Annotated in this window: 53 protein-coding genes (2 of these 53 running past the window's edge); 26 read left to right on the top strand and 27 right to left on the bottom strand. The window is 72.7% G+C overall.

Features of this window, described 5'->3' with window-relative positions:
- A protein-coding gene (locus ACH4NX_RS01400) for a helix-turn-helix domain-containing protein (RefSeq protein ID WP_351394901.1) crosses the window boundary here: on the top strand, nucleotides 1–151 show its end. Its footprint begins 458 nt before the window's first position; only the last 151 of its 609 coding nucleotides appear in the window; its start codon lies beyond the left edge, outside the window; the stop codon is at nucleotides 149–151.
- A gap of 181 nt (nucleotides 152–332) precedes the next feature.
- Nucleotides 333–1,058 carry a DUF2470 domain-containing protein gene (locus ACH4NX_RS01405; protein ID WP_398127307.1) on the top strand — a complete coding sequence of 242 codons (726 nt, stop codon included), beginning with the start codon at nucleotides 333–335 and terminating at the stop codon, nucleotides 1,056–1,058.
- 49 nt (nucleotides 1,059–1,107) lie between these two features.
- Here the strand turns inward: ACH4NX_RS01405 and ACH4NX_RS01410 are convergent, their stop codons facing one another.
- The gene (locus ACH4NX_RS01410) at nucleotides 1,108–2,364 is read right to left on the bottom strand and encodes an aromatic acid exporter family protein (protein ID WP_398127308.1); all 1,257 of its coding nucleotides are present in this window, start codon (nucleotides 2,362–2,364) and stop codon (nucleotides 1,108–1,110) included.
- Between the two features lie 234 nt (nucleotides 2,365–2,598).
- On the opposite strand from ACH4NX_RS01410, the gene ACH4NX_RS01415 reads away from it, so the two are divergent.
- The gene (locus ACH4NX_RS01415) at nucleotides 2,599–3,888 is read left to right on the top strand and encodes an ROK family protein (RefSeq protein ID WP_351394910.1); all 1,290 of its coding nucleotides are present in this window, start codon (nucleotides 2,599–2,601) and stop codon (nucleotides 3,886–3,888) included.
- A gap of 72 nt (nucleotides 3,889–3,960) precedes the next feature.
- Nucleotides 3,961–4,290, top strand: coding sequence for a hypothetical protein (locus ACH4NX_RS01420; RefSeq protein ID WP_351394913.1), 330 nt, complete (start codon nucleotides 3,961–3,963; stop codon nucleotides 4,288–4,290).
- Nucleotides 4,291–4,417: 127 nt separating this feature from the next.
- On the opposite strand, the gene ACH4NX_RS01425 is transcribed toward ACH4NX_RS01420, so the two are convergent.
- The 4 genes from ACH4NX_RS01425 to ACH4NX_RS01440 form a co-directional block, all read right to left on the bottom strand.
- Nucleotides 4,418–5,449 carry an SDR family oxidoreductase gene (locus tag ACH4NX_RS01425; RefSeq protein ID WP_351394916.1) on the bottom strand — a complete coding sequence of 344 codons (1,032 nt, stop codon included), beginning with the start codon at nucleotides 5,447–5,449 and terminating at the stop codon, nucleotides 4,418–4,420.
- Between the two features lie 296 nt (nucleotides 5,450–5,745).
- Nucleotides 5,746–6,942, bottom strand: coding sequence for an FUSC family protein (locus ACH4NX_RS01430; protein WP_351394919.1), 1,197 nt, complete (start codon nucleotides 6,940–6,942; stop codon nucleotides 5,746–5,748).
- A 61-nt stretch (nucleotides 6,943–7,003) separates the two neighbouring features.
- Nucleotides 7,004–7,660 carry an HAD family hydrolase gene (locus ACH4NX_RS01435; RefSeq protein WP_398127309.1) on the bottom strand — a complete coding sequence of 219 codons (657 nt, stop codon included), beginning with the start codon at nucleotides 7,658–7,660 and terminating at the stop codon, nucleotides 7,004–7,006.
- Between the two features lie 66 nt (nucleotides 7,661–7,726).
- Nucleotides 7,727–8,758, bottom strand: a complete 1,032-nt coding sequence (locus ACH4NX_RS01440; RefSeq protein ID WP_351394925.1) for a PHP domain-containing protein — start codon at nucleotides 8,756–8,758, stop codon at nucleotides 7,727–7,729.
- A gap of 240 nt (nucleotides 8,759–8,998) precedes the next feature.
- Here ACH4NX_RS01440 and ACH4NX_RS01445 point away from each other — a divergent pair, with 240 nt between their 5' ends.
- Together ACH4NX_RS01445 and ACH4NX_RS01450 are read left to right on the top strand one after the other, a co-directional pair.
- The gene (locus ACH4NX_RS01445) at nucleotides 8,999–9,808 is read left to right on the top strand and encodes an SDR family oxidoreductase (protein WP_351394928.1); all 810 of its coding nucleotides are present in this window, start codon (nucleotides 8,999–9,001) and stop codon (nucleotides 9,806–9,808) included.
- Between the two features lie 77 nt (nucleotides 9,809–9,885).
- Nucleotides 9,886–10,122 (top strand): hypothetical protein, encoded by a 237-nt coding sequence (locus ACH4NX_RS01450; protein WP_351394931.1) that lies wholly within the window; start codon nucleotides 9,886–9,888, stop codon nucleotides 10,120–10,122.
- A 15-nt stretch (nucleotides 10,123–10,137) separates the two neighbouring features.
- On the opposite strand, the gene ACH4NX_RS01455 is transcribed toward ACH4NX_RS01450, so the two are convergent.
- From ACH4NX_RS01455 to otr(A), 4 genes are all read right to left on the bottom strand, one after another.
- Nucleotides 10,138–11,379: a ricin-type beta-trefoil lectin domain protein gene (locus tag ACH4NX_RS01455; protein WP_398127310.1), complete on the bottom strand. Its 1,242-nt coding sequence runs from the start codon at nucleotides 11,377–11,379 to the stop codon at nucleotides 10,138–10,140.
- A 130-nt stretch (nucleotides 11,380–11,509) separates the two neighbouring features.
- A complete protein-coding gene (locus ACH4NX_RS01460) occupies nucleotides 11,510–12,049 on the bottom strand; it encodes a VanZ family protein (RefSeq protein WP_351394936.1) in 540 nt (179 codons plus the stop codon).
- Between the two features lie 215 nt (nucleotides 12,050–12,264).
- Entirely contained in the window at nucleotides 12,265–12,927 is a 663-nt protein-coding gene (locus ACH4NX_RS01465; RefSeq protein ID WP_351394939.1) for a DUF4230 domain-containing protein, read from the bottom strand.
- Between the two features lie 121 nt (nucleotides 12,928–13,048).
- Entirely contained in the window at nucleotides 13,049–14,944 is a 1,896-nt protein-coding gene (gene otr(A) / locus ACH4NX_RS01470) for a tetracycline resistance ribosomal protection protein Otr(A) (protein ID WP_398127311.1), read from the bottom strand.
- Nucleotides 14,945–15,142: 198 nt separating this feature from the next.
- Here otr(A) and ACH4NX_RS01475 point away from each other — a divergent pair, with 198 nt between their 5' ends.
- Nucleotides 15,143–16,096 carry a ribose-phosphate diphosphokinase gene (locus ACH4NX_RS01475; protein ID WP_398127312.1) on the top strand — a complete coding sequence of 318 codons (954 nt, stop codon included), beginning with the start codon at nucleotides 15,143–15,145 and terminating at the stop codon, nucleotides 16,094–16,096.
- Between the two features lie 212 nt (nucleotides 16,097–16,308).
- Here ACH4NX_RS01475 and ACH4NX_RS01480 read toward each other — a convergent pair whose 3' ends face one another.
- The gene (locus ACH4NX_RS01480) at nucleotides 16,309–17,250 is read right to left on the bottom strand and encodes an NADP-dependent oxidoreductase (RefSeq protein ID WP_398127313.1); all 942 of its coding nucleotides are present in this window, start codon (nucleotides 17,248–17,250) and stop codon (nucleotides 16,309–16,311) included.
- 497 nt (nucleotides 17,251–17,747) lie between these two features.
- Between ACH4NX_RS01480 and ACH4NX_RS01485 the strand changes: the two genes are divergently transcribed.
- The 5 genes from ACH4NX_RS01485 to ACH4NX_RS01505 are packed head-to-tail and all read left to right on the top strand — an operon-like array spanning nucleotide 17,748 to nucleotide 22,140.
- Nucleotides 17,748–19,526: an ATP-binding protein gene (locus tag ACH4NX_RS01485; RefSeq protein WP_398127314.1), complete on the top strand. Its 1,779-nt coding sequence runs from the start codon at nucleotides 17,748–17,750 to the stop codon at nucleotides 19,524–19,526.
- Between the two features lie 5 nt (nucleotides 19,527–19,531).
- Nucleotides 19,532–19,942: a roadblock/LC7 domain-containing protein gene (locus ACH4NX_RS01490; protein WP_019327713.1), complete on the top strand. Its 411-nt coding sequence runs from the start codon at nucleotides 19,532–19,534 to the stop codon at nucleotides 19,940–19,942.
- On the top strand, nucleotides 19,939–20,310 hold the full coding sequence (locus ACH4NX_RS01495) for a DUF742 domain-containing protein (RefSeq protein WP_053140784.1): 372 nt from the start codon (nucleotides 19,939–19,941) through the stop codon (nucleotides 20,308–20,310). The genes ACH4NX_RS01490 and ACH4NX_RS01495 overlap by 4 nt, the downstream gene beginning before the upstream one ends.
- Complete coding sequence (locus ACH4NX_RS01500; RefSeq protein ID WP_351400248.1) at nucleotides 20,291–20,896, top strand: ATP/GTP-binding protein; 606 nt, start codon at nucleotides 20,291–20,293, stop codon at nucleotides 20,894–20,896. Before ACH4NX_RS01495 ends, ACH4NX_RS01500 begins: the two co-directional genes overlap by 20 nt.
- Entirely contained in the window at nucleotides 20,893–22,140 is a 1,248-nt protein-coding gene (locus ACH4NX_RS01505) for a cytochrome P450 (RefSeq protein ID WP_351400249.1), read from the top strand. Before ACH4NX_RS01500 ends, ACH4NX_RS01505 begins: the two co-directional genes overlap by 4 nt.
- A 270-nt stretch (nucleotides 22,141–22,410) precedes the next feature.
- On the opposite strand, the gene ACH4NX_RS01510 is transcribed toward ACH4NX_RS01505, so the two are convergent.
- Complete coding sequence (locus tag ACH4NX_RS01510; RefSeq protein WP_398127315.1) at nucleotides 22,411–23,442, bottom strand: 7-epi-alpha-eudesmol synthase; 1,032 nt, start codon at nucleotides 23,440–23,442, stop codon at nucleotides 22,411–22,413.
- Between the two features lie 250 nt (nucleotides 23,443–23,692).
- Between ACH4NX_RS01510 and ACH4NX_RS01515 the strand changes: the two genes are divergently transcribed.
- Entirely contained in the window at nucleotides 23,693–24,157 is a 465-nt protein-coding gene (locus ACH4NX_RS01515) for a pyridoxamine 5'-phosphate oxidase family protein (RefSeq protein WP_351400251.1), read from the top strand.
- A 78-nt stretch (nucleotides 24,158–24,235) separates the two neighbouring features.
- Nucleotides 24,236–24,631, top strand: a complete 396-nt coding sequence (locus ACH4NX_RS01520; protein ID WP_351400252.1) for a VOC family protein — start codon at nucleotides 24,236–24,238, stop codon at nucleotides 24,629–24,631.
- A 148-nt stretch (nucleotides 24,632–24,779) separates the two neighbouring features.
- Here ACH4NX_RS01520 and ACH4NX_RS01525 read toward each other — a convergent pair whose 3' ends face one another.
- Both ACH4NX_RS01525 and ACH4NX_RS01530 read right to left on the bottom strand, forming a co-directional pair.
- The gene (locus tag ACH4NX_RS01525) at nucleotides 24,780–25,082 is read right to left on the bottom strand and encodes a DUF4235 domain-containing protein (protein WP_351400253.1); all 303 of its coding nucleotides are present in this window, start codon (nucleotides 25,080–25,082) and stop codon (nucleotides 24,780–24,782) included.
- Nucleotides 25,083–25,132: 50 nt separating this feature from the next.
- Entirely contained in the window at nucleotides 25,133–26,158 is a 1,026-nt protein-coding gene (locus ACH4NX_RS01530) for a glutathione S-transferase family protein (protein WP_398127316.1), read from the bottom strand.
- A 220-nt stretch (nucleotides 26,159–26,378) separates the two neighbouring features.
- Here ACH4NX_RS01530 and ACH4NX_RS01535 point away from each other — a divergent pair, with 220 nt between their 5' ends.
- Nucleotides 26,379–27,299, top strand: a complete 921-nt coding sequence (locus ACH4NX_RS01535) for a cation diffusion facilitator family transporter (RefSeq protein ID WP_351400305.1) — start codon at nucleotides 26,379–26,381, stop codon at nucleotides 27,297–27,299.
- A 63-nt stretch (nucleotides 27,300–27,362) separates the two neighbouring features.
- On the opposite strand, the gene ACH4NX_RS01540 is transcribed toward ACH4NX_RS01535, so the two are convergent.
- Both ACH4NX_RS01540 and ACH4NX_RS01545 read right to left on the bottom strand, forming a co-directional pair.
- Nucleotides 27,363–27,812: a nitroreductase family deazaflavin-dependent oxidoreductase gene (locus tag ACH4NX_RS01540; RefSeq protein WP_351400256.1), complete on the bottom strand. Its 450-nt coding sequence runs from the start codon at nucleotides 27,810–27,812 to the stop codon at nucleotides 27,363–27,365.
- Between the two features lie 291 nt (nucleotides 27,813–28,103).
- On the bottom strand, nucleotides 28,104–28,274 hold the full coding sequence (locus ACH4NX_RS01545; RefSeq protein WP_351400257.1) for a hypothetical protein: 171 nt from the start codon (nucleotides 28,272–28,274) through the stop codon (nucleotides 28,104–28,106).
- On the opposite strand from ACH4NX_RS01545, the gene ACH4NX_RS01550 reads away from it, so the two are divergent.
- Both ACH4NX_RS01550 and ACH4NX_RS01555 read left to right on the top strand, forming a co-directional pair.
- Entirely contained in the window at nucleotides 28,273–29,493 is a 1,221-nt protein-coding gene (locus ACH4NX_RS01550) for a cytochrome P450 (protein WP_351400258.1), read from the top strand. The genes ACH4NX_RS01545 and ACH4NX_RS01550 overlap by 2 nt on opposite strands.
- 12 nt (nucleotides 29,494–29,505) lie before the next feature.
- Nucleotides 29,506–29,706, top strand: a complete 201-nt coding sequence (locus ACH4NX_RS01555; protein ID WP_351400259.1) for a ferredoxin — start codon at nucleotides 29,506–29,508, stop codon at nucleotides 29,704–29,706.
- Here the strand turns inward: ACH4NX_RS01555 and ACH4NX_RS01560 are convergent.
- Nucleotides 29,681–30,289 carry a TetR/AcrR family transcriptional regulator gene (locus tag ACH4NX_RS01560; RefSeq protein ID WP_398127317.1) on the bottom strand — a complete coding sequence of 203 codons (609 nt, stop codon included), beginning with the start codon at nucleotides 30,287–30,289 and terminating at the stop codon, nucleotides 29,681–29,683. The two genes, ACH4NX_RS01555 and ACH4NX_RS01560, sit on opposite strands and share 26 nt — an antisense overlap.
- A 177-nt stretch (nucleotides 30,290–30,466) precedes the next feature.
- Between ACH4NX_RS01560 and ACH4NX_RS01565 the strand changes: the two genes are divergently transcribed.
- Together ACH4NX_RS01565 and ACH4NX_RS01570 are read left to right on the top strand one after the other, a co-directional pair.
- Nucleotides 30,467–30,901: a nuclear transport factor 2 family protein gene (locus ACH4NX_RS01565; RefSeq protein WP_351400261.1), complete on the top strand. Its 435-nt coding sequence runs from the start codon at nucleotides 30,467–30,469 to the stop codon at nucleotides 30,899–30,901.
- Between the two features lie 85 nt (nucleotides 30,902–30,986).
- Nucleotides 30,987–31,955 (top strand): aldo/keto reductase, encoded by a 969-nt coding sequence (locus ACH4NX_RS01570; RefSeq protein WP_398127318.1) that lies wholly within the window; start codon nucleotides 30,987–30,989, stop codon nucleotides 31,953–31,955.
- Between the two features lie 49 nt (nucleotides 31,956–32,004).
- Here ACH4NX_RS01570 and ACH4NX_RS01575 read toward each other — a convergent pair whose 3' ends face one another.
- Nucleotides 32,005–32,631: a DUF4232 domain-containing protein gene (locus ACH4NX_RS01575; protein WP_398127319.1), complete on the bottom strand. Its 627-nt coding sequence runs from the start codon at nucleotides 32,629–32,631 to the stop codon at nucleotides 32,005–32,007.
- A gap of 148 nt (nucleotides 32,632–32,779) precedes the next feature.
- Complete coding sequence (locus ACH4NX_RS01580; RefSeq protein ID WP_398127320.1) at nucleotides 32,780–35,161, bottom strand: SpoIIE family protein phosphatase; 2,382 nt, start codon at nucleotides 35,159–35,161, stop codon at nucleotides 32,780–32,782.
- 264 nt (nucleotides 35,162–35,425) lie between these two features.
- On the opposite strand from ACH4NX_RS01580, the gene ACH4NX_RS01585 reads away from it, so the two are divergent.
- The gene (locus tag ACH4NX_RS01585; RefSeq protein ID WP_398127321.1) at nucleotides 35,426–38,527 is read left to right on the top strand and encodes a glycoside hydrolase family 2 TIM barrel-domain containing protein; all 3,102 of its coding nucleotides are present in this window, start codon (nucleotides 35,426–35,428) and stop codon (nucleotides 38,525–38,527) included.
- Nucleotides 38,528–38,737: 210 nt separating this feature from the next.
- Here ACH4NX_RS01585 and ACH4NX_RS01590 read toward each other — a convergent pair whose 3' ends face one another.
- Nucleotides 38,738–39,073, bottom strand: a complete 336-nt coding sequence (locus ACH4NX_RS01590; RefSeq protein ID WP_351400268.1) for an EthD domain-containing protein — start codon at nucleotides 39,071–39,073, stop codon at nucleotides 38,738–38,740.
- A gap of 68 nt (nucleotides 39,074–39,141) precedes the next feature.
- Between ACH4NX_RS01590 and ACH4NX_RS01595 the strand changes: the two genes are divergently transcribed.
- From ACH4NX_RS01595 to ACH4NX_RS01615, 5 genes are all read left to right on the top strand, one after another.
- Nucleotides 39,142–39,516, top strand: a complete 375-nt coding sequence (locus ACH4NX_RS01595; RefSeq protein ID WP_351400269.1) for a MerR family transcriptional regulator — start codon at nucleotides 39,142–39,144, stop codon at nucleotides 39,514–39,516.
- Between the two features lie 370 nt (nucleotides 39,517–39,886).
- Nucleotides 39,887–42,130, top strand: coding sequence for a glycoside hydrolase family 9 protein (locus ACH4NX_RS01600; RefSeq protein WP_398127499.1), 2,244 nt, complete (start codon nucleotides 39,887–39,889; stop codon nucleotides 42,128–42,130).
- A 99-nt stretch (nucleotides 42,131–42,229) separates the two neighbouring features.
- On the top strand, nucleotides 42,230–42,478 hold the full coding sequence (locus ACH4NX_RS01605) for a hypothetical protein (protein WP_351400270.1): 249 nt from the start codon (nucleotides 42,230–42,232) through the stop codon (nucleotides 42,476–42,478).
- Nucleotides 42,479–42,481: 3 nt separating this feature from the next.
- Nucleotides 42,482–42,859: a toxin Doc gene (locus tag ACH4NX_RS01610; RefSeq protein ID WP_279565345.1), complete on the top strand. Its 378-nt coding sequence runs from the start codon at nucleotides 42,482–42,484 to the stop codon at nucleotides 42,857–42,859.
- Nucleotides 42,860–43,251: 392 nt separating this feature from the next.
- Nucleotides 43,252–44,856, top strand: coding sequence for an RICIN domain-containing protein (locus tag ACH4NX_RS01615; protein WP_398127322.1), 1,605 nt, complete (start codon nucleotides 43,252–43,254; stop codon nucleotides 44,854–44,856).
- Between the two features lie 41 nt (nucleotides 44,857–44,897).
- Here the strand turns inward: ACH4NX_RS01615 and ACH4NX_RS01620 are convergent, their stop codons facing one another.
- Entirely contained in the window at nucleotides 44,898–46,067 is a 1,170-nt protein-coding gene (locus ACH4NX_RS01620) for a lactate 2-monooxygenase (RefSeq protein WP_398127323.1), read from the bottom strand.
- 390 nt (nucleotides 46,068–46,457) lie between these two features.
- Between ACH4NX_RS01620 and ACH4NX_RS01625 the strand changes: the two genes are divergently transcribed.
- A complete protein-coding gene (locus ACH4NX_RS01625; protein WP_398127324.1) occupies nucleotides 46,458–46,892 on the top strand; it encodes a protease inhibitor in 435 nt (144 codons plus the stop codon).
- 177 nt (nucleotides 46,893–47,069) lie between these two features.
- On the opposite strand, the gene ACH4NX_RS01630 is transcribed toward ACH4NX_RS01625, so the two are convergent.
- The 7 genes from ACH4NX_RS01630 to ACH4NX_RS01660 form a co-directional block, all read right to left on the bottom strand.
- Nucleotides 47,070–47,330: a CDGSH iron-sulfur domain-containing protein gene (locus ACH4NX_RS01630; protein ID WP_351400274.1), complete on the bottom strand. Its 261-nt coding sequence runs from the start codon at nucleotides 47,328–47,330 to the stop codon at nucleotides 47,070–47,072.
- Nucleotides 47,311–47,955, bottom strand: coding sequence for a HemK2/MTQ2 family protein methyltransferase (locus tag ACH4NX_RS01635; protein ID WP_351400307.1), 645 nt, complete (start codon nucleotides 47,953–47,955; stop codon nucleotides 47,311–47,313). Before ACH4NX_RS01635 ends, ACH4NX_RS01630 begins: the two co-directional genes overlap by 20 nt.
- A 30-nt stretch (nucleotides 47,956–47,985) precedes the next feature.
- Entirely contained in the window at nucleotides 47,986–49,017 is a 1,032-nt protein-coding gene (locus tag ACH4NX_RS01640; RefSeq protein WP_398127325.1) for an iron-containing redox enzyme family protein, read from the bottom strand.
- Nucleotides 49,018–49,077: 60 nt separating this feature from the next.
- Nucleotides 49,078–49,257, bottom strand: a complete 180-nt coding sequence (locus ACH4NX_RS01645) for a hypothetical protein (protein ID WP_351400277.1) — start codon at nucleotides 49,255–49,257, stop codon at nucleotides 49,078–49,080.
- Nucleotides 49,258–49,329: 72 nt separating this feature from the next.
- Nucleotides 49,330–50,340, bottom strand: coding sequence for a Ppx/GppA family phosphatase (locus tag ACH4NX_RS01650; protein WP_351400278.1), 1,011 nt, complete (start codon nucleotides 50,338–50,340; stop codon nucleotides 49,330–49,332).
- An 86-nt stretch (nucleotides 50,341–50,426) separates the two neighbouring features.
- Nucleotides 50,427–53,249 (bottom strand): NHLP bacteriocin export ABC transporter permease/ATPase subunit, encoded by a 2,823-nt coding sequence (locus tag ACH4NX_RS01655; RefSeq protein WP_398127326.1) that lies wholly within the window; start codon nucleotides 53,247–53,249, stop codon nucleotides 50,427–50,429.
- 1 nt (nucleotide 53,250) lies between these two features.
- Nucleotides 53,251–55,188, bottom strand: partial view of an NHLP family bacteriocin export ABC transporter peptidase/permease/ATPase subunit gene (locus tag ACH4NX_RS01660; protein ID WP_398127327.1) — the 3' portion only. It continues 285 nt past the right edge of the window; 1,938 of the gene's 2,223 nt are visible here — the last part of the coding sequence; the start codon falls outside the window, past its right edge; the stop codon is at nucleotides 53,251–53,253.

The following is a 55,188-nucleotide window of genomic DNA, read 5'->3' on the forward strand; positions in this document are numbered from 1 at the left end:
CGGGGCGCGGACCGACGTACGGCTGGCGGTGCGCGGCTGGCTGGCGTTCACCACCGCGGTCTGCCTGGAGTGGCTGCGGGACCCGGAGCCGGACCGAAGGCAGGTGCGCGACCTGTGCGCCCGGGCCCTGCTGGGCGCCATCGCGCCGTGAGCGCCCCCGTTGCACTTCGTAACGCGCCCTCAGGCCGCTGAAGTGCGCCCTCCGGTGGGCTGAAAAAGTCCCGCGAAGATCACGCCATCTGGTTGGCGCCCACCCTGATGTCCGATAGGTTAGGTGAGCCTTACCTAATGAGTAGCCGAATCGACCGGTTAATTGACGACGGAGGTTGGGGATGGGTGACAGCCACACCTGGGCGGCCGCGCCTGCGGCGGCGGAGCAGGCCCGCTCCGTACTCGCCGCCGCGTGGTCCTGCGCGGTGACCGCGGAGGGCGGCCGTGAGGAGTTCGTCGGCGCGCACACCGTGGCCGACGACGGCCGCGTGCTCCTGCGCGTGCCCGAGGACAGCACCCTGCTCGCGGCGGCGATCTGCGCGCCACGCGGGGAGCCGTCCGCCGTGCTGGAGTTCGCCGACGTGGCACCCGTCCCGGTCCGGGGCCGGATCAGGGCCCGGCTCTGGCTCGCGGGCCGGCTCGCCGTGGAGGACGACCACTTGGCGTTCACGCCCACACGGGTGGTGCTGCGGCAGCCGTCCGGTGCCGTGGTGGTCGACCTGGACGAGTTCGCCGCCGCGGGGCCCGACCCGCTGGCCCTGGCCGAGGCCCGGCTGCTGACCCATCTCGCCGACTGCCACGGCGACGCGGTGGAGCGGCTGACCCGGCTCGTGGACGCCGACAGCCTGCACGGCGCGGTCCGGGTGCGGCCGCTCGCGGTCGACCGGCACGGACTGACGCTGCGCGTCGAGCGCGTCCGCGCCCACGGCGACGTACGACTGCCCTTCCACGCGCCCGCCGACGACCTCGCGCAGCTCACCGAGCGGATGCACGTGCTGCTGACGCAGGCGAGCGCCGCCTCCTGCCCCCGGGCCCTGCAGTGGCAGCGCACCGACGGCGACGGGTGAGGCGGACGCCCCTGCCGGCGGCGGCCGGTCCAGGCCGCTTCGTCAGGGGTCAGGAAGAACGACGCGCGGCGCCGCCGCGGTTCCGCTTCCGGAGCAGGGCCCGCAGCCCGTCGCGCAGACGGGTCAGCCGCGGCATGCGTTCGCGCAGCTCGCGCGTGTGGTGGTCCAGTTCCTCCAGGAGCCGGCGAGAGCGGTGTTCGGTGTCCATCTCGTCGATGACGCGGTTGACCTCGGTCAGTACCGCGCCGTGCAACTGCCAGTGCAGGGGGCTGCGCTGGACCTCCGCCAGGAGCAGCTGGGCCAGTCTGTCCCGGGTGACCGCGGCCTGCCGCAGCTCGGTGGAGAGGCGCTCCTCGGCGGACTCGGCGTCCTCGCTGGCGCTGGTGGTGACCAGTACCGCGAAGCTGACCACGGCGTCGGCGATCTCGGAGAGCAACTGCTGGATGGTGGCGCCCGTCTCGGGCCCGAACAGCGGCTCCGGCTCCCGTTCCTTCGCGAGGTCGGTGAAGGTGCGGGCGAGGACCCGCATCACCACCGTGCAGATCTCCAGGGTGTCCAGGCCGGTGCGCAGGACCACCCGGTGGAGCAGCCCCTCGCGTACCCGGGGATTGAGGCGGAGACTGTCCTCGGCCTGCCGCAGGTCCTCGTCCACCTCGCCGATGTCGTGGTCGAGCCGGCGGGCCTCGTGCAGCCGGGCCGCCGCCTCGTGGAACGGTGTGCTGTCGGCGGCCTCCTCACCCATGCGCAGCATCAGCTGCCGCACCCGCCGGGCCAGCCCTTCGATGGACTCGCCGGCCTGCTCCACCCACACCGGAGGGGCGAGGATCAGGTTGAAGGCCAGTCCGACGGTGGCTCCGATGAGCGTCTCCACCACCCGGGCCCACGCCAGGCTCCCGTGCGAGGTCACACCGAGCACCAGCATCGCGCTGATCGCCACCTCGGCCACGAACTCGTGCGCCCGCACCAGATGTCCGACGCCCAGCGCCGCCACGATCACCAGGCCCAGACTCCACCAGCTCAGACCGACCAGCTGGCTGAATCCGATGGCCACCAGGACGCCGGCCACCACGGCGTTCACCCGGCGGAAGCTCATCTTGAGCGTGGCGTACAGGGTGACCTGGACGACCAGCAGCGCGGTCAGGGGCGCGGTGAGCGGCGCCGCCGACTTGTCGGGGGTCAGCCGCACCGCGATGACATAGGCGATCGAGGCCGCCGTCGCCGAGCGCAGCGCCTGCACGACCATGGGGTCCCTGAGCCACTTCACCCGCCGCAGAGCCGCGGCCGCACTCTTACGCACATCCCGCATCCTCGGGCTGTTCCCTTCCCCGGGCGCCTCGAACGTATCCGGACAGGACGGTAGCCGGACAAAGGGGGCGGAAGTGGTTCTCACGCGCCGTACACCGGCGGTAGCCGTGGAGCGGTGATGTCGGCGCATTTCGGAGAGTGTGCGTTCATCACGTGAATTAAGAAGAGAAGGAAGTCGCGGGCCGGGACCCGGCAGAGGTATGTTGCAGACCGGGCAAGGCACGGGAGGAGCCACATGGCGGGGCAGAACGGGCGCACGGTGCGCGACCTGAGAAGGGCCAACCGTACGGCCGTGCTCCAGCGGCTCTACTTCGACGGACCGCTCAGCCGTTTCGAGCTGGGCCCGGCGACCGGACTGAGTTCCGGCTCCGTCAGCAACGTCGTCGCCGACCTGGTCGCCGACGGCCTGGTGGAGGAGGCCGGCAGCGTCGACTCCGACGGCGGCAGGCCCCGTACCCTGCTGCGCGTGGCGCCCGGCAGTGGCCACATGATCGGTGTGGACGTCGGCGAGACCCGGGTGCGCGTCGAGCTGTTCGACCTGACGCTCACCGAGCTCGCCCGCGCCGAACGCCCGCTGGCCCAGCAGCGGTACGACGTAGAGATGATTGTCGGTCACATCCGGGACGGCATCGCCGAGGTGCTGGCCTCGGCCGGCCTCGCACCCGAACGGCTGCTCGGCGCCGGAATCGGCGTCCCCGGCATCGTCGAGCACACCCCGGACCGCGGAGCCGTCGTGCACGGCCAGACCATCGGCTGGGACGCGGTCCCGCTGGAGTCCCTGCTCCGCGCCGGTTCCCCGCTGCCCGAATCCGTCCCCTACCTCATCGACAACGGCGCCAGGACCCTCGGGCAGGCCGAGATGTGGTTCGGCGCCGGACGCGGTGCCCGCAACGCGGTCGTGGTCCTCTTCGGCTCCGGCGTCGGCGCCAGTCTGGTCACCCCCGACGTCGAGCACGGCCGGGCGGTCGAATGGGGGCACTTGACGGTCCGGGTCAGGGGCCGCCGCTGCCGTTGCGGCGCGCTCGGCTGCCTGGAGGCGTACGCGGGCGCCGAGTCGCTGCTGGCCCGCTGGCGGGAGGAGGGCGGCCGGGTGCCGGAGGACACCGACGAGGAGACCGCCCTGACCGCGATGCTCGCCGCCGCCTACCCGGCCGACACCAGGGCGGCCGACCCGGTCGCGCTCGCCGTCCTGGAGGAGACCGCCGAGTACCTGGGCGCCGGGCTGTCCGACCTGATCAACCTCTTCCAGCCCGAGCGCATCCTCATCGGCGGCTGGGCCGGCCTCCAGCTCGGCACCCGCTTCCTGCCCGCGGTACGCCGGCACGCGGTGTCGTACGCGCTGCGCCATCCCGCCGGGAAGGTGACCGTCGACCTGGGGCGCCTCGGCCCCGACGCCGTCACCGTCGGTGCCGCCATCCTGCCACTGGCCGACTTCTTCGCGCGCGGCGGCCGGCGCCCCGAGCCGGCACCCGAGCACCCGGCTCCCGCGTGGCGCACGGCGCTCGAGGAGCGGGCTTCGTACTGAGGTTTCGCCGGTCAACGCGGAGGTACCCGATGTCGTTCGAACGACCAGGAGGACCGCGAAAGGGAGTGTGCCGTGACCGACCACCGCCTCGAAGGACCGGGTGAGAACGGTGCCGCCCCCGTGCCGCGGGACATGCCCGACCAGCAGGCAGGCACCGGCGACGACCCGTGGGAGGCCGCCGCGCCCACGCGCGAACAACGCGAGCAGGGCCAGCGCCCCGAGGGTGACGAGGGTGACGAGGACGCCGAGACGGACGACACCGCGGGCGACGGAACCGGACCGGAAGCCGGGCCCGCCACCGACGTTCCCGACACGGACGAGGCGGGAACGGGCCGCCAGGGGGCACCGCACTCGGGCGCCGTACACCCCGAGCACCCGGTGCCCGACGAGCCGTCCGGCTGAACGGCCGGCGGTGCGACAGGCCTCACCGGTGCGACAGGCCTCAGCGTCCGGCTGAACGGCCGACGACGCGGCGGGACCGACGGCACGCGGGGCGGAGCCGGGGGACCGGCTCCGCCCGCGCTCTCGCTCAGCCGACCTTGCGCCCCCGCAGAGGCTCCGTAGCCGCTCCCGCGCCTTCCCGGAAGCCCCGCAGGAACTCCTCCAGCACCTCCGTGGACGTGTGCTCGGGGCGCCAGCCCAGCTCCGCCCGCACCCGCGTGCAGTCCATGAGCGGCAGCCGCAGCACCGCGTCGAACAGGTGCGGGGAGGCGGGCAGCAGATGCAGCCCCCACGCGGCGGCGATCGCCGAGCGGGCCGCGGCGCGGGGCACCCGCACCGTTCGTCCACCGGTCATCCGGCCCAGCAGCTCGGCGTCGACCGGCGGATCGGCCGCGAGGTTGAAGGGTCCCCGGGCGTCCTCGGAGCGCACCGCCAGACGGTAGGCGTTGGCCGCGTCGTCGGTGTGCAGTGCCTGCATCCGCAGACCGGGGATGTCCGGCAGGAAGGGGAGGAGCTCCGGACGCGCCAGCGGGCCCGGCAGGAACCTGCCGCCGAAGATCCGGCGCTGCTCGCTGGCCGACTCCCGCTTGAAGAGGAAGGCCGGGCGCATCCGTACCACCCGGACCCCTGGGTGGTCGCGCTCGAAGGTGTCCAGGGCGCGTTCCAGATAGGCCTTCTCCCGGCAGTACGCGGCGTCCGGCCAGCCGTGTGTCGGCCAGGACTCGTCCACCGCGTGGTCCTTCGGCCCCGGCGAGTACGCGCCGACCGACGAGGCGTGCACCAGCGCCGGCACCCCTGCCGCGGCCACCGCCTCGAAGACCCGGATGGAGCCGAGAACGTTCGTACGCCAGGTCGTCGCCGGATCGTGCGTCGGCTGGAACGCCCAGGCCAGGTGCACCACGGCGTCCGCGCCGGCGAAGTGGCCGGTCAGGTCCGCCCGCTCTGACGACAGGTCGACCGCGGCCCACTCCGTCTTCGGGGGCGACCACTCGGGAATCCGCCGGGCCAGCCCCAGCACGGAGGCGACCTCCGGATCCTCCGACAGCAGCCGCACCACGCTGGTGCCCACGTTGCCGGTGGCACCCGTGACCACGACCCTGCTGCCCGTTGTGCTGCTCACCTTGCGCTCCTCTCGGCCACCTGCCCGTACGGAGGTCACCGGGTACCCGCCACGCCGCGAAGGCACGCAAGGAGAAGCCCCGACCGCGACGGGGGAATCACGATCGGGGCGGTACGAGGTGGATACGGACGGCGGTCGCCTCTCGGCGAAAGGCTCCACAGGGCTTCAGCCGAACGATCGTCCCTGTGGGCGATAGGTGAGGCCCGGGGACACTGTCCCGTCCGTACCCACGCCTTCTTCAACGGGGGAGGGGCTGCCGGTGTTCCGCCGTCTGTCGCGTTTTGGGGTGATGTGTGTCACTGCTCCCGCGCCTGTGGTTCGGGGACGATCTCGGACCACAGGTTCTCGGCCTGCAGCAGCAGGGTGCCGAGGACCGCCGTCCGCGCGGCCCCGTGCCCGGCCTGTTCCCGCAGTCCGTCCTGCAACCGCCGGTGCAGTTCCTCCATGGTCGCCTCCGTCTCCTCCTCCGGACGGGCCTCGGCGGCCTCGCCCAGCAGTCGGCCGGCCTCCCCGCGGCAGGCGTCCCCGATCAGCTTCAGCAGACGCGCGTACAGGTCCAGTACCGGGCCCTCGGGCAGGGCGGGAGTCCGGTGTTCGTCGGCGGCCACCGCCAGCGTCCGGGTCAGCGCCGTGATGTTCCCGGTGACCCGGCTCCACCGCTGGTCCTCGTCCTCGGGTGGGACGGCGGTGGGCGCGCGACGCAGCGCGCGCAGCGGGCCGTAGGTCAGGCGCAGGCTCTCCTGGCTCCACGACCGGGCCGACTCCAGCGCCTCCAGCCGCCGCTGGAGGCGCGCGGAGTCGCTGGACCAGCCGGCCGCGGTCTGCGCGTCCCACTCGTTCTCCCGCAGATCGGCGGCGACGGAGTGCAGGACGTCGCCCGCCTCCCGGGCCAGCGCCGCGAGGTTCTCGCGCACGTCCCGCAGATGGATCGGCGGCAGCACGAAGGCGTTGACCGCGACACCGATGACCGCGCCGAGGGCGGCCTGTCCCACCCGGTGCCCCACCGCGGAGGCCGACACCGGCGTACCGGAGGCCAGCACGAACACCGCGGTGGTGGCCGTGTAGATGCCCTGCCCGCCGAAACGGGACCAGTTCGCGATCAGCATCAGTACCGGCAGGGAGAGCACCAGCGCCCCCGTGTTGTCGTCCGTGAGGGCCTGCGCCGCGGACGCCACCAGGGTTCCCACGCAGATCGCCCCGAACTGCTGCCCGGCCTGCCGGACCGAGCTGTAGACGGTGGCCTGTACGAGGACGAGCGCGACCCAGGGAGCCATCAACGCCATCGGATCGCCCAGCCAGACGCCCGCCACGGTCCAGGCGATCAGCGCCGCGCCCGCCGCCTTCAGCGACTGCACGACCAGGTCGCGTTCCCGTCCGGGCCCTTGCCAGGCGGCCCGGACGGACCGTCCGACGGCACACGTCCCCCGCCACACCGCGGCCACGGGCCGCCGTCCCCGGAACACCTCCCGGGCGGTACGTGTCACAGCGGTCATACGGCGCCGGGTACCCGCGCGACCGGCCGGCGCGCCCCGAAGTGAGGTACGGCACGGTGGTTCATGCGAACGGGCTCTCCTTCAGCGAGGCCAGCAGGTCGGCCGGGTCGGCGTAGACCGCGTCCGCGCCCGCCTCCTCCAGATCGGCGCGGGGCAGCCCGCCGCAGAGCACCGCCACGCAGCGCACCCCGGCCCGGCTGCCCGCGCGCATGTCCCAGACGGTGTCGCCGACGAAGACCGCCCGTTCGGCCGGCACCCCGGCGAGTTCCAGGGCGTGCTCCACCGGCTCGGGCGACGGCTTGCCCGCGTCGACGTCGTCGGCGCTCGCCGTGGCGGAGATCGCGTCGTCCGCGTCGATCGCCCGCCGCAGCGCGCTCAGCTCCGGGCCGCCCGCCGAGGTGGCGAGGACGACCTTCCAGCCGTCCCCGGCCAGGCGGCGGAGCAGCTCCCCCGCGTCCGGCAGTGCCGGCAGACGGTCGTAGTACTGCCCGTACAGCGCCTTGTGCGCGGCGCTCAGCCGCGCGTCCTGGTCCGTGTCCCGGTCCTCGCCCAGCAGATGCCCGATGAGGTCGGTGGAGGCGAGGCCCACCGCGCGGTGGATGGCGTGCATCGGCACCCGGTGCCCCGCCTGCCGGAACGCCTCCCACCACGTCGCCACGTGCAGGTGATTGGTGTCGGCGAGGGTTCCGTCGACGTCGAACACGGCCGCCCGTTCCATGCACTGTTCCTTTCCTGGCCCGTTCCTGGCCCGTCCTGGTCGGTGGATCGCCCGGCGGGTACCACGTCAGCGGTCCGCCACTCCGGCGGGTGTACGGCCCTGGCGGGTCCAGCCCAGCAGCTCCTCCAGGGACCAGGTGGTGACCACGCGCTCCGCGGGCACCCCGCACTCCTCGGCCCGCGCGCACCCGTGGATCTGCCAGTCCAGCTGGCCGGGCGCGTGGGCGTCGGTGTCGACGGAGAACAGCACACCCGCCTCCACCGCCCGGCGCAGCAGCCGGCGCGGCGGATCCAGCCGCTCCGGCCGGCTGTTGATCTCCACGGCCGTGCCCGACTCCGCGCAGGCGGCGAACACCTCGTCCGCGTCGAACTGCGACTCCGGCCGCCCCCGCCCGGTCAGCAGCCGCCCGGTGCAGTGCCCGAGGACGTCCGTGTGCGGATCCCGTACGGCGGCCACCATCCGGCGGGTCATCGCGCGGGCGTCCATCCGCAGCTTGGAGTGCACGGACGCAACCACGACGTCGAGCCGCCCCAGCAGCTCCGGTTCCTGGTCCAGCGAACCGTCGTCGAGGATGTCGCACTCGATGCCGGTCAGCAGCCGGAACGGCGCCCAGGTCTCGTTGAGGCCGGCCACCACGTCCAGCTGCTCGCGCAGCCGCTCGGGGGACAGGCCGCGCGCGACCGTCAGCCGCGGCGAGTGGTCGGTCAGGGCGGCCCACTGGTGCCCGAGCGCCGCCGCGGCCCGTCCCATCTCCTCGATCGGGCTGCCGCCGTCGGACCAGTCGGAGTGCAGATGGCAGTCGCCGCGCAGCCGTTCCCGCAGCCGTTCACCACCCCGGGCGAGCGGGGCTTCGGCCTCGCCCTCCAGCTTCTCCAGGTAGCCGGGCACCCGCCCGGCCAGCGCCTCACGCGCCACCTGCGCCGTCTTCGGCCCGACGCCCTTCAGGGACTCCAGCGACCCGGCCCGCTCGCGCAGCTCGGCCGCGGACAGCTCACCGAGCACCCGGGCCGCGGTACGGAAGGCGCGGACGCGGTACGTCGGCTCCTGGGAGCGCTCCAGAAGGAACGCGATCCGCTCCAGTGCCTCGACGGGCTCCATCGCCATCTCCTTCCCGGGCCTGCGCGTGCCTCTTCAAGGCCCGCTCCGGTCTTCGTCGGCACGTCCAGGGTTCCCCAGCGCCCCGGAACCCGCACCACGGACCGAACGGTTTGTGCGTACGGGGCACGGGTACTGCGATGCCCCGCGCACCGCTCCGTGGCGCGGGCCGGGGAGCCTCCGTACCGGGGAGCTTCCGTACCGGGATCCGAGGAGCCGAGCGACGCCGAAGAGGAGGCCGTCATGCCCAGCCCCAGCCCGTCCGACGTCAGGGTGGCCGTCGTCACCGGCTCCGACTCCGGCATCGGCCGCGCCACCGCCGTACGCCTGGCCGAGGCGGGAATGGACGTCGGCATCACCTGGCACACCGACGAGACGGGCGCCGAGCGGACCGCCGAGGAGGTCCGTGCCCTGGGACGGCGTGCCGAGACCGCGCGGGTGGACCTGACCCGGCTGCCCGGGGCCGCGGAGACGGTCGACGAGCTGTGCGAGCGGCTCGGCCGCGTCGACGTCCTGGTCAACAACGCCGGCACCGGCACCGCCACGCCCTTCCTCGACCTGGGCCTGGACGACCTGCGGCACGTCCTGGACGTCGACCTGGCCGGCCCCTTCCTGTGCGGGCAGAAGGCGGCCCGGCGCATGATCCGGCAGGGGGAGGGCGGCCGGATCGTCAACGTGACCTCCGTCCACGAACACCAGCCGCGGGTGGGCGCCGCCCCGTACTGCGCGGCCAAGGGCGGGCTCGGCCTGCTCACCCAGGTCATGGCGATCGAGCTCGCCGAGCACGGCATCACCGTCAACGCCGTGGCACCCGGCGAGATCGCCACGCCCATGACCGGGCAGGAGGACACCGACCCGCACACCGAGCGCCGCCCCGGCGTGCCTCTCGGCCGGCCCGGCGACGCCCGCGAGGTCGCCGCCGTGATCGCCTTCCTCGCCGGGCCGGACGCCTCGTACGTCACCGGTGCGTCCTGGAGCGTCGACGGCGGCATGCTCCGGATGGGTCCGATGGCCGGGTCCCATCTGACGGGCGACGACTGGCGGCGGCCCTGAGGAACCGCGCCGAGCCGCGGCCGCGCCCCCGCTTCCCCGACCGGCGGCCACCGCGGCTTGCGGCCTACCCTCGAGGCATGACCGAAATCGGGAGCCCGCACATCGGCAGTCCGCGGATCCTCGTGCTCCAGGTGCAGCCGGGCACGCCGCCGTTCCGGATCGTGGAGATCGACGGCCAGGTGGTCGGTGAGGCCAAGGCCGTCACCGATGTGCTGATGGCGGCCGCGGCCTTCGGTATCACGGTCCACGACCTGGACGACCCGGACGTGGTCCGCTGGGTGGGCGGGGACAAGTTCACCTGGACGGTGCGCTGACCCCGGGCCGGGGCCTCAGCCGACCGTCCACTTCTGGTTGGCGCCGCCCGTGCAGGTCCAGATCTGGAGCCGGGTGCCGTTGGCCGAGCTGTTGCCGGTGGCGTCGAGGCACTTGTCGGCCTGCGGATTGACGATGTCGCGTGCCGCGGTGACGACCCACCGCTGGGCGGCGCTGCCGTTGCAGTCCCACAGCTGGACGACCGTGCCGTCCGCCGTGCCGCCGGCGTTGACGTCCAGGCACTTGCCGAGCGCCCGGACCGTGCCGTCGGAGCCCACCGTCCACCGCTGGGCCGCGGTGCCGTTGCAGTCGTAGAGCTGGACGGGGGTGCCGTTGGCGGAGTCCGCCGCGGCGACGTCCACGCACTTGCCCGCCAGGCCCCGGATCGCGCCGCCGGACCCGGAGTCGCTCGTCGTCACCGACACGTGGTCCACCACCAGCGACTGCGGGAAGGCCGTGGAGCCGTCCGGGTCACCGGGCCAGTAGCCGCCGACCGCCAGGTTGAGGATCAGGAAGTACGGCCTGTTGAACACCCACTGCTTGCCGCCCAGGTCGGCCGGGGTGCGCCGCTGGTAGACGTTGCCGTCCACCGACCAGGTGATCGAGTCGGGTGCCCAGTCGACGGCGAAGGTGTGGAAGCCGTCGGCGAAGGCCTGTCCGCCGGGCAGGGTGTAGCCGGCGCCGATGCCGCCCGAGCCGGAGTAGCCCGGGCCGTGGAGCGTGCCGTGCACGGTGGAGGGCTCGAACCCGACGTTCTCCATGATGTCGATCTCGCCGGAGTCCGGCCAGTTCACCGGGGTGCCGAGCATCCAGAACGCGGGCCACATGCCCTGTCCGCGCGGCACCTTCATCCGCGCCTCGACGTGTCCGTACTGCGCGGTGAACTTCCCGGACGTGTTGAGCCGGGCCGAGGTGTACTGGCAGGTGCCGTACCAGCACTGGTAGTTGGCCGGGTTCTCCTTGCGGGCCGTGATGACCAGGTGGCCCTGGCCGTCCAGGGCCGCGTTCCTGTTGCCGGAGGTGTAGTACTGCCGTTCGTGGTTGTTGACGTTGTCCCCGGTCTCGATCTGCCACTTCGAGGAGTCGACGGCCGCACCGGCCGGGCCGTCGAAGGTGTCGGAGAACGTCACGGCGGCGGCCGCGGCGGCACCGGCGGCTTCGGGCTCGGCCTGGGCGGGGCCGGTCACGAGGGAGGCGGCCAGCCCGGCGGACAGGGTGGCGGCGAGGAGGCATCTGCGGAGCAGGCGTGGGCGGGCCACGGCTCTCCCTTCCGTACGGCGTCCCGGGACGGGAGCGCCGACCGAGGTGGGGGGTAAGGGTGTCGCTACTTGATTCAAGGCATGAGATAACCGCCCGTCAATACCTTGGTCCGGACCACCTGTCCCACTCTCACTTCCGGGATCGGCGCGCATGCACGGCGCGGCTCATCCGCCGGCCCAGGAGCAGGTAACCGACCAGCGCGCCCGTGGTGTTGAGGATGACGTCGTCAATGTCGAAGGCCCGCCCGGTGACCAGGGCGCCCTGTGCGAACTCCACCAGCAGCATCACGACGGCCGTCAGCAGAAGTACCCGCAGCAGCCCCCGGGTGCGCGGGGCGACGACCGGAACCAGTACGCCGAACGGGATGCCCAGCACGATGTTGCCGCCGATCTGCTTGACGGCGTCCCGCAGCGCCGGCTGGTCCAGATAGGCCTTCAGTGAGCGCCCGGGGCGCATGTTGGTGTGCGTCAGCGCCTCCGAAGCGGGGGAGGGATGCAGGGTCAGTTGTGCCAGCACCACCGCGAACGCCACCATGAAGGCGAACGCGCAGACCATCGCCAGCAGACGCAACGGCCACACGAGCGGACGCCGTTCGCGCCGGTCGGCGTCCTCGGTCCTGGCGACGCGGAGGCGCAGTGGGGAGCGAGACCCCGGGACGGCACGAGCCATGGAATCCTCCAGTCGTCAACATCCCCGCGTGGTAGGGCGGTTACCCGCCGAGCCGTCGAGGATGCCGGAGAGGCGGTGGGAGCGGCGACGCTCCCTTCCGCTGTCGGGTGAGCGGCGGCGCGCACGGGGCCGGGCCCCCCCGAACGGTGCGGCGCACGGCTCCGTTCGGGCCCGTCACGGTTCAGGACCGGTCACTGCTCGGGACCCGTCACGGTTCAGGACCCGTAGGCCACCCGCACCTCCTCGAAGCCGAGGGAGTGCAGCAGACCCTGGAGCATCGCCGTGGTGTTGCTCTCGGCGCGGGCCTTGAGCTCGCTGTCCTTCGCCGCGTCCCCGATGTGCCGGGCCGCGAGCTTCTGCACGGCCTGCTCACCGTTCGGGTTGCCCGAGAACAGGTCGCCGAGGCGGTCGAGGAGCCCGCGCTGCTTGGACACGGCGTACGAGCGTTCGGGATCGAGGGCCGGCTCGCCGAGCACCGCGTGCGGCAGCCGGAGCGTGGCCGATGTGCGGTCGCCGTCGACCGTCACGTCGTCCTCGTCCACCTTGCCGAGGTCGACGAAGGCGTCGACGGTGCCGGCCCCCACGTACAGGGTGCGGGTGCCGCGGATCGCGTCCGGCAGGAGCTTGGCGTCCTTCTCCAGGTCCACGACGACCTGGAAGTTGCCGGAGGCGGCCTCGTAGCGGCTGATGTCCTGGATGGACGTCAGCAGCGCGGGGCCCGAGCGGTCCTGGGTCTCGGTGCCGAACAGGTCCTTCAGGCCCGGGACGACGCTCAGCCGGAGCCCCGCGAACAGCACGACGAGCACCAGCACGATCGCGGTCAGCACCTTCGCCCAGCCGGGCATGCGCCGAGGGAGGTTCCTGTTGGGAGTCGTCATGGCGACGGCCCTCCTTCCTACTGTCCGGATGCCCCTCATCTCCCCTGCCAGACCGAGTAGTTGAAGACCATAAACAGAGGAGAGGAAGCGGAGGGGACACGGCGCGGGCGCGTACGACGGCTCAGTGCGTCGGCTTGAGCGGGCGGTCCTCGGACGGCCGGGACGACCACACCGCCTCCCCGCGCGTGAGCCCCGGCAGCCGCAGCTCGGCCTCCCGTACCCGCCGGGCCGGCAGCTCGCCGGTGATCAGCCAGGCGGGATCGCCGCCCGTGGTGCCGGTGAGGTCCGCGCCCAGCGAGGCGAGCCGGGCCGTCACGGGCGCCAGCGCGTCCGGCGGGACCTCCACCTCGAAGGCCTGGTACGGCTCGTACAGCAGCGTCCCCGCCCGCCGCAACGCCCGGCGCAGCACGATCGGGGTCAGTCCGCGGAAGTCGGCCGCCGTGCTCACCGGCGAGCTGAATCCGGAGCGGATCAGCGTGACCCGGTAGTCCGTGACCGCGGCGCCGGTCAGGCCGGTCAGCAGCGTGGCGTGGACCGTCTCCTCGACGGCCTGGTGGAAGGCGCGGGGGAGCGCGCCGAGCTCCGTCTCGTAGGCGAAGACCCCGCCCGAGTCGCGCGGCCCCGGCTCGACGCGCAGCCCGATGGTCGCCCAGTACCGGGTGCGGTCGAGCCACGGCATCTCCTCCGCGGCCTCGCCGGTACCGGCCGGGCGCTCCAGGAACCGGACGCGGCCCGGCGCGAACTCCGCGTCGATCCCGAAGTCCTCGGCCAGCGTCGCCGCGAGCACCTCCATCTGGACCTCGCCGTACAGGAGCAGCGCGGTGGTGCCGGACGCCGTCGGGCGGGCGTGCAGCAGCGGGTCCTGGTCGGCCAGCGCCAGCAGGGCGGAGCGCAGCGGCGCAGCCTGTTCGGCGTACCGGGCGCGGACCACGGTCTCGAGGGTCGGCGGCGCGAACTGCGGGGCGCGGTCGGTCAGGTCGCCGAGCCGGTCGCCGACGCGCAGGCCGCCGGGAACGGTGAGCGCGGCGATGTTGCCCGCGGTGAGTGTCCCGGCCCCGCCGACCACGTCCAGGCGCGTCACCCGGCCGGTGACCTCGGTGGTCCGGCCGTCGGACTCGCGCCGCAGGAACGTGAGCCGCCGGCGCGGGCGTACCTCACCGTCGTACAGGCGCAGGTACGCCGTCCGCTCGCCGCCGGGTCCGGGGCGTACGGCGAAGACCGTGCCGCGCGGTGCCGTGGGGCCCGGGGTGGCGGGTGCGGCGGCCGGGACCATCCCGAGCAGGCCCTCGACCAGCTCCGGGACGCCCTGGCCGCCGAGCGCGGAGCCGTGGTACAGCGGATGGAAGGAGCCGTCGGCGGTGCGGGCGGCGAGCGCGGCGCGGAGGTCCCCGGCGGCCGGCTCGGGGCCGTCCACCAGTGCCGCCAGGATGTCCGGGTCGACCTCGGCGAGTGCCTCGGCGGTCCGCTCGTCCGGCGGGCGGCGCACGACCCGGGCGTGCGCGGTGCCGGCGCCCGTCACCCGTGTCAGCGGTGCGACGTGCGGTGTCAGCAGGCGCCGTACGTCCGCGAGCAGGCCCTCTGTGCGCGCACCGGACCGGTCGATCTTGTTGACGAAGACGAGGGTGGGCAGCCGGAGCCGCCGCAGGGTGCGCATCAGCACCCGGGTCCGCGCCTGTACGCCCTCCACGGCGGACAGCAGCAGCACCGCGCCGTCGAGCACCTCCAGGGCGCGTTCGACCTCGGCTACGAAGTCGGAGTGCCCCGGGGTGTCGATCAGGTTGACCTGGGTGCCGCCGACGGTGAAGGAGGCGACGGCGGAGCGGATGGTGATCCCGCGCCGGCGCTCGATCCCGTTGTCGTCCGTACGGGTGTCGCCGGCGTCGACGCTGCCGAGCCGGTCGACGGCGCCGTGGTCGAACAGGAGCCGTTCGGTGAGGCTGGTCTTACCGGCGTCGACGTGGGCCAGGATGCCGATGTTCAGGGTGCGCGGAGTGCGCGGGGTGGTCTGGATGTGCATGCGTGGGCGAGTCCTCGATGACCGTGGGCCGGAAGGGGCACTGGGCGATGTCGAGGAGTCGGCGCATGCGAGGGATCCTGACCTGAGGGAACACGAACACGTACGGCGCCATCATGACCCCACCCCCCGGGCCCGCCGCAACCGGATATCCGTAAGCTGAGGTCCCCCGGCCGGTCAGGATCATGCTAGGAGCGGTCAGTGCGAGACATCGCCGTGTTCAGCGGTAGTGCCCATCCCGAACTGGCCGAGGAGGTCTGCGCGCAGCTGGGCGTGCCCCTCAGCCCGACCCGGGTCAGCCGGTTCGCCAACGACTGCCTGGAGGTGCAGCTCCAGGCCAACTGCCGGGAGCGGGACGTCTTCCTGGTCCAGCCGCTGGTCAAGCCCGTCCAGGAGCATCTCGTCGAACTGCTGCTGATGTGCGACGCGGCCCGCGGGGCGTCGGCCGGCCGCATCACCGTCGTCATGCCGCACTACTCCTACGCCCGCTCCGACAAGAAGGACGCGCCCCGCATCTCGCTGGGCGGGCGTCTGGCGGCGGACCTGCTGGTGGCGGCGGGCGCGAGCCGGGTGCTGGCCATGACCCTGCACTCACCCCAGGTGCACGGCTTCTTCTCGGTCCCGGTCGACCACCTGCACGCGCTGCGTGAACTGGCCGCGCACTTCCGGCGGTACGACCTGTCCCGCACCACGGTCGTCTCGCCGGACCTGGGCAACGCCAAGGAGGCCGCGGCGTTCGCCCGGCTGCTCGGCGCCCAGGTCGCGGCCGGCGCCAAACAGCGGTACGCCGACGACCGGGTCAGCATCAGCGCCGTGATCGGGGACGTCGCGGGGCGTGACGTCATCGTGCTCGACGACGAGATCGCCAAGGGCAGCACCGTGCTGGAACTCCTGGACCGGCTGCGGGAGGCGGGGCCGCGCTCGATCCGGGTCGCCTGCACCCACGGACTGTTCGCGGCCGGTGCCCTCAAACGGCTCAGCGACCAGCCGGACGTGCTGGAGATCGTGTGCACCAATACCGTGCCGGTGCCGGGCGACGACCACACGGAGAAGCTGCGGGTCCTGTCCATCGCCCCCGCGCTCGCCGAGGCCGTGCGCCGCATCCACAACGGCGAGTCGGTCAGCGCCCTGTTCGACGCTCCGCCCGTCGGCTGACGCCGGGCACCTCTCCGGGCCCGGCCCCGGCGGCAGCCGCGCCGGTCCGCCGGTCCGCCGGTCCGCGGCGTGCGCGAGGCCGGCGGGCGGGCGCACACCACGTGCGCCTGCCCGTCCCCGAGCACCGGCACCGTGACCCCGGCCGTGGCGCACCCTCGGACGCCGGGTGGACGACGCGCGTCCCGCCGTACGAAGACCTCGCCTCCGGCCGGTCAGTCGACCACGAGGACGAGCTTGCCCGTGGTGCGGCCCTTCTCGCCGAGCACGTGTGCCTCGGCAGCGTCGGCCAGCGGGAACGTCCGCGCGATCGTGGCCCTCAGCTTCCCCGACTCGACCAGCCCGGCGATCTCCCGCATGTCGGCCCGGTCGGCGTCCACGAGCATCCGCACCGCGCGCACGCCGAGCCGCTCGGCCTCCTCGAAGAACTCGTCCGACCCGACCGGCAGGATCGACACCACCACCCCGCCCGGACGGAGTACGCGCAGCGAACGCAGGGACGTGTCGCCGCCGATCGTGTCCAGGACCACGTCGACGTCCTTCACGGCCTCGGCGAAGTCCGTCTCCCGGTAGTCCACCGTCTCGTCCGCCCCGAGGGAGCGCAGGAACTCGTGCTTGCCCGCGCTGGCGGTGCCGATCACGTGGGCCCCCCGGGCCTTGGCGATCTGCACCGCCACATGGCCCACACCGCCGGCCGCCGCGTGGATCAGCACCCGCTGCCCCGGCCGGACGTCCGCGCGCTCCACCAACGCCTGCCACGCCGTCAGCGAGACCAGCGGGAGCGCGCCCGCCTGGACGTGGTCGATCCCGGCCGGCTTGGCCGTGAAGGTGCGCGCGGGAGCGGTGACGTACTCCGCGTGGGAGCCGTGGCCGAACGGGTAGGAGAGCATGCCGAAGACCTCGTCGCCGGGCCGGAACGCGGCGACGCCGATGCCCACCGCCTCGACCACGCCCGACAGGTCCCAGCCCAGCACGAAGGGCGGCTCACCGAGGAAGCCGCCGTTTCCCCGGTGCTTCCAGTCGGTCGGGTTCACCCCGGCGGCACGCACCCGCACCAGCACCTCGTTCGGCCGGGGCTCGGGGCGCCGCTGCCGTACCTCCTTCAGGACCTCGGGGCCGCCGAGGGCGTCCTGGCTGATGGCGCGCATGGTGTTCATCGAGAACCTCGCAACTCGGAGAGGGCTTCAACGGCACGTTCTGGAACCTCGGACGAAATCGTGTCATTCCCCGGGGCACACGGCACGCCGGAGAAGGGGCCTCACGCCGTCGGCATCCGCACACGCCGGCCGGTGTGGCGCCCCCGGTCCCGCCGTCCCGCGGTCCCGTCGGCGTGCCGGACGGGCGCGTGGGTCCGGGCACTCAACTTGCCTGTCGGGCAAAGGAATCCGCCGACCCGGTGACCCCCGCGGAAGCGTGACGGAATCCTCACTTCCGCCGGGCCGTGGAATTGATCTTTTAGGGTTCACAACCGATAAGCTCCCGATCGGCGCTGCGAGTTGACGCGATCGCGACGGGTCGACCCACGGTGCGTTCTCATGAGTGCGGTCCCCCCTGCACGCCCCCTGTCCCCCCACCGCACCAACCCGTGTCGCCCTTGTCGCACACCCCTTGTCGCACCCCCCCTTGTTCGATCGTTCTGGTTCGAAGGATGCAGATGGAACTCGCCACTCCGCCACCGGCGGCGCGGGCCCCTGTCGCCTGGTACAGCTGGTGGCTCATGCCACTGGGTCTCGGAGGCGGGACGGTAGCCGCCACGTTCATGAGCTCGGAGCGAATATCCGTCGCCGTCGCCGGTGTGGTGGCGACGGCGGCCGGCACCGTGTGCGTACGCCTCCTGCTGCGCACCCGGGCCCAGCAGCGCCGGGCGGAGGACGCCCACCGCGCCGCGCAGGCCGAGCACTCCCAGCAGTGGCAGCAGCACGTGGCCGGCCTGGAGCGCAAGTTCTCCGCCGAGCGCGCCGCGCTGGACGCACGGCTCACCGAGCAGGCGCAGACGTACGAGGCCCGGCTGACGGAGCACTCCCGGGCCTGTGAGGACCGGCTGGCCGAGCAGGCCACGGCCCACGAGACCCGGTTCGCCGAGCAGACCCGGGTCTGGCAGGAGCAGCTGAGCCACCAGCTGGCCGCGGTCTCACGGCTCGCCGACGAGCAGCTGCCCGACGCGATGCGCCGGCTGCGCTCCGGTGACGCCATCGACGACATCCTGCCGACCGTGGAGCAGTGCGCCAAGGTCGGAGCCGACCTCCAGGCCGAACTGCGCAAGGTCCTCAGGACCGCGCTGATCGGCGTCGAGGCGGAGTTCGACCGCTCGACCTCCGCCGAACAGGCCGTCATCGGTGTGGGTAACCGCATTCACGTCCTGACCAGCAAACTCCGTGGCCGCCTGCACGAGCTGCAGGGTGAGCACGGACGGCTGCCGGCCGTCGCCCGCGGTCTGATGGAACTCGACCAGGCCATCGGCCCCGCCGACTGCCTCGCCGCCAGTATTGGTGTGCTCGGCGGGTCCGATCGCCCGGGCCGGCAGTGGCAGGAGCCGCAGCGGCTGCTGAGCGTGATGCGCGGCGGCATCGGCCGGATCAAGGACTTCCACCGCGTCCAGCTGCGCCATCTGCCCGAACTCGGCGTCGACGGCGGTCTGGTGGACCACCTCACGCTGGTCTTCGCCCACCTGCTGGACAACGCCGCGCGCTACTCGCCGCCCACCGAACCGGTGGTCGTCTCGGGCAAGGAGGTCCCGAACGGTGTCGGCATCGAGATCCAGGACTCCGGCAAGGGCCTGAGCGAGGAGAAGAAGCGCGAGGCCGAGCACGCCCTCTCGGGCACCTCGCCCGGTCCGGGGCTCGGCGGCATCTCGGAGGACGCCAACATCGGCCTGCGCGTCGTCGGAGCCCTCGCCCGCCGCTACGGCATCCGCGTCACCTTCGCCGACTCGCCGTGGCTGGGCACCTCTGTCGTAGTCGTTGTACCGCACAAGTACTTTGGTCCGCTGCCGGCGGCCGCCGCCGCCCCCGCGAGCACGCGGGAGGCCCTGCCGGCCGCCACGGCACCACCCGCCGTCGCGGCCCCGGACGCCGAACCGGCCATCGCCCCGGCCACCGTGCTCGCCCCGCGTGACGGCGATGCCGGGACCGGCACCGTGGAGACCACCCCGGGCGGGCTGCCCCGGCGCCGGAGCAGGCGCCCCGAGCCGGCCGCCGGGCAGGCCCCGGGCGCCCTCGCGCCCGCCGCGTACGCCGACCGGCCCGGCCCGAGCGACCGGGCCGCCGTCTCCGCCGTACCGCCGGACGCCTCGTTCGCCGGCCTCGCCGCCTTCGCCACCGCCGGACGCGACCCCGCCACGGCGGCCGGCGCGTCCCCGCCAGGGGCCGCCGAGCCCCGTGACTCGACCACCGGTGGTACGTCCACCGAGCACCGTACTGAAGAGAGCGACTAGTCCCCATGACGCACCAGGGAACCGACGTGAGCTGGGCGCTCCGCGACCTTGTGGAGAGCATCCAGGAGATCCGCTTCGCCCTCGTGGCCTCCAGCGACGGCAAGGCCATCACCTCCTACGGCGCCGAAGACCCCGACGACGTGGACCGTTTCGCCGCCGTGGTGGCCGGACTGCAGGCGCTGGCACAGCCGGTCGCCGAGCAGTTCCCGCAGCACGCGGGACAGCTGCGGCTGGCGATGATCGAAGTGGACGGCGGGCACCTCTTCGTCGTCCGCGCGGGCCTGGAGACGTATCTCGGCGTCCTCGCCCGCGAGGGCCTCGACCAGGGCCTGCTCGGCCACCAGATGCGCGACCTGGCCCGCAGGATGGGTGAGCTCCTCGGCACCACGCCGCGCCAGGAGGAGCACTCTGGATGAGTGCTCCACGCCGACCGACCGATCCGTCCGGTCTCGAGCGCTACTACGTCCTCACCGGAGGGCGAAGCGGGCCGGGCGGTTCGGCGTCGACCCTCGACGTGGCGACCCTCGTCGTCTCCCGCGCCGTGCCCTTACCCGGGATGCAGCACGAGCACGAGGAGATTCTCCGGCGCTGCCGCGAACCGCTGTCGGTGGCCGAGCTCGGCGCCCACCTCCACCTGCCGTTCAACATTCTCGCGGTGCTGCTGTCCGACCTGCTCCAGGCAGGCCGCGTCGAAGCCCGTGATCCCATCCCGGCACACGACGCCGGCCGCGGGCCCGACCTCGCGCTCCTTGAGGAGGTACTCAGTGGACTTGAAAGGCTTTGACCGACCGGGATCACCGACGGCCGGGGACACCCGCTCGGTGAAGGTGATGATCGCCGGCGGCTTCGGCACGGGCAAGACCACCATGGTCCGCTCCGTCAGCGACATCAAGCCGCTGACCACCGAGGAGACCCTCACCCAGGCCAGCGCCGACGTCGACCGCCTCATCGGGGTCGCCGACAAGACGCAGACCACCGTCAGCCTGGACTTCGGCAAGATCGGCCTCAACGACACGCTGATGCTCTACCTGTTCGGCACCCCGGGCCAGGAGAGATTCTGGTTCCTGTGGAACGGCCTGTTCAAGGGCGCGCTGGGCGCGGTCGTCCTGGTGGACACCCGGCGGCTGGCCTCCAGTTTCCGGGCGATCGAGGAGATGGAGCGGCAGCGGGTCCCCTTCGTCATCGCGCTCAACGTCTTCCCCGACTCCCGGCACTACCCCGTCGAGGAGATCCGGGACGCCCTCGACATCCCGCCGCACACGCCGGTCGTCGCCTTCGACGCCCGCGACCGCACGGCCAGCCGCGACGTGCTCGTCACGCTGATACGGCATCTGAAGGACCGCTCGGCCGCCGCCCTGGAGCCCCGATGAACGACGACCAGACCCCGTCCGGCCCCACCGGCGGCGGCTGCCCCGTCGCCCACGGCGAGGACGTCACCCGGCTCTACGGCCCCGAGGCGGCGACCGACCCGCACGACATCTACGCGCGGCTCCGCGAGGAGCACGGCAGCGTCGCACCGGTGCTGCTGGAGGGCGACGTCCCCGCCTGGCTGGTCCTCGGCTACCGGGAGAACCGGAGGGTCCTGGACAACCCCCTCCAGTTCAGCCGCGACTCGCGGATCTGGCGGGACTTCCGGGACGGCCGCGTCGAGGAGACGTCCCCGCTGATGCAGATGGTGGGCTGGCGCCCCGACTGCGTCTCCCAGGACGGCGAACCGCACCGCCGGCTGCGCGGGGCGGTCACCGACAACCTGTACGCCGTGGCCGGACGGGGCATCCGCCGGCACGTCACGCACTTCGCCAACAAGCAGATCGACGCCTTCGCCGACGCGGGCCGTGCCGACCTGGTGGCCGACTTCGCGGAGTACCTGCCCATGCTGGTCCTCACCCGCGTCTTCGGACTCGCCGAGCGGGAGGGACGCGATCTCGCCGAGTCCAGCGCACACGTGATCCAGGGCGGCGCGGACGCCCTCACGCACAACGAGCGCATCATGGGCATCCTCGGCGAACTCGCCGCGCGCAAGCGGCGGGAGCCCGGCTCCGACTTCGCCTCCGGCCTCATCGAGCACCACTCCGGTCTCGACGAGGACGAGATCGTCAACCACCTGCGCCTGGTCCTGATCACGGCCCAGACCACGACCAGCAACCTGCTGGCCCGGGCGCTCCAGCTCCTGCTCACCGACACCTCCTGGCTCTCCGGCCTGGTGAGCGGCCAGCTGAACCTGTCCACGCTCGTGGAGGAGGTGATGTGGAACTCCCCGCCGCTGGCCGTGCTGCCGGGCCGGTTCGCCACCGCCGACCTGGAACTCGGCGGCTGCCCGGTCAAGGAGGGCGACCTGCTCGTGCTGGGCCTCGCGGCCGGCAACCACGACCCCGAGATCCGCCCGGACACCGCCGTCTCGGTCCAGGGCAACGCCTCGCACCTCGCCTTCAGCGCGGGCCCCCACGAGTGCCCGGGCCAGAACATCGGCCAGGCCATCATCGAGACGGCCGTGGACGTCCTGCTGCACCGCCTGCCCGGACTGCGCCTGGCGGTGCCGCCGGCCGAACTCACCTCCACGGCCTCCACCTGGGAGTCGCGGCTGGACAGGCTGCCGGTCGAGTTCGCCGTATAGCGTCCGTCGGCGTGGGCCGCCGGTGAGGATCCCTGAGGTGGTCTTCCGGTGTGGACCGGCCGTTGCGGATCCCCGACGTGGGTCTTCCGGCGCGGACCGCCGATGCGGCCCCCCGGCGTGGATCCGCCGACGTGGGTTGCCGACGGAGGTGCCGTCGCGGACCGGCGTCGTGGAGCGCCGTGCCCGGGGTGCCGTCGAATGGGGCGGAGCCGGGGGCGCGTCGGGGCGCCGTCGCCCGGCCGGAGTGTCCGGCCGGGCGACGCGCTCGCCTCACACGGTCAGCAGGTCGTCCACCGATCCCCGTCCGGCCAGTTCGGCGGTGGCCACCGGACCCTCCTTGGCCGTCGTGTACCGGCCGGTGGTCAGCGCCCACTCGTAGTTGCCGTTGATCCAGTGCTGGATGGCCTCGACCCCCATCGCCACCCGGGCCCGCTCGTCCGCGGCCAGGCCCAGTTCGTCGCACATCAGAGGCACGCGGCCCTCGAGGGCGACGTACTCGTCGAGGCAGCCGGTCGTCATGCGGTACGCCTCGTCGGCGGCCTCCTGCCACGAGCAGCCCCGCTCCCGGTGCAGGACGGCGATGAGGTTGTGGCCGTCCCCGCGGCGGCGCTCACGCTCGAAGGAGTGGATGTCGTTCATGAACCCGATGGTGTCCGCGGCCAGGTCCCGCATCCGCTCCATCAGCGGATGCGCCATCGCCGCGGCCGGCACCTCGAAGCCGCGGCTGCGCTCGCCCGCGTCGATGCTGTGGTGGATGCCGACCGTACGGCGCCGGAAGACGGTGTAGTCGTCGAGTCCGAGCGACCCGGCCCGGCCGTGGGCCGCCAGGTCGACCTCCTCGCAGTGCGCGACCAGGAAGCGCCCCCAGGACGCGGCGAACCGCGATTTCCAAGTCAGGGACATGCCATCCGAGAGATGACCCCAGACCTCCGCCCAGGCCAGGGTGATGGGGCACTCCACGCGCGGTGGGGTGCCCGCCGGACGCAGCGGTGTGGCGATGAGCTCCCGCGCCACCTCCGCTATGCGCTCCGCGCGGTCCGGCCGGCCGGCGTCGAACTGGTCGTCGAAGAGGAAGGCGAGGGAGAACCAGTTCATCAGGACGACCATGTCGTCCGCCGACGCGTGCGGGTAGGTACGGGCGGCGGCCTCCGCCAGGTCCCACGACCGGTACTCCTCGAACCCGGCCCGGCTGCGCACCAGCCCCCGCTCGCGGACCCAGCGCAGGTGACGGTCACGGGCGCGGGCGAGATGCGGGCTGACGGGAGTGTCGAAGGGGAGGTCGAACCGGACGTTCTGAGACATGTGCTTCCTTTCGGGAGACGGAACGCAGAGTCCCCCCGGCCCTGCGAGCGGGCGGTCACCGGGCCGCCCGCGCACTCGAACTGGTCTTCCCGGATCGAAAGTTGAACCGAGAAGCAGTGCGAGGCTGCCCCGACCCTAAATGATCTACACGGCGCCCGGTCGTGATCTTCGTTACGGTCCCCTCCGCATGGCACCATCGGGCCCACCGACCGACCATGACGACGCGTCAGCACCAGGAGGCCGTCCGCCGATGACCCCGTCACCCGCCCGCAGCGCCGAACAGCGCAAGCACGACACCCTGCACCGCCTGGACCACGACGAGGACGCCTGGGTGGCCACGTCCGACGGCGCGTCCGGCGTGCCGTACCTCGTCCCCCTGTCCTTCTTGTGGAACGGCTCCTACCTGCTGTTCTCCACCCCCGCCGCCAGTCCCACCGGCCGCAACCTGGCAGCGAGCGGCAGGGCCCGCGTCGGCATCGGACCGACCCGTGACGTGGTGATGGTCGAGGGCACCGTCGAGACCGTGAAACCCGTCGAACTGCCCGAGCAGGACGCCGAGCTGTTCGCCGCGAAGACGGGCTTCGACCCGCGCGCGCTCGCCACGCCCTACCTGTACTTCCGTATCCACCCGCAGCGGATCCAGGCGTGGCGCGAGGCCAACGAGATCGAGGGACGCGAACTGATGCGCGACGGCAGGTGGTTGCCGGCCGACTGATTCGGCCGGGCCGGGATATCCGCAAGGTACAGGGCGCGGGGCACGATGGCCCCGCGCCCGGAATCCTTCGGAGGAGACATGGCACTGGTCGACGCGGGCGTCGTGGTGCTCGACTGCGCCGAGCCCGAGAGGCTCGCCGAGTTCTACAAGGGGCTGCTGGGCGCGGAAGAGACCGACGTGACCGCCAACCGGATCGAGATCGAGGGGCCCGGCGGCTTCCGCATGGCGTTCCGGCGGGACATCAACGCCACCCCGCCCAGCTGGCCCCGCCCCGAGAACTCCCTCCAGGCCCACCTGGACTTCGTGGTGGAGGACCTGGACGAGGCCGAGCGCGGGATCGTGGGGCTCGGCGGGCGTCCGGTGGAGGCGAAGGACCCGGCGGGCCCGCACGAGGAGCGCGGCTTCTCCGACCCGGCGGGCCACTCCTTCACCCTGCGCCGCGCCGTCACGCCGACGGCACCCAAACAGGGCTAGGGGTGTCGTTCGGATCTCGCCGGGGTCGAGGGGGCCGGCACGCACATCCGCGGCGGTCGTCGGTCGCCGACCCGATCCGAGCGACACCCCCTGGCGACAGCCTGCCGGGTGCCGTCGGAGACGGGGGAGGGACGGGGCCCGGGTGCGGTCAGTCCCGGCCGCCCTTGTCGCCGACCGGCCAGACACCGGTCGAGCGCTCGACGACCTTGGCGCCCGTCCGGTCCACGGCACTGCGCACCGCGGCGAAGATGGCGCCCTGGATCGCGGCGGCGAGCAGGATCTCCCCCCAGCCGCGGTCCGGGTCCAGCGCGTCGGGCGCGTTGTCCTCGTGCCGGATCACCTTCCACGTCTTCTGGAAGGCCAGCCCGGCCAGCGTGCCTCCCACCCAGCCCAGCGCGAAGCCGACGGGCTTGTAGGCGAGGGGGAGCTTCTGCTTCTTCTTCCTGGCCACGTGGATCTCCTTGTGTTCGGTGGGTGAATCGTCGGTGCCGGGTCGTACGGTCAGGCCCTGCCCCGCACCGGTACCGTCTCGCCGGCGTGGACCGGCCCCGGCGGCGTCCCGTCGCCGAACGGCCGGCCGCCCAGTTCCTGCCGGTGATGGGGCGTGAGCCAGTCGGACAGGTCCGGGCCCAGGGGCACGATGGCGGTCGGGTTGATGCCGGTGTGCACCTGGTAGTAGTGGCGCTTGATGTGGTCGAAGTCCACGGTGTCGCCGAAGCCGGGCGTCTGGAACAGGTCGCGGACGTACCCCCACAGCACCGGGTTCTCCGTCAGCTTCCAGCGGTTGCACTTGAAGTGGCCGTGGTAGACGGCGTCGAAGCGGACCAGCGTCGTGAACAGCCGGATGTCCGCCTCGGTGATCGTGTCGCCGACCAGATAGCGCTGCCGCTCCAGCCGGGGCACCAGCTGCTCCAGACGCCGGAACACTCCCGCGCACGCGGCCTCGTACTCCTCCTGGCCGGTCGCGAAGCCCGCCCGGTACACACCGTTGTTGACGTCCTCGTAGACGCCCGCCATCACCTCGTCGATCTCGTCGCGCAGGGCGTCGGGATACAGGTCGGGCGCGCCCGGACGGTGCAGGGACGTCCACTCGGTCGCGAGGTCCAGGGTGATCTGCTGGTAGTCGTTGGTGACCAGTTTCCCGCTGGGTACGTCGACGACCGCCGGCACGCTCACCCCGCCCGGGTAGCCGGTCTCGCGCCGGTCGTAGGCCTCGCTGAGGTAGCGGATGCCGAGGACCGGGTCGCGGCCGTCCGGGTCCAGCGTGAAGCGCCAGCTGCGGTCGTCCTGGAGGGGATCGGCGACCGCCAGCGACAGGGCGTCCTCCAGACCGAGCAGTCGCCGCGAGACCAGGGCGCGGCTCGCCCACGGACAGGCTCGGCTCACCACCAGCCGGTACCGGCCGGACGCCACCGGCCAGCCGTCCCGGCCGTCCGCGGTGATCCGGTCCGCGAAGTGGCTCCTGGACCGCTTGAACGCCTTCCTGCCGTAGCCGCTGTTGCCGGGCGTCCCGCCGTCACCGCTCATGGGCCTGCCTCCCAGTCCTTCGAGTGCTCTGGAGGACGCGTTCCCCGTTTTCGGCCGTCGGCACTGGTGGGCCACCCACAAGAGGGTGTGAGCCTCACCGGCCGGGGGCATTCGGCCCCTCGTGAGTGGGACAGCCTCAGAAGCGAAGCAGAACCGGAAACCCGACCGCGGCACCGACCGCGAGCCCGACGGGAAGGCCGACCGCAGGACACGCGTCACCGTGCTGGTGGCCCTCGCGGCCAACCTGGTGATCGCCGTCGCCAAGGCGGTGGGCGGCTTCGTCGCGGGCTCGCCCGCGCTGCTGTCGGAGGCGGCGCACTCGGTGGCGGACAGCATGAACGAGGTCTTCCTGCTCGCCGCGCTGCGCCGCAGCCGTCGTCCCGCCGACCGGAGGCACCCCTTCGGCTACGGCAAGGAGCGCTTCTTCTGGTCACTGCTGGCGGCCGTCGGCATCTTCGTCATGGGCGGCTGCTTCTCCGTCTTCCAGGGCGTCGAGGCCCTGCGCACCGGCGCACAGGAGGACCTCGGCGGCTACGTCGCCGGACTGATCGTGCTCACTGTCGCCCTGCTCGCCGAGGGCGGCTCGCTGCTGCGGGCCCTGCACCAGGTGCGGGGCCAGGGCGGACTCGCCACCGGGCTGCGCGACCCGGCCCTGCGCACGGTCGTCGCCGAGGACGGCACCGCGGTGCTCGGCGTGACGCTCGCCATGACCGGCATGGCCCTGCACATGGTCACCGGGCAGGTGGTGTGGGAGGCCTGCGCCTCGCTCGCGATCGGCGCGCTGCTCGTCTTCGTGGCGTACCGGCTGGGCCGCGAGGCCCGCGACCAGCTGATCGGCGAGGCCGCCGACCCGGAGGCCAGCGGCCGGATCCGGTCGCTGCTGCGGGCCCAGCCGGAAATCGACAGCGTCGAGGCGCTGTTCACGATGAAGACGGGGCTCGACTCCACCCTCGTGGCCGCCCGCGTCGACCTTGTGCCGGGCCTGGACAGCGAGCGGGTGGAGGAGGTCGCCGTGCGCATCAAGAGGTCGATCGCGCGCACCGTCCCGGAAGCGCGGCAGATCTTCCTGGACGTCACCGACCGGCCGGCGCGGGAGGCAGCGGAAAGCCCCGCCGCGACGGGGGAACGCGGCGGGGCCTGAACGACGTGTTCCCGGCAGGTGCCGGTCCATGCACACGGAGTGGGAAAATCCCGCCCGCCGGATTCAGCTCCCGTCGGCGGGTTCCAGGACGAAGACCGGGATCTCCCGGTCCGTCTTCTCCTGGTATTCGGCGTACGGCGGGAACGCCGCCACGGCACGCTCCCACCACTCGGCCTTCTCCGCGCCGGTGATCTCACGGGCGGTCATGTCCTGCCTCACCGGGCCGTCCTGGAGCTCGACGTGCGGATCGGCCTTGACGTTGTGGTACCAGACCGGGTGCTTCGGCGCCCCGCCCAGGGAGGCGACCGCGGCGTAACGGCCGTCGTGCTCGACGCGCATCAGCGGCGTCTTGCGGATCCTCCCGCTCTGCGCGCCGCGCGTGGTCAGCACGATCACGGGCAGGCCCGTGTCCCTGAGGGTCGTGCCCTTCGTGCCGCCGGAACTCTCGTAGAGCTCGACCTGTTCACGCACCCACTGCGTCGGGCTGGGTTCGTACTCGCCCTCAAGAGGCATGGCTTCCGTCCCATCGTCGCGTCGTACAGCTGACTCGCACCGAGGTGCGACACCGGCCGGTGCGGTTTCCATCCTTACCCCATCCCGCCCGCCGGTCCCGGCGTGACAGCGCGACCACTCCGCTGCCACCGACCGGACCCACCGCACCGAGTGGAACCCGGTCGAGGGGGGAGGACGCCGTGCCGCTCGGCGGGATCCGGCAGTCCGCCGCGGCCACCGGGCGGCCCTATCGGGCCACGTCCGCCCCGCGCCGACCGTGCGGGACGGTCCCGTCGTCCGGCGCCACGTGTATCAGGACGGCCTCGCCGTGGCCCGGGCGTCCACCGCCCGTGAGGTGAGGCGGCGCTCCCCGGCCAGTTCGCCCCCGTCGGCGATCTGGCCGAACTTCACGTCGTCGCGTAGATGCCCGGGGCATCTAATGAAGATCGGCACGACGCACTCTTCGTCTGCGAGGTCTTCCATGACGGACACCGACACGACGACGGACAGGGACACGACGCGACCCGTCGCCTTCCCGCAGGACCGCACCTGTCCCTACCACCCGCCCGCCGGCTACGACCCGCTGCGCGCCGCCCGGCCGCTGGCCCCGATCACCCTCTTCGACGGCCGCCCGGCCTGGCTGGTGACCGGACACACCGCCGCCCGCAAGCTGCTGGCCGACCAACGGCTGTCCACCGACCGCACCCGGGACGGCTTCCCCGCCACCTCGGCGCGGCTGGCCGCGGTACCCGACCGCAGGACCGCCCTGCTCGGTGTCGACGATCCCGAACACCGCGCCCAACGCAGGATGGTGCTCCCCGAGTTCACCCTCAAACGCGCGACCGCCATGCGCCCGCGCATCCGGCGGATCGTCGACGAACGGCTCGACGCGATGATCGAGCAGGGCCCGCCCGCCGATCTGGTGACGGCGTTCGCGCTGCCCGTGCCCTCGATGGTGATCTGCGCGCTGCTCGGTGTGCCCTACGCCGACCACGACTTCTTCGAGGAACAGTCCCGCCGGCTGCTGCGCGGCCCGTCGGCCGCCGACATCCAGGACGCCCGCGGCCGACTGGAGGCGTACCTGGGCGACCTGATCGACCGCAAGCGGCAGGCGCCCGGGGAGGGCCTGCTGGACGACCTGGTCCGGCACCGGCTGAGCGAGGGCGCCGTCGACCGGGAACAACTGGTCGCGATGGCGGTCATCCTGCTGGTCGCGGGGCACGAGACGACCGGCAACATGATCTCGCTCGGCACCTACACCCTCCTGGGCAACCCCCGGCGCCTGGCCGAGCTGCGCGAGGACCCCGCACTGCTTCCCGGCGCGGTCGAGGAACTGATGCGCGTCCTGTCCATCGTGGACGGGCTGCTGCGGCTGGCCACCGAGGACATCGAGGTGGACGGGCAGACCATCCGGGCCGGCGACGGGGTCGTCTTCTCGACCTCCGTCATCAATCGCGACGAGGCCGTCTACCCCGACCCGGACGCCCTCGACTGGCACCGCCCGGCCCGCCACCACGTCGCCTTCGGTTTCGGCATCCACCAGTGCCTCGGCCAGAACCTGGCCCGCGCCGAGCTGGAGATCGCCCTCGCAGCCCTCTTCGAGAGGCTGCCCACGCTGCGCCTGGCCGCCCCCGCGGAGGAGATCCCCTTCAAACCCGGCGACACGATCCAGGGGATGCTGGAACTCCCCGTGACCTGGTAGGAGGCTTGGTACATGCGCATCGGCATCGACAAGGACACCTGCATCGGCGCGGGCCAGTGCGCCCTGACCGCCCCGGACGTGTTCACCCAGGACGACGACGGCTACAGCACGGTCCGGCCCGGCCGGGAGGACGGTGGCGGCAGCGCACTGGTACGGGAGGCGGCCCGCGCCTGCCCCGTCGGCGCCGTCACGGTGTCGCAGACGGTGGGCTGACACCGGCGGCATCCGCCGCGAAGGCCCCCGCCCCGGCGGCGCCCAGCAGCACCCGCGCCGCCTCACTCGCCTGGCGCGCGGGTGCCGTACCGCCCGTGACGCCCGCCGTCACCATGGCACCCTCGGCCAGCAGGAACAGCTGCCCGCCCGTCGCGGCGGGCAGCCCCGCGTCGGCCACCAGGCCGTCGAGGAACTCACGGAACGCCCCCTTGTGCGCCCGTACCAGATCGGCCACCGGGTAGGACGTGGCCCCCAGCTCGCCGTACGCGTTGATCCAGGCGCACCCGCGGAAGTCCGGTTCGGCGAACCACTGCCCGAGCCAGTCGAACACCGCCAGGATCCGGGGGCCGGGCTCCTCGTAGCGGTCGACGTACTCCGCCAGCTGTCCCCGCCAGCGCACGTCGCGCCGCTCCAGACAGGCCACCACGAGCTGCTCCTTGGCCGGGAACAGCTGGTAGAGACGTTTGAGCGAGACACCGGAGCCGCCACGGACGTCGTCCATGCCGACGGCCCGGACGCCCCTCCCGTAGAAGAGCCGCTCCGCCGCGTCCAGGGCCCGCTCGCGGGCGACCTCGCTGTCCATGAAGGCCCCACCTTCCCCGACGCGTTCCTTGACGCGAGAACGAACGTTCTCCTACGGTAGCAGCCGCCGTGGAGAACGCTCGTTCTCCACTTGCCCGCCGCTTCACGCCCGCCCCGCTTCACGCCCGCCGCTTCACGCCCGCCCCGCTATTCCGCTTCTCCGTACGGAGGTTCCCTCATGACGGCCGACCGCCCGCCCCTGCCGCCGTTCACCCGTGAGACCGCCGCCCGGAAGGTCCGGGCCGCCGAGGACGCGTGGAACACCCGCGATCCGCACAAGGTCGCGCTCGCCTACTCGCAGGACTCGGTCTGGCGCAACCGCGACACCTTCCTCTCGGGCCGCGCCGCCATCGTCGAGTTCCTGACCGCCAAGTGGGCGCGCGAGCACGAGTACGCCCTGCGCAAGGACCTGTGGGCCTTCGACGGCGACCGCATCGCCGTCCGCTTCCAGTACGAGTGCCGCGACGCCGAAGGCCAGTGGTGGCGCTCCTACGGCAACGAACTCTGGGAGTTCGACGCGCACGGCCTGATGACCCGGCGGGAGGCGAGTATCAACGACGTGCGCATCGAGGAGACGGACCGCCGTATCCGCGGCCCGCGGCCCGTTCGGTAGCGACCGGGGTGCGGGCGGGACGAGCCCGTACGAAGACGTACGCTCCCCACTGGTACTGATGATCCCGAAGACAGGAGCAGCAACGATGCGGTACGTGAAGCTCGGTTCGACGGGCCTGGACGTGTCACGGATCTGCCTGGGCTGCATGACCTACGGCGTTCCCGGCCGGGGCACGCACGAGTGGACCCTCGACGAGGAGGCCTCGCGGCCGCTGATCCGGCAGGCGCTGGAAGCCGGTATCACCTTCTTCGACACGGCCAACGTCTACTCCGACGGCACCAGCGAGGAGATCGTGGGCAAGGCGCTCGGCGACTTCGCCAACCGGGACGACATCGTGCTCGCGACCAAGGTGCACGGCAGGATGCGGCCCGGACCCAACGGCGGCGGACTGTCCCGCAAGGCGATCATGACCGAGATCGACCACAGCCTGCGGCGCCTGGGCACCGACTACGTCGACCTCTACCAGATCCACCGCTACGACCCGCACACGCCCGTCGAGGAGACGATGGAGGCCCTGCACGACCTGGTGAAGGCGGGCAAGGTCCGTTACATCGGGGCCAGTTCGATGTACGCCTGGCAGTTCTCCAAGGCCCAGTACACCGCCGAACGGCAGGGCTGGACGAAGTTCGTGTCCATGCAGAACCACTACAACCTCGTCTACCGCGAGGAGGAGCGCGAGATGCTCCCCCTCTGCGCGGACCAGGGCGTCGGTGTGCTGCCCTGGAGCCCGCTCGCCCGGGGCCGCCTCACCCGGGACTGGGACACCGCCACCGAGCGCAGTGCTACCGACGACTTCGGCAGCACGCTCTACCAGGACGGTGACCGTGCCGTGGTCGAAGCCGTCACCCGCATCGCCGGTGACCGTGGCGTCCCGCGCGCCCAGGTGGCCCTCGCCTGGCTGCTGCACCAGGACACGGTGACCGCGCCGATCATCGGGGCGTCGAAGCCGCGGCACATCGAGGACGCCGTGGCGGCGGTCGAACTGACGCTCGGCGAGAAGGAGATCGAGGAGCTGGAGCGGCCCTACGCGCCGCATCCGATCGCCGGGCACTGACCGCGCGGATCGCGGCCACGACGCCTCGGGGCCCGTGCCGGCGTGTGCCTCACGGCCCCGTTCCGGCGTCCAGGGCGGTGACGGACACCGACGACTCGCCGCCGCCCACCGGGACCTCACCGGCCGTCCACTTCACCTTGAGCGGGTCGTGTTCGTCCGGCGGGGTGACGAGCAGCGCCGCCGGAGTGGCGGTACGGGCGCCACTGATCTGCGGGCTGGAGAACGACAGCCCCGCCCACGCGCTCTGCCCCGGTGCCAGCCTGAGTGTCTCGGGGGAGGCGGGCGCGCGCTCGGGGTCGGGGCCCAGCTGCTCGCCGGACGCGTCCACGAAGGCGGCGCCCGGATAGCCGTACAGGGTGCAGGTGCGGTCGGAGGTGTTGGTCAGGACTACGGGGAAGTTCCGCTGCCCGGCCCCCGGGTCGACGCGGCCGACGGCCGCGCGCAGTTCGGAGGTGTGGCAGCGGCCGTCGGTACGGGCGGAGGCGGAGGCCGATCCGGCGGTGTCACCGGGCGCGGTGGCCGCACCGGTGGCCGCACTGGTCGAACGAGGGGCCTTGGTGGGTTGTGGGGCGCTCGACGTGCTGCTCTCGCTGCCGCAGGCGCCCACCAGGCCGAGCAGCGCGACCGCGCTCGCGAGCCGGGCCGTACGGCGTACGGGCTGGGACGTGTTCGCCATCGCTTCTCCACACTCCCGTCAGCTTCCGGCGTACGGCCCGCCGCGTGTGGCCGTGTGGCGGCCGTGCCGTACGTCCTGTGCCTTCGAGTGTCCCGCCGGGTGGACCGGGAAACGAGGGGCGTGGGGGCGCACTGCGGAAGACGGGGGCTCACTCCGCGTCGAGCAGCCCCAGTTCCGCCCAGATCGTCTTGCCCTCGGTCGTGTGCCTGCTGCCCCAGCGCTGGGTGAGCTGGGCCACCAGCAGCAGACCGCGGCCGCCCTCGTCCCAGGTCTTGGCCCGGCGCAGATGCGGCGCGGTGTGGCTGGTGTCGGAGACCTCGCAGATCAGCGTGGCCATATCGTGGATCAGCCGCAGCCGGATGGGTGAGGAGCCGTACCGGATGGCGTTGGTGACCAGCTCGCTCACCACCAGCTCGGCGGTGAAGGACGCCTCCATCAGAGCCCAGGCGGACAGCTGTTCGACGACCTGTTTGCGGACGGGGGCGACCAGTGACGGATCGGCCGGGATGTCCCAGGTGGCGACCTGGCCGGCGGGGAGCCCCCGGGTGCGGGCCAGCAGCAGGGCCGCGTCGTCGGTGGCGCCGCCGTCCGGCGGGAGCAGGGCGCGCAGCACCCGGTCGCAGGTCGTGTCCAGGGAGTCGGCACAGGCCGTCAGGGCCTCGCGCAGCAGTGTCTGACCGGCGTCGGCCTCCCGGTCCCGGCTCTCGACCAGCCCGTCGGTGTAGAACGCCAGCACGCTGCCCTCGCGCAGCTCCAGCTCGGCGGACTCGAACGGCAGCCCGCCCACGCCCAGCGGCGGCCCCGAGGGCAGCCCGAGCTGCTGGGGCGGACCGTCGGGCGGGACCAGGACGGGCGACGGATGTCCGGCCCGGGCCAGGGAGCAGCGCCGCGACACCGGGTCGTACACGGCGTACACACAGGTGGCGCCGACCTCGCCCGCGCCGTCGTCGCCGGACTCCTCGGACAGCCGGACGACCAGGTCGTCGAGGTGGGTGAGCAGTTCGTCGGGCGTCAGGTCGATGTCGGCGAGGGTGCGGACGGCGGTGCGCAGCCGGCCCATGGTGGCCGAGGCCTGGATGCCGTGGCCGACGACGTCCCCGACGACCATGGCGACCCGCATCCCGGACAGCGGGATGACGTCGAACCAGTCGCCCCCGACCCCGGAGCGGGCCGCCGGGAGGTAGCGCGAGGCCGCCTCCACCGCGGCGGTGGGCGGCAGCCACCGGGGGAGCAGGCTGCGCTGCAGGGTCAGTGTCGTCTCGCGCTCGCGGGAGTAGCGGCGGGCGTTGTCGATGCAGACGGCGGCACGGGCGGTGACCTCCTCGGCCAGCAGCCGGTCGTCGTCCGTGAAGGGGTACGGCCGCCGGAACCGGGTGAAGACCGCGACGCCGAGCGTCGTACCGCGGGCCTGGAGCGGCACGGACATCGTGGAGTGGATGCCGTACTCCTCCACCCGCCGCACGCGCACGGGGTCCCACTCCCGCCACCGTTCCAGGTCGCCGCTGGGCACCGCGGCCACGATCGCGCGCCCGGCGACCAGACACTCGGCCTGGGGCGAGCCGGCCGGGTAGACGTCCAGTCGGCCGGGCTCGGCCACCGCCTCCGGGCAGCCCGGGTTGACCGACTGGTGGGCCGCGCGGCGCAGACCCACCGGTGGGGCCGGCGCGGCGGAGGGCTCGTCGCCGTGTTCCTGCGAATCCAGCAGGTCGACGCTCACGAAGTCGGCGAGCGTGGGGACGCACACGTCCGCCAGCTCCTGGGCCGTGCGGGTGACGTCGAGGGTGGTGCCGATGCGCACGCTGGCCTCGTTGACCAGTTGCAGCCGCTCCCGGGCGAGGTGCTGCTCCGTGAAGTCGTGGGCGCTCACGCAGACGCCGCTCACCTGCCCGTCGGCGCCGGTGAGGGGCGCGATGCGGGCGTGCCACGCGTGGGCGCGGCTCTCGCCGGTGGCCTTGAGGTGGGTGTGCATGTCGTAGTGACGGCCGGTGGCGAGCACCTGCCGCATGTGCCGCTCCAACTCCGTGTTCTGCGGCTTGCTGCCCAGGTCGGTGGGCCGCAGGCCGCGGACGCGGTCCGCCGGGAGACCGAGGAGCCGCGCCATGACGTCGTTGACGCCGCGCAGCCGGAGCCGGTCGTCGAAGATCATGGTGGCGCAGGGGGACTGGGTGAGGGCCGCCCTGACCAGTGGATCGTCCGCACGGTCGGTGCCGGGACCCGGCGGGGCGACGGCCAGCCACGTGCCCGGGCGGCCGTCCCGCGACGGTCTGTGGTGGGCGAGCACCCACACGGACACGGTGTGACCCTCGCGGTGCCGCAGCGCCAGGGTGCCGCTCCACCGGTCGTCGCCGGGCCCGGGTCGGGCGCCGTCGCCGCCGTCGGCCAGCAGCCTCGCGGCGGGGCGCCCCACGACGTCGGCGGCGGGGTGGCCCAGCAGCAGTCGGGCGCCCTCGTTCCACTCCCGCAGGGTGCCGGAGTCGTCGACGACTGCGCGGGCCGTGGCGGCATCGTCGAACGGGTTGACCGGACTCATCGTCGCCACTCCATTGCGCACACCCACAGTGAACAGCGCGTCACCTGCCCCCAGCCTAGTGCGTCCGGGCGGCGCGCGGACCCGAACCACCGGGCCCGTGACCGTGCCGCCGACGCACGGGACACCGAACGGCCGGGCCGCCCGGGGCAGAAAGTGCTTTCCGTGCTCTTGACGGCCGCGTGTGGCACAGCGTCAGAATCTGTTTGTTCACGATCAGTTGTGAGTACTTCTGAGCCTTGATGAGCTTGATGAGGGAGATCCGTCATGACGGTCACGCGCAGATCGGTTCTGATCGCCACCGCCGCCACGCCGGCGGCCGGGGCGGTGCTGGGCGGTGCCTCGTCGGCGTGGGCCGCGGACGCCACGGGGATCGGTGCGGGCCGCGGCACCGTCGCCCTGCGCGACGGCTGGCGGTTTTGGCTGGTCGACCCGGACGGAGCGGCCGAGGACCCCACCGACGCCGCCGACCCCGCGTACGACGACTCGGCGTGGCGCGAGGTCGCCGTCCCGCACGACTGGAGCATCGAGCAGACGCCCACCACGGAGCACGGCACCACCAGCGGCACCGGCTTCCTGCCGGGCGGACTCGGCTGGTACCGCCTCGCCTTCACCCTGCCGCCCGCCCTCGCCGGCAAGCGGATCTCGGTCGAGTTCGACGGTGTCTACATGGACGCCCGCGTCCACTGCAACGGCCGGGAGGCCGGCCGCCATCCGTACGGCTACACGGGCTTCGCCCTCGACCTCACCGACCTGGTGCACACCGACGGCCGCACCGAGAACATCCTCGCGGTCCAGGTGCGCAACCGGCTGCCGAGCAGCCGCTGGTACTCCGGCAGCGGGATCTACCGCGAGGCCCGCATCGTCGTCACCGAACCGGTGCACGTGCGGCGCTGGGGTACGTACGTCACCACCCCGCGGGTCAGCGAGGAGCGCGCCGTCGTCCGCGTGGAGACCTCGGTCGTGAACGCTTCGGGCACCGCGCGCGAGGTCGAGATCCGGTCGACGGTCAAGGACGCCGACGGACGCACCGTGGCCCGCGCCGCCTCCATGGCCGGCGTGACCGACGAGGCGAGCGAGATCCACGAACTCACCGTCCCCCGCCCCCGGATGTGGGACTTCGCGACCCCGCACCGCTACACCCTGCACACCGAACTGCGCGTCGGCGGCCGGACCGTCGACACCTACCGCACCCCGTTCGGCATCCGGACCTTCCACGTCGACCCCGAGAAGGGCTTCCACCTCAACGGCCGGTACGCCAAGATCAAGGGCGTCGACCTGCACCACGACCTCGGCGCGCTCGGCGCCGCCGTCAGCATCGACGCGATCCGCCGCCAGATGACCATCATGCGGTCGATGGGCGTCAACGCCTTCCGCACCTCCCACAACCCGCCCGCGCCCGAGATGATCGAGGTCTGCGAGGAGATGGGCATCGTGATGCTGGTGGAGGCCTTCGACTGCTGGCGCACCGGCAAGAACAGTCACGACTACGGCCGGTTCTTCGACGAGTGGGGCGAGCGGGACGCCACCGAGATGGTGCTCGCGGCACGCAACTCGCCCGCCGTGGTCATGTGGTCCATCGGCAACGAGGTCCCCGACTCCACCTCCACCGCCGGACTCGCCATGGCCGACCGGATCATCGACGCCATCCGCGCCGCCGACGACACCCGCCCACTGGTCATCGGCTCCGACAAGTACCGCCGGATGCCGGCCAGGGGCTCCGCGGCCGACCTGATGCTGGCCAAGCTGGACGGCCTCGGCCTCAACTACAACACCGCCAAGTCGGTGGACGACCTGCACGCGGCCTACCCGCACCTGTTCCTCTTCGAGTCCGAGTCCTCGTCCGAGACCTCCACCCGGGGCACCTACCAGGAGCCGGAACACCTGAACACCGGCGAGAACCAGACGCCCGGCAAGCGCGCCACCTCGTCCTACGACAACAACCTCGCCTCGTGGACCATGAGCGGCGAGTACGGTCACAAGAAGGACCGGGACCGGAGGTGGTTCGCCGGCCAGTTCCTGTGGTCCGGCATCGACTACATCGGCGAGCCGACGCCGTACGACGTCTTCCCGGTGAAGGCGTCCTTCTTCGGCGCGGTCGACACCGCCGGCTTCCCGAAGGACATGTACCACCTGTTCCGGAGCCAGTGGACGGACGAGCCGATGGTCCACCTGCTGCCGACGACCTGGAACCACCGCGAGGGCGACACGGTCGAGGTCTGGGCGTACGCGAACGTCGACACCGTCGAGCTGTACCTGAACGCCAGGTCCCTCGGCATCCGTACGTTCGACACCAAGAAGACCGTCGACGGCCGCACCTACCTGGAGACCACCGAGGCCACCGGCGACGACAAGACCTTCACCGACGGTCCCTACCCCGGCAGTTACACCAGCCCGAACGGCAGCGCGGGCAAGCTCCACCTGGCCTGGAAGGTGCCCTTCGAGGCGGGCGAGCTCAAGGCGGTCGCCCGGCGCGACGGCAGGGTGGTGGCCACCGACGTCCTGCGCACCGCCGGGGCTCCGCACGCCGTGCGCCTCGCTCCGGACCGGGAGAGCGTCGCCGCGGACGGCCGCTCCCTGGTCTTCGTGACCGCCGAGGTGGTCGACCGGCGCGGGGTGGTGGTGCCCGGCGCCGAGCACCTGATCTCCTTCGACGTCGCGGGCGGCTCCCTGGCCGGAGTGGACAACGGCCGCCAGGAGAGCGCCGAGCGCTACCAGGCCAGTACCCGTACCGCCTTCCACGGCAAGGCCCTCGCCATCGTGCGGTCCGGCACCCGGCCGGGCACGGTGCGGGTGACGGCCCGCGCGGACGGGCTGCGTACGGGCACGGCGACCGTGCGCGCCCGCCGCGCCGAGTCCCGCGCCACCACACCGGCCGCGGAGTTCCGGCCCGAGTACCCGACGCCCCCGGACCTCCCGCACGCGGACGCGAGCTACTCCGGCCGCCCCGACACGCTCCCCGCCGCCATGCTCGACGGCGACCCGGCGACCGGCTGGTCCAACGGTTTCCACAAGGCGGCCACCGCCCTGCTGCCCGCCTTCGACGGGGCCCGCGCCGAGGACTGGGTCTCGGTCGACCACGGACGCCGGCGCACCTACGACCGGATCGAGGTCTCCTTCACCGTCGACGCCACCCACAGCCTGCCCGCCACGGTCGAGGTCGCCGTCTGGGACGGCCGCGCCTGGCGCGCGGCGAAGGGGGCGCGGACCGACTGGGCCGCCCAGTCAGACGCGCCCACCGTCATCACCTTCGACCCGGTACGCGGCTCCCGCGTCCGCCTGACGCTGACCGGCCGCCACCCCGACGAGGTGGAGGGAGCGGTCCGCGTCAGCCGGCTGGAGGCGCCCGCCGCCCAGCCGGTGCGCTGACCGCGGGGAGCGCTGAGGGACGTGGTGGGTGACAGCCGCCCTAAGTGCGGTGGCCGCAGGGCCACCGCACTCGGATCGTAGGCTCGGGCGTGCCGTTGACTGATGCGCCGTGGGCCCGGGACGTCAACGGTGTGACGGGCGCGGACGTCAACCTGTATGCGGCCGGCCGCGAGCCCCGAGTCCGCATCCGCCCGTCGAGTCGGCGGTCCGTCAGACGACCTCCTTCTCGTCGGTGACCATCACGGCCACCGAGTCCATGTCGATGAAGCGTGCTTCGTCGGGGTTGACCAGCGTCCGGTAGTTGTCGGAGGCGAAGAAGGCGTCGTGGTCCTCCCAGTCCTCGAACCAGATCTCCGTCAGGCCGTCGTAGGCCCGGGGCGGGTAGTTCTCGGCGGGGACCGGGTGGGACACGGTGTACTTGCGCACGTAGCGCTCCGCCTCCGGGATGGAGGTGAACAGTGGCGCGTGCCGGTCCCGGTGGTGCTCGACGAAACGCTCGTAGGACATTCCCTCGACGCGGTTGATCATGAAGATGAGTTTCAGCATGGAGTTAACCTAAAAGCTCACATCAATGTCAGGGTCAAGTGAGGCCAGGAGCATGGGAGGGGTTCGGCATGCGGATCGGTGAACTGTCCGCCCGGACGGGAGCCAGTCGCCGGTCGCTGCGCTACTACGAGGAGCAGGGCCTGCTCGTCAGCTCCCGCTCGCCCAGCGGGCAGCGCCACTACGAGGAGGGGCACGTCCAGCGGGTGCGCCTGGTGCGGGCGTTCCTTGCGGCGGGCATGTCCAGCGGCACCATCGTCGAGATGGTGCCCTGCATGTCCGAGCCGAGCGAGGACGGGGCGCGGCAGGCGCTGGAGATCTTGGGCCGCGAGCGGGCCCGGCTGCTGGGGGTCATCGACGGCCTCGCCGCCGCAAGGGACGCGCTGGACCACCTCATCGAGGACAACCACGCGTATCTGGCACGGTCGGCGCACGACGAGGCGTGAACCGGGCCGCGTCGGAAAGGCGTGACGGTCCCGGTCGGCCACGACCCCAGGCCCAGGAGGGGTTTCGGGAGAGCTCACCCCGACGAGTCGACGTCGTCGAGCCGCAACGGCACCTCGATGCCCCGTCCGGGCACTCGCCCGTGCGCCACGGCGTTCGCCGTCGGTTCCGCGACGAGCAGCCCGGCCGAGCCGGAGCCGGAGCGGAGCAGGAGCGGGAGCCTCGCGTGCGCGGTCCGGGCGGGAAGCAGTCCGGTCCGGACCGTTGACGGGATGTCATGTCTCCCACAAGCATGTCCTGCGACCGCATTTGGGAGCGCTCCCATAGGAGAGAGCGCCGCCTCCCCCGAGGAGTCCGCACGTGACAAGACGCCTGACACGACGCAGAACCGCCCTCGTCTCCCTGACCGCCCTGCTGGCGGCCGCCGTCACCGCGCTGCCCGCCGCCCCGGCCGGAGCAGAGGAGACCGAGCAGGTCAAGAACGGCACCTTCGACAACGGCACCGACTCCTGGTGGGCGAGCGGCAACGTCACCGCGGCCGTGTCCGACGGCCGGCTGTGCGCCGACGCCCCCGGCGGCACCACCAACCGCTGGGACGCGGCCGTCGGCCAGAACGACGTCACCCTGGTCGCGGGGGAGTCGTACAGGCTCTCCTTCACCGCGAACGGCACGCCCGCCGACCACGTGGTCCGGGCGATCGTGGGCCTGTCGGTGTCCCCGTACGACACCTACCACGAGGTCAGCCCGCAGCTGAGCGTCTCCGGCAACACCTACTCGTACACCTTCACCTCACCCGTCGACACCACCCAGGGCCAGGTCGGCTTCCAGCTCGGCGGCACACCCGACGCCTGGCGGTTCTGCGTGGACGACGTGTCCCTGCTCGGCGGCGTGGCACCCGAGCCGTACGTGCCGGACACCGGGCCGCGGGTCCGGGTCAACCAGGTCGGCTACCTGCCGTCCGGCCCGAAGAACGCCACGCTGGTCACCGACGCGACCTCGCGCCTGCCCTGGCAACTGAAGAGCGACGGCGGCCGGGTCGTCGCCCACGGCTGGAGCAAGCCGCGCGGCGTCGACGCCTCCTCCGGGCAGAACGTCCACTCGATCGACTTCGGCCGCCACAAGAAGCGCGGCGAGGGCTACACCCTGGTCGCCGACGGCGAGACCAGCCGCCCGTTCGACATCGGCACCGCCGCCTACGACCGGCTGCGCACCGACTCCGCGAAGTACTACTACACACAGCGCAGCGGCACCCCGATCAGCGGCGACCTGCGTCCCGGCTACGCCCGCCCGGCCGGACACGTGGGCGTGGCACCCAACCAGGGCGACACCGAGGTGCCCTGCCAGCCCGGCGTCTGCGACTACACCCTCGACGTCTCCGGCGGCTGGTACGACGCCGGCGACCACGGCAAGTACGTCGTCAACGGCGGCATCTCCACCTGGGAGCTGCTCAGCACCTACGAGCGCTCGCTGCACGCCCGCACCGGGGAGCCCTCGAAGCTCGGCGACGGCACGCTCGACATCCCGGAGAGCGGGAACAAGGTGCCGGACATCCTCGACGAGGTGCGCTGGGAGCTGGACTTCCTGCTGAAGATGCAGGTGCCGGACGGGCAGCCGCTGGCCGGCATGGCCCACCACAAGATCCACGACGAGGCGTGGACCGGGCTGCCGCTGCTGCCCAGCGACGACCCGCAGAAGCGTGAACTGCACCCGCCGACCACCGCGGCCACCCTCAACCTGGCGGCGACGGCAGCCCAGGCGGCCCGCCTCTACCGTCCCTACGACCGGGAGTTCGCCGCGAAGGCGCTCGACGCGGCCCGTACGGCATGGGCCGCGGCCCTGGCCCACCCGGACGTGCTCGCCGACGAGAGCGACGGCATCGGCGGCGGGGCCTACCCGGACAGCAAGGTCGACGACGAGTTCTACTGGGCGGCGGCCGAGCTGTACCTGACGACGGGGGAGCGGGACTTCAAGGAGTACGTGCTGAACTCCCCGGTCCACACCGCCGACATCTTCGGCCCCCTCGGCTTCGACTGGGCACGCACCGCGGCGGCGGCCCGCCTGGACCTCGCGACCGTGCCGAACCGGCTCCCCGGCCGGGACCAGGTACGCCGCTCCGTCGTCCAGGGCGCCGACCGGTACCTGGCCACGCTCAAGGCGCATCCCTACGGCATGCCCTACGCTCCCGAGGACAACGTCTACGACTGGGGCTCCAGCCACCAGATGCTGAACAACGCGGTCGTCCTCGCCACCGCCTACGACATCACCGGCGGCTCGAAGTACCGCGACGGCGCGCTCCAGAGCATGGACTACATCCTGGGACGCAACGCGCTGAACATGTCGTACGTCACCGGCTACGGCGAGGTCAACGCCCACAACCAGCACAGCCGCTGGTACGCCAAGCAGCTCGACCCGGCGCTGCCGGCCCCGCCCGACGGCACCCTGTCCGGCGGGCCGAACTCGAACATCCAGGACCCCTACGCACAGAGCAAACTCCAGGGCTGCGTCGCCCAGTTCTGTTTCATCGACGACATCCAGTCCTGGTCGACCAACGAGCACACCATCAACTGGAACGCCGCGCTGGCCCGGATGGCCTCGTTCGTGGCCGACCAGGGCTGACCCGCACAACCGTCCTGCCCGCCTCCCGCGGTACCGTCTTAACGCTGCTCTGACCTGCGGGTATTTACGGGTCAGTACCCGCGCGGTACCGTGGGAGGCATGCCAGCTCTGAACGTGGAGTTCAGCGACCGCGAGCTCGAGGACCTGCGGCAGATCGCCAAGGAACGCGGTACGTCGATGAAGGCGCTCGTGCGGGACGCCGCCGCCGCCGACATAGCCCGGCACCGGGCGTTGCAGGAGGGGGCGGAGGCCTTCCGCCGGTTCTTCTCGACCCACGCCGACGAGTTCGCGGCCGCCTTTCCCGACGACGAGCCACCGCCCGTCCGGGGCGAGGGGCGGGCCGCCTGACCCATGGCGCCGGTCCTGCACATCGACGTGCCCTGGCTGCTCCAGCGCCACGAGGAGGTGCTGCCGGAGCAGCCCACCGTCAACGACTTCTCCGCGCTGGTCGCCGCCGTCGCCCGGCACCGCGTCGACCCGCCCCGCCTCGGCGTGAACTCCGACCCGGCCTGGCGGGCCGCCGCCCTGCTGCACACCCTCGCCGTGCTCAGGCCCCTGCCCGCCGCCAACGCCCGCTTCGCCTGCGCGACGGCCGTCGCCTACATGTACGCCAGTGGCGTCGGCATCGACCCGCCCTACGGTGCGCTGGTCGACCTGGCGCGCGACCTGATGTCCGGCGGGGCCGACGTCTACGGCGCGGCCGACCGGCTGCGTTCCTGGCAGCTCTGAGACCCCGTGCGCGGCGCGCCGGCGCGTGCACGTGTTCCACACGGACACGGACACGGACACGGACACGGGCACGGACACGGAGTGCGTGCGGAAAGCCGAAAGCCGGTGCGAGCCGCATGAGTCGCCCCGGATTCTGACCAACTTTCACATGGGGTCGGGGTCGCCCGGTCGCCTTGTTGACCATGAGCGGTTTGTGCGAGAGTGAAGCACCCGTGCGGGGGGTAAAGGCCGGGTCACGCACGCGCCTTGATGAACCAGGTCGGATTTCGCCTTGGCGAATTCACGCTCCCCACACCGCGCCCAAAAGGTATACACCAAAGGTATACACCAATCAGGATTCCCTTTTCGGCGACCGGAACTTCTGAGCATGCGCGTGGGAAGGAAACATCTCAGTGTCCACCCCCCACCCTCCCCGAGCCGCGTACCCGCCCTCCGGCGGGGATCCCGGGGAGTCCGACGAGTCCCTGGCCGCGCGGCTGAGGGGCGGCCCGGACGAGGCCGCCCAGGCCGCCGCGCTCCTGCTGGCGCGCCACTGGCAGCCGGCCCATGACTACGCCACCATCTGCCTGGCCACGTCGTCACAGGTGACCGCCATGGTGACCGCCGCGGCCTGGCACCGGCTCCTGGGCCGGCTGGCCCGTGGCGAGCCCGCCACCGCCCTGCGTCCGCGACTGCTGGTGGCCGTACGGGACACGGTCCGGCAGTGGTCCGCCGACGACGGGATATCCGGCCTCCTTCCGCACCTGCTCAAACCCGCCGGCGGGCGTGGTATGCGGGCGGCGAAGTCCCTGACTCCGGAAAACCGCACGCTGGCCGCGCGCGCATTCGCGTCCCTCCCCGGACCGGCCCGCTGTTTGCTGTGGCACACGGAAGTCGAAGGAGAGTCCATAAGTGTCCCGGCCGGTCTGCTCGGCATGGATACCGACACCGCGTCGGTCACCCTCGAACAAGCGCGTGAGAAATTCCGCGAAGGTTGTCTGCACGCCCATGGACAGTTGGCGCCCACCCAGGACTGCCGCTTCCACAGCCGCCTCCTGGACGTCCCGATCCGCCGGGGCGGGGCGCTGCTGCCGGATGTGCGAAAACACCTCGTGGACTGCCGGCACTGCCGTCACGCCGCCGAGCAACTGAGCCATTTCGAGCGTGAGCTGGGCACGCTGATCACCGAAGCGGTGCTCGGCTGGGGTGCCCGGCGCTATCTCGACTCCCGTCCGGGGCGGGCGACGTCGGGCACTCTCGCCAAGGGCGCCGCCCGGCACCGGGGCGGCCGCCCCGGGCTGCTGGCCCGGATCCCCGTGCCCCTGCGCCGGATCCCGGGCACGCCGCGCCCCGGCCGGTCGATGCTCCGGCAGTTCGGCGCGGCCTCGGCCTCGGTGATGGCGGTCGTACTGGTGGTGAGCGTGTGGTCGTACGACGGCGGCGGCGCCGACCCGGCCTCCTCCACCAGCGCCGTCGGGGAGGGCGGCGTGGCCTCCGCGACCAGCCGCCCCCGACCGCCCGGTGCGGCCGGGCTGCCCACGGCGGCCGACCGCACCCGGCTGCGCAACGTCGCGGCGGACCTCTGCCTCGACGTCCGGGGCGAGCCGAGAGCCGGCGCGGGCACCCGGCTGTCGGCGTGCTCCGCGGCGTGGACCCAGCAGTGGACCCACGAGGCCGACGGGCTGTGGCGCAGTGTCGCCGACCCGGGGCTGTGTCTCGACTCGCGGGCGGACGCCGGAGTCGTCGTCCTCGGTACCTGCGCCGACGAGGGCACCGAGCGGGGCGACGACGTGCGCCACGACCTGACCGGCCCGGGCGAGCTGGTGCCGCGCTGGCAGAAACAGCTCGCCCTCGCCGCCACCACCGTCACCACGGACGCCGACATCGTGGTGAAGGTGCGTGACGGTTCCGAGGGCCGTCGTTGGCGGACCGATCCGGTACCGACGGCGGAGGGCTCCCTGTCGGTCGACGGCACCGACACCCCGGGCGCCCGGCGGGTGGAGCTGCCGGGCACCTGAACGGGACCGGCTGATGGCCGGTGCGGGGCGGGCGGGTTCGGTCAGGCGGGGTCCTGGACGAGGTCCGCGGGGCCGGGCGTGGCCGGAGAGGAGTGCCCCGACAGGGCCAGGGTGAGGTCGAGTTCGGCGAGCAGGCAGCGGATGACGTGCTCGACGCCGGCCTGCCCGTCGAGCCCCAGGCCGTAGACGTAGGGGCGGCCGAGCAGCACCGCCCGCGCTCCGAGCGCGAGCGCCTTGAATACGTCGTCGCCGGTGCGCACACCGCTGTCGAACAGCACGGTGAGCCGGTCACCGACCGCCTCCACCACACGCGGAAGGGCGTCGGCCGCCGCGACGGAACCGGCCACCTGACGGCCACCGTGGTTGGAGACCACCACGCCGTCCATCCCGGCGTCGGCGGCGAGCCGGGCGTCGTCCGGGTGCAGGACGCCCTTGAGGACGATCGGACCGTCCCAGTTCTCCCGCAGGAACGCCAGATCCGGCCAGGACTTGGCGGGATCGGAGAACATGCCGACGAAGTGCATCACCGCCGCGTTCGGATCCTCGTGCACCGGTTTCGCCAGCCCGGCCCGGAACGCCGGGTCGGAGAAGTAATTGGCGGTCCCCACCCCGTGCAGGAACGGCAGGTACGCCTGGTCGAGGTCGCGCGGGCGCCAGGACAGCAGGGGCGTGTCCAGCGTGACGAACAGCGCGCTGTACCCGGCCGCCCTCGCCCGGTCCAGGAAGCTGCGGGCCACCTCGCGGTCCTTCGGCCAGTACAGCTGGAACCAGCGCTCGGCGTCGCCCATCGCCTCGGCGACCTGCTCCATGGGCGTGCTGGAGGCGGAGGACAGGATGAACGGCACGCCCTGCGCGGCGGCGGCCCGGGCGACGGCCGGCTCCGCGTCCGGATGCATGATCGACAGGACGCCCACCGGTGCCAGCGCCAGCGGGGCGGGCAGGGAGCGGCCCAGCACCTCGAGGGAGAGGTCGCGTTCGTGTACGTCCCGCAGCATGCGCGGCACGATCCGGCGCCGGTCGAGAGCCGCCCGGTTGGCGCGCGCGGTGCTGCCGTCACCGGCGCTGCCCGCGACGTACCCGACGGGGCCGGGGCCGAGGCGCCGCTCGGTCAGCTCCTCCAGCCGGGTCAGGTCCGTGGGCAGCCGCGGCACGGCACCCGTCATCCCGTTCAGGTAGATCTCGTACTGGAAGTCCGCCCAGTGCTTCGCCATCCCCGGGTCCCGCCTCTCGTCGTCGAGCTCGCGCCGCCAGCACCATACCCGCGGGTATGCGGAGCCCTGCCGTCGGGGGAGCAGCGGAGAAGCGGGGGAGACGCAGGGGGAGACCACCTGTTTCAGGAGTGTTTCAGGCCTATTGGTGATCGTGCGGATCGCGCCATTCGGCCAGTTCACGCCTCAATAACCGATCAAGAACCGCCCTGTTCCGGACTTGGAACGTTCGAATCTCGTGACTTCACGCCACTGATTCAATACGCAAGGTTACCGAAACCCATGGGGTCGAGGTGAGTTTCGGCGACGGACTCGGCAGACTCGCGCTCGCCGTTCCGGCACCGACCGAGCCGGTCCGGCGACACCCTCATATCGAGCGGAAGGATGCACACAATGCGGAACACCGCGCGCTGGGCAGCGACTCTGGGCCTGACGGCCACCGCCGTCTGCGGGCCCCTCGCCGGGACCTCCCTCGCCTCCCCGGCCACCGCCCCCGCGTCGCTCTACGCCCCCTCGGCCCTTGTGCTGACCATGGGGCACGGAGAGAGCGCTGCCACCGCCGCACCGGTACGCGCGGTCACCCTGACCTGTGCCCCGAAGGCCTTTGGAACCCACCCCGACGCCGTGTCGGCCTGCGCGGAACTGCGCGGCACGGGCGGCGACTTCGACGCCCTGACGGCCGACTCCGGGGTGCTGTGCACCCGCGAGTACGCCCCCGTCGTCGTCACCGTCGACGGTGTCTGGCAGGGCCGGCACGTCTCCTACGAACGCACCTTCGCCAACGAGTGCGTGAAGAACGCGGGCAGCGCGAGCGTCTTCACGTTCTGAGGACCGGGACCGCCCGGTCCGTGCGGCGTGACCGGCGGCTCGCTACTGGGGAGTGCGAGCGCCGCCGTACGGAACGCGAGGTCCCGCACCGGGGACGGCGGACGGAGTGGGGCCGTCCGCCGTCCTCCCCGGAGCATCGGGAGTCAGGGGGCCACCAGACAGAAGGGGACCGGGCTGTCAGCCCTTCGCCCCCGGCCCGGAACCGTCACCGGTGCCGGACGACCTGGCCCGGTGGCTGGTGTCGCACCACGGGTAGCGCCGGCTGCGGCGACAGGTGCACAGGGCGACCCGGAAACGGTCGGACGACACCGTCGTCCCGTCCTCCAGCTCCACCTCCACCGGGCCCTCCACCAGCAGTGGCCCCCGACGCTGGACCTTGATCCGGCGCGGGGCGCACGGGTCGGAGGGACGCGGGGGTTCAGACGGGGAGTTCGGCACGGACGACCACCAGCTCCTCCTCGTCGTCGGCCGGTGACAGCAGCCCGCGCTGCCGCAGCCAGCGCTCCCGGCCGCGCACCACGGGACCGAACGCGATCCGCTGCCGCCGGGTCACGGCCGCCTTCAGACCGGCCGCGCGCAGATGCCCGACGGTCCGCTCGGGTTCGCTGAGCGCCGACTGCACCAGCAGCAGCACTCCGCCCGGCCGCAACAGGGCGGGCACCTCGCGGCAGATCCGGTCCAGGACCAGCCGCCCGTCGTGACCCGCGTCCCAGGCCCGCGCCGCGCCGCGCGGCCGGCGGCGACCGCCCGGCGCCGGTACGTAGGGCGGGTTGGCCAGCACGAGGTCGAACGACTCACCGCGTACGGGTGTGAAGAGGTTGCCGTGCCGGACGCGGATCCGCAGCCCGCACCGAGCGGCGTTCACCCGCGCCGCGCACACCGCGCGCCACGACACGTCCACCGCGGTCACCCGCGCGCCCCGGCGTGCCGCAGCCAGGGCGAGGGCGCCCGAGCCGGTCCCCACGTCGAGCACGGCCGCGCCCGGTGGGAGCGACTCGTCGGACAGCGCTCCGGCCAGCAGGGCGGTGTCCTCCTGAGGGGCGTAGACGCCCGGTAGCACCATGTGGTTCACGGATCCCACGTACCCCGGCCGTCACGGAATATGGGAGGTTTCGGAATCTTCGCGCGGCAGGCCGGACAGCGGCGCGCGCAGCGACGACCGCCCGGCCCGCCAGTCGGCGAGGAGCCGGGCGCCGAAGCGTTCCTCGACGTATCCGGTGGCGTCGATGCCGAAGACGACGTCCGCCGCGAGGTGCGGCTCCTGCTCCAGCAGACCGTCGATCACCTCGTGCCGCACGATCTGCTCGTGCACCGCGTCGGCCTCGACGTGCTCGTCGTAGAAGTGCTCGGCGGCGGGCCCGGCGCCGGTGCGGCGCATCGCCTCGGCGAGCCGCCGGGAACCGGGCGACGAGGTGATCTCCACCGCCGCGAAATGGCCCACCAGGGCGCCGCGCAGGGCACGGTGCAGGCCGAACAGGGACATCATGTTCACCGTGGCCAGGCACTCGGCGGACGCCGCGTCGAGATGGCGTCCGTACGTCGTGTCCAGGCCCAGGTCCGTCATCAGGTCGGCGAACAGGCGGGCGTGCACCCGCTCGGGCCGGCCGCCGCCGTACTCGTCGAACTCCACCGCCGCCATCGCCGCCTTGGCGCGCCCCCACAGCCGCGGCAGCACCCAGGCGTGCGGGTCGGCCTCCTTGAGGTGGTACAGGGAGCGCTGCGCCGCGTACTCGCGCAGATGCCACAACTCGCCTTCGTCCCGCAGGAAGTGGCTGATGCCCTTTCCGTCGACCGGTTCGACGAGCAGCTCCCCGACCGCGTCCTCCACGCTGTCGTGGACCTGGGTGTCGGCGCGCAGCGCGGACAGGAAGCGCTGCTCCAGCGCTGCCCGGGTGCGAAGCAGCCCGGGGTCCCACTCCAGGCCGGGGGAGACACCGGCGAAGCCCCGGTAGTGCAGCTCGTAGCACTGGTACAGGGCGAGCTGGAGGTCGTCGCCGTACGCCGGCGCGGCGGCGACGGTCTCCGGGGCGGGCAGCGGGCCCGCCCCGAGCAGACAGGCGCCGACGGCCTCGGAGAGCGGGCCCCGGGCCGTCGGCGGCTGTGGTCCTTCACGGTCGTACTCCATGGCGCCGCGAGTACCCGGACACCACCGTGGCACCCCCGCCCGCACGGAGTCACTCACCTGTCACTCGCCTCCGGCGTCCTTCTGGGCCCCGGTGTTGGGCGAGGTGGCATCGCCCGCCTCACCCCGGCGCGGGCCCTCGTCGGACTCCGCGTCGCGCGGCCTGGACTCCCTGATCTCGCGCAGGACCTCGTCAATGGCGGTCTCGGGCTGCTGGTCGGTGCGGTCGCCGTCCTCGGACACGGATGTCTCCTCTCCTCGTACTGTTCGGTCGGTCGTGTGTTCACGGCTCGGGCATGGCCCGTCCCCCCGTGGTCAGCTGGACGTGGTCGCCACGCGCAGGGGCACCGGGGCCGGGACGGCCGCCTCGTCGTTGCGGCGGGTGACCTCAGCCCACCAGGACGGCCCGTCCTCGATGTGGCGCAGCAGAATGCCCTCGCGGATCGCCCAGGGACAGAGCGTGACCGTTTCCAGCCCGGTCAGCTTCATCGCGGTGTGCCCGACCACCGCCCCCGCCAGGCTCTGCGCCGCCCGCGGCGCGGAGATGCCGGGCAGCCGGGCCCGCTCGGCGGCGGACAGGGCGGCCAGCCGGCCGATCGCCTCTCCGAGGTCCGAGCAGCGCATCTGCCGCTCCATGAACGGACCGTGCCGGCCCGGCGACGCCCCGCACAGCCGCCCGAGCTGCTGGAAGGTGCGGGAGGTGGCAGCCGCGGTGCGTGGCCCCTCCCAGCGGATCCGCGCCGCGACGTCCCGCAGCTGATGGCGGACCTTGCGGCGCAGCGCCCGGACCTGTTCCGGCGGCGGTGCCTCCTCGCCGCCCGCGAGGAACTCGTGGGTCAGCCGTGCCGCCCCCAGGGGCAGCGAGGCCACGAAGTCGGGCAGCCGGCCGCGGCCGAAGGCGATCTCCAGTGAGCCGCCGCCTATGTCGAGCAGGGCGAGCGGCCCGGCACGCCAGCCCATCCAGCGGCGGGCGCCGAGGAAGGTCAGCTCCGCCTCCACCTCGCCCGGCAGGGTGCACAGGGCGGTGCCCGTACGGGCGCGGACGGTGCTCAGTACCTCTCGGCGGTTGGGCGCGGCACGCACCACGGCGGTCGCGAAGGCCAGCGGTTCCGCCGCCCCCCAGCGGGCCGCGGTCCGGTTCGCGTCGGCGACCGCCTCCACGAGCCGCTCCACGGCCTCCTCGGGGACCGGGTCACCCGGCCTGACCTGTTCGGACAGCCGCAGCCGCCACTTGGCGGTGTGGACCGGCAGCGGCACCCCGCCCTCCGCGTCCGCCACCATGAGCCGGACCGTCTTCGATCCCACATCCACCACGCTGATACGCATGAAGGCGCAGGTACCCATTTCCGCGCCGGTCCAACGGATCCCGGGGCGGTACGGCCGGAAACCGGGGTCCCCGCGGCGCCCCGGGTTCAGGCCAGCTGCCGTCGCACCAGCTCGTGCAGCCGGCCGCCCGTGTCCGCGAGCAGCTCGGCGGGCGGGCCCTGCTGGGCGATCCTGCCGTCCTCCATCACGATCACGCGGTCCGCGTCCAGCACCGTGGACAGCCGGTGGGCGATCACGACCCGGGTGGCGTCGAGCGCCTTGGTGGACTCGATCACCGTGCGCTGCGTCTCGTTGTCCAGTGCGCTGGTCGCCTCGTCGAAGAAGAGGACGCGCGGCCGGCGGATCAGGGCCTGCGCGATCATCAGCCGCTGCCGCTGCCCTCCGGAGACCGCCCCGCTCCCGGAGACGATCGTGTGCAGGCCCATCGGCATCCGCTCGATGTCCTCCGCGAGCCCCGCCATCTCGGCCGCCGCCATCACCTCCTGCGGCGTGTACGGCTCGGTGCCGCAGATGACGTCCAGGATCGATCCGGTGAACGGCTGCGCGTGCTGGAGCACCACCCCGCACTGCCGGCGCACCGCCGACCGGTCGAGCGCGGCGAGGTCCTGCCCGTCGTACAGGACGCCGCCCGACAGCGGCCGGTCGAAGCCGATGAGCAGCCTCAGCAGGGTCGACTTGCCGCAGCCGCTGGGGCCGACGACCGCCACGAACTCGCCCGGCCGGATCGCGAAGGACACGTCGTCCAGGACCAGCGGCCCGTCGTCGGTGTACCGGAACGACAGCCGGCGCGCCTCGATCGCCCCGGACAGCGGCCCGGGCCGGGTGCTGGCCGTACGGACCTCGGGCGCGGCGTCCAGGACCGGCCTGATCTCCTCGAACAGCGGCAGCGCGGCCACCGCCGACACGAACGCGCCGGTCAGCTGGGTGACCGAGGTCAGCAGCATCGTCACCGCCGCGTTGAAGGTGAGGAACTCGGCCGCCGACATCGAACCGCGCGCCGGACCGGCCAGCAGCATGAACATCAGCAGCGTGCACAGCGGCAGGTACACCGCGCCGAGCACCGCGTTCACGTTCTTGACGCGCCCGGCCTGCTGCTGGAGCTCACGGCTGCGCGCGAACTGCTCCGCCCACGCCGCGTACGCGTAGTTCTCGGCCGCCGCGACCCGGAGCTTGGGCAGTCCGCGCAGGGTCTGGAACGCCTGGTTGTTCAGCTTGTTGGTGAGCTTGACCAGCCGCCGCTGGTAGCGCACCTGCCACAGCCCGAGCCCCAGGAACACGGCGGCGACCACCACCAGCATGCCGATCGCCGCGAGCGCCATCGGCACGCTGTACCAGAGCAGCAGCCCCAGGTTCATCGCCCCGACGGTCACCGACTGGGCCACCGTCGGACCGACGCCCGCCAGCAGCCGGCGGATCGCGCTGATGCCCATGGCCGCGCCGGCCAGCTCACCGGTGGAGCGCTCGGTGAAGAACCTCGTCGGCAGCCGTAGCAGCCGGTCCCACACCGCGGGCTGGAGGGCCGCCTCGACACGTCCCTCCAGCCGCAGGACGGTGAGGTTCTGCGTCAGCGTGAAGGCCGCGGCGACGACGCCGCTCAGCATCACCGCGAGACAGACCTGAGTGATCAGCCCGGTCTGCGCCTTCGGCACGAACTCGCCGAGCACCTTGCCGGTGGCGATCGGCACCAGCGCGCCGAGCGCCACCGTCACCAGCCCGGCGAGCAGCAGAGCGGTCAGATCACGGCGCGTGCCCCGCATACAGAACCGAAGCAGCCGCAGCGGACCGAGCCGGCGCTCGGGCAGCGGCCGGTAGAACATCACCGCGGACGGCTCGAACTCCTCGGCGTTCGCCTTCTCTACCGGCGTCCGACGGCCCGTCGCCGGATGGACGGCCACGTATCCGCCGCGCCGCCACAGCAGTGCGACCGGCGCGCCCGACAGGGCCCGGTGACCGACCAGCGGCCCGACGTCGTCCCGCCACCAGCGGCCGTCCAGCCGTACGGTCCGGGTGCGCACGCGGGAGGCGACGGCGACCCGCTCCACCGGATCGAGGCGGTCGCTCTCCGCGCCGTCGCGGGAGGGCTCGGCGAGCGTGATCCCGGCGGCGCGGGCGACCATCCGGCAGGCCGCGTACGTGGCGTCGGCGTCGGCGGCCGTGGTGCGCTTGTCCGACCGCTTGCCGATGGAGGCCAGCAGTGTCCGGTCGGCCTGGGCGCGCACCGCCTCACCGGCCTTGATACCGGCCGCCGTGCGGGTCTCGTGGGTGCGTTCCAGCTGCTCGATCCAGCGCTCCAGCGTGGTCAGCAGCCGGTACTGCTGGTCGACCAGGCTCTGCCACAGCGCCGGGTCCATCAGCAGGTCGGCGGCGGCCTCGTCGCCGTACACCGCGCCGTACTGCACGCTGCCGGGCGGCACCTGCATCCAGAACACGTCGTCGTCGGCGGGTGCCGTCGCCCGCTCGGTCGCCATCGGCGCCTGGAAGAGGACGGTCAGGCCGCGGCCCACGCCGAGGGCGAGGGCGTACTCCAGCGGGCTCGTCGTCGGCGGCACGTACTGGGGGGTGCCGTACGCGTCGTACGACCACGTCTGGGTGCTCGCCGGCTGGTACAGCTCGCGCAGTTGGACGCGGTGCACCACGCAGTCCCGCAGTGGACGCGCGACCAGCGTGTGCCGGGGGCCCGTGACCGGTCCGAGCAGTACCGAGCCCGCCTCCAGGCGGCCCAGGTGGTGCCAGTGGCCCTGTTCCCCGGCGTCGACCGCGAACAGGTCCACCGCGCCGGACGCCACCAGCCACAGCACCTGCGGACCCTCCAGGTCCAGGCGGCCCGACCCGGCGCAGTCGACGCGGGTGCCCAGCGAACCGAGCGCCCCGAGGACGAGGTCGCCCTGTCCTTCGTGCACGGCTGTCATCTCAACGCTCCCTGACCAGCGCCGCGTACGCGCCTCCGTGCGCGACCAGCTCCTCGTGCCGCCCGCGCTCCACGACGGTGCCGTGCTGGAGTACGACGATCTCGTCGCTGTCCCGCACGGTGCTGAGCCGGTGCGCGATCACCACGCAGGCACAGCCGCGCCGGCGCAGGTTGTCCATGACCACCAGCTCGGTCTCCGCGTCCAGGGCGCTGGTCACCTCGTCGAGGACGAGGATGCTGGGCCGGCGCACCAGGGCCCGCGCGATCTCCAGGCGCTGCCGCTGCCCGCCGGAGAAGTTCCGCCCGTCCTGCTCGACCCGGCTGTGGATGCCGCCCGGGCGACGCGTCACCACGTCGTACAGCGCGGCGTCGCGCAGGGCTTCCACCACCGCGTCGTCGGGGACCGACGGGTCCCACAGCGCCACGTTGTCGCGGACGGAGCCCTCGAAGAGGAACACGTCCTGGTCGACGAAGGAGACGGAGGACGCGAGCGCCCCGCGCGGTATGTCCTCCAGCCGCCGGCCGTCGATACGGATCACACCGTCCCACGGGGCGTACAGTCCCGAGATCAGCCGGGACACGGTGGACTTGCCGCTGCCCGAGCCGCCCACCAGGGCCACCTGCTGCCCCGGCCCGACGGTCAGGCCGAAGCCGGTGAGCAGGGGCTTGTCGAGCGGGTTGTAGCCGAAGGAGATGTTCTGGAGCTCGACGTGGCCGTGCAGCCGGCGGGTGGAGTCGCTGGCGCCCGGGCGGTCGTGGAGCGGGTCGGTCCGGAAGTTCTCCACGTCCTTCAGCCGGGCCACGTCGGCCGCGAAGTCCTGGATGCGGCCCGCGACGCCGTTCAGCCGGGTCAGCGGGGCCGTGAAGCGGACCACCAGCGCCTGGAACGCGACCAGCAGACCGACCGAGATGTGCCCCTCGACCGCGCGCATGCCGCCGATCCACAGGATCAGCCCGCTGTTGAGGGTGGCGAGCGTCGGCGCGACCACGCCCAGCCAGGCGCTCGGCACCCCGAGCCGCTGCTGCTCCTCCAGGGTGGTGGCGTGCTGTCCCGCCCATGTGCGGAAGTAGCCGTCCTCACCGCCGGTCGCCTTCATCGTCTCGATCAGCTGGAGGCCGGTGTACGCGGTGTTGGTCAGCCGCGCCGTGTCCGCCCGCAGCTTCGCCGTACGGGTCGCGCGCAGCCGGATGACGATCCGCATCGCGAGGATGTTGAGCAGGGCCACGCCGATGCCGACGAAGGTGAGCTGGGGGTCGTACGTGTACAGCAGTACGGCGTACAGGACGACGACGATCGCGTCGACGCCCGCCGCGGAGAGGTCGCGGGCCAGTGTCTCGGCTACGGCGTCGTTGGACTGCAGGCGCTGCACCAGGTCGGCGGGGCTGCGCTGGGAGAAGAAGGTCACCGGCAGCCGCAGCAGATGGCGCAGGAAGCGGGCGCTGGAGAGGGTGGAGGAGATGATGCGGCCGTGCAGCAGGTTCGCCTGCTGGAGCCAGGTCAGGACCAGGGTGAGCAGCACGCAGGCCCCCATCGACGCGAACAGCACGCCGAGCAGTGAGGTCTGCCCCCCGATCAGGAACATGTCGATGTAGGAGCGGCTGAGCGCGGGAACCGCCGCGCCGACGGCCACCAGCAGCAGGCTCGCCAGCAGGGCGGCGGGCAGTGTGCCCGCGGTGCCGCGCAGCCGGGCCGGCATCGCGCCGAGCACGCCGGGCCTGCGGCCTCCCCGGGTGAAGCCCTCGCCGGGCTCCATGGTCAGGACGACCCCGGTGAAGCTGCCGTCGAAATCCTCCAGGGTCACGAAGCGGCGGCCCTTGCCGGGGTCGTTGATGAACACCCCGCGGCGGCCGAATCGGCGCCCCATGCCGTCGTAGACGACGTAGTGGTTGAACTCCCAGAACAGGATGGCCGGCGCCGTCACCTCGGCCAGGGCGGCCAG

The organism is Streptomyces sp. NPDC017225, from assembly GCF_044331465.1.
GTDB lineage: Bacteria > Actinomycetota > Actinomycetes > Streptomycetales > Streptomycetaceae > Streptomyces.

What these genes read in the sequence shown, in the direction of transcription:
- ACH4NX_RS01405 (WP_398127307.1), top strand. Translation starts at nt 333, where the DNA reads ATGGGTGACAGCCACACCTGGGCGGCCGCGCCTGCGGCGGCGGAGCAG.
- ACH4NX_RS01410 (WP_398127308.1), bottom strand. Translation starts at nt 2,364, where the DNA reads ATGCGGGATGTGCGTAAGAGTGCGGCCGCGGCTCTGCGGCGGGTGAAG.
- ACH4NX_RS01415 (WP_351394910.1), top strand. Translation starts at nt 2,599, where the DNA reads ATGGCGGGGCAGAACGGGCGCACGGTGCGCGACCTGAGAAGGGCCAAC.
- ACH4NX_RS01430 (WP_351394919.1), bottom strand. Translation starts at nt 6,942, where the DNA reads ATGACCGCTGTGACACGTACCGCCCGGGAGGTGTTCCGGGGACGGCGG.
- ACH4NX_RS01435 (WP_398127309.1), bottom strand. Translation starts at nt 7,660, where the DNA reads ATGGAACGGGCGGCCGTGTTCGACGTCGACGGAACCCTCGCCGACACC.
- ACH4NX_RS01440 (WP_351394925.1), bottom strand. Translation starts at nt 8,758, where the DNA reads ATGGAGCCCGTCGAGGCACTGGAGCGGATCGCGTTCCTTCTGGAGCGC.
- ACH4NX_RS01445 (WP_351394928.1), top strand. Translation starts at nt 8,999, where the DNA reads ATGCCCAGCCCCAGCCCGTCCGACGTCAGGGTGGCCGTCGTCACCGGC.
- ACH4NX_RS01450 (WP_351394931.1), top strand. Translation starts at nt 9,886, where the DNA reads ATGACCGAAATCGGGAGCCCGCACATCGGCAGTCCGCGGATCCTCGTG.
- ACH4NX_RS01460 (WP_351394936.1), bottom strand. Translation starts at nt 12,049, where the DNA reads ATGGCTCGTGCCGTCCCGGGGTCTCGCTCCCCACTGCGCCTCCGCGTC.
- ACH4NX_RS01465 (WP_351394939.1), bottom strand. Translation starts at nt 12,927, where the DNA reads ATGACGACTCCCAACAGGAACCTCCCTCGGCGCATGCCCGGCTGGGCG.
- ACH4NX_RS01480 (WP_398127313.1), bottom strand. Translation starts at nt 17,250, where the DNA reads ATGAACACCATGCGCGCCATCAGCCAGGACGCCCTCGGCGGCCCCGAG.
- ACH4NX_RS01485 (WP_398127314.1), top strand. Translation starts at nt 17,748, where the DNA reads ATGGAACTCGCCACTCCGCCACCGGCGGCGCGGGCCCCTGTCGCCTGG.
- ACH4NX_RS01490 (WP_019327713.1), top strand. Translation starts at nt 19,532, where the DNA reads ATGACGCACCAGGGAACCGACGTGAGCTGGGCGCTCCGCGACCTTGTG.
- ACH4NX_RS01495 (WP_053140784.1), top strand. Translation starts at nt 19,939, where the DNA reads ATGAGTGCTCCACGCCGACCGACCGATCCGTCCGGTCTCGAGCGCTAC.
- ACH4NX_RS01505 (WP_351400249.1), top strand. Translation starts at nt 20,893, where the DNA reads ATGAACGACGACCAGACCCCGTCCGGCCCCACCGGCGGCGGCTGCCCC.
- ACH4NX_RS01510 (WP_398127315.1), bottom strand. Translation starts at nt 23,442, where the DNA reads ATGTCTCAGAACGTCCGGTTCGACCTCCCCTTCGACACTCCCGTCAGC.
- ACH4NX_RS01515 (WP_351400251.1), top strand. Translation starts at nt 23,693, where the DNA reads ATGACCCCGTCACCCGCCCGCAGCGCCGAACAGCGCAAGCACGACACC.
- ACH4NX_RS01520 (WP_351400252.1), top strand. Translation starts at nt 24,236, where the DNA reads ATGGCACTGGTCGACGCGGGCGTCGTGGTGCTCGACTGCGCCGAGCCC.
- ACH4NX_RS01530 (WP_398127316.1), bottom strand. Translation starts at nt 26,158, where the DNA reads ATGAGCGGTGACGGCGGGACGCCCGGCAACAGCGGCTACGGCAGGAAG.
- ACH4NX_RS01540 (WP_351400256.1), bottom strand. Translation starts at nt 27,812, where the DNA reads ATGCCTCTTGAGGGCGAGTACGAACCCAGCCCGACGCAGTGGGTGCGT.
- ACH4NX_RS01550 (WP_351400258.1), top strand. Translation starts at nt 28,273, where the DNA reads ATGACGGACACCGACACGACGACGGACAGGGACACGACGCGACCCGTC.
- ACH4NX_RS01545 (WP_351400257.1), bottom strand. Translation starts at nt 28,274, where the DNA reads ATGGAAGACCTCGCAGACGAAGAGTGCGTCGTGCCGATCTTCATTAGA.
- ACH4NX_RS01555 (WP_351400259.1), top strand. Translation starts at nt 29,506, where the DNA reads ATGCGCATCGGCATCGACAAGGACACCTGCATCGGCGCGGGCCAGTGC.
- ACH4NX_RS01560 (WP_398127317.1), bottom strand. Translation starts at nt 30,289, where the DNA reads ATGGACAGCGAGGTCGCCCGCGAGCGGGCCCTGGACGCGGCGGAGCGG.
- ACH4NX_RS01565 (WP_351400261.1), top strand. Translation starts at nt 30,467, where the DNA reads ATGACGGCCGACCGCCCGCCCCTGCCGCCGTTCACCCGTGAGACCGCC.
- ACH4NX_RS01570 (WP_398127318.1), top strand. Translation starts at nt 30,987, where the DNA reads ATGCGGTACGTGAAGCTCGGTTCGACGGGCCTGGACGTGTCACGGATC.
- ACH4NX_RS01575 (WP_398127319.1), bottom strand. Translation starts at nt 32,631, where the DNA reads ATGGCGAACACGTCCCAGCCCGTACGCCGTACGGCCCGGCTCGCGAGC.
- ACH4NX_RS01580 (WP_398127320.1), bottom strand. Translation starts at nt 35,161, where the DNA reads ATGAGTCCGGTCAACCCGTTCGACGATGCCGCCACGGCCCGCGCAGTC.
- ACH4NX_RS01585 (WP_398127321.1), top strand. Translation starts at nt 35,426, where the DNA reads ATGACGGTCACGCGCAGATCGGTTCTGATCGCCACCGCCGCCACGCCG.
- ACH4NX_RS01590 (WP_351400268.1), bottom strand. Translation starts at nt 39,073, where the DNA reads ATGCTGAAACTCATCTTCATGATCAACCGCGTCGAGGGAATGTCCTAC.
- ACH4NX_RS01595 (WP_351400269.1), top strand. Translation starts at nt 39,142, where the DNA reads ATGCGGATCGGTGAACTGTCCGCCCGGACGGGAGCCAGTCGCCGGTCG.
- ACH4NX_RS01605 (WP_351400270.1), top strand. Translation starts at nt 42,230, where the DNA reads ATGCCAGCTCTGAACGTGGAGTTCAGCGACCGCGAGCTCGAGGACCTG.
- ACH4NX_RS01610 (WP_279565345.1), top strand. Translation starts at nt 42,482, where the DNA reads ATGGCGCCGGTCCTGCACATCGACGTGCCCTGGCTGCTCCAGCGCCAC.
- ACH4NX_RS01620 (WP_398127323.1), bottom strand. Translation starts at nt 46,067, where the DNA reads ATGGCGAAGCACTGGGCGGACTTCCAGTACGAGATCTACCTGAACGGG.
- ACH4NX_RS01625 (WP_398127324.1), top strand. Translation starts at nt 46,458, where the DNA reads ATGCGGAACACCGCGCGCTGGGCAGCGACTCTGGGCCTGACGGCCACC.
- ACH4NX_RS01635 (WP_351400307.1), bottom strand. Translation starts at nt 47,955, where the DNA reads ATGGTGCTACCGGGCGTCTACGCCCCTCAGGAGGACACCGCCCTGCTG.
- ACH4NX_RS01640 (WP_398127325.1), bottom strand. Translation starts at nt 49,017, where the DNA reads ATGGAGTACGACCGTGAAGGACCACAGCCGCCGACGGCCCGGGGCCCG.
- ACH4NX_RS01650 (WP_351400278.1), bottom strand. Translation starts at nt 50,340, where the DNA reads ATGCGTATCAGCGTGGTGGATGTGGGATCGAAGACGGTCCGGCTCATG.
- ACH4NX_RS01655 (WP_398127326.1), bottom strand. Translation starts at nt 53,249, where the DNA reads ATGACAGCCGTGCACGAAGGACAGGGCGACCTCGTCCTCGGGGCGCTC.